Origin of the sequence: Lentzea sp. (genome assembly GCF_036380075.1) — a bacterium.
Taxonomy (GTDB): domain Bacteria; phylum Actinomycetota; class Actinomycetes; order Mycobacteriales; family Pseudonocardiaceae; genus Lentzea.
The window spans coordinates 1-49,455 of the sequence record NZ_DASVFL010000406.1 but is presented as its reverse complement, the minus strand read 5'-3'; the positions used below and the strand labels follow the sequence as shown (position 1 = coordinate 49,455).

Sequence of the window (49,455 nt, the reverse complement as noted above, 5' to 3'; positions counted from 1 at the left end):
CAGAGCCTGCTCGACTACGTGCCCGAAGGCGCCACGCACCACGGGTTCGCGGGCACGTACGCCACGCAGGAGAACTTCCGGATCATGCGGGCGGCGCTCGACGACGTGTCGAAGGAGGTCGGCCGGTACGTGCGGCTGACCAACTACGCGTCCGGGCTGTGCATGCCGGAGATCGCCGTGCTGGCCGGGCTGCAACGGCTCGACATGATGCTGAACGACTCGATGTACGGCATCCTGTTCCGCGACATCAACCCGATCCGCACGTTCGTCGACCAGCGCTTCAGCCGCCAGGTCCACGCGCGGGCCGGCATCATCATCAACACCGGCGAGGACAACTACCTCACCACCGCGGACGCCGTTGACGCCGCGCACACCGTCACGGTCTCCCAGCTGCTCAACGAGCACTTCGCCCACGAAGCGGGACTGCCCGACCACCTGCTGGGCCTCGGGCACGCGTTCGAGATCAACCCGGAGGTGCCCGACTCGTTCCGGCTGGAGCTCGCGCACGCGCTCCTCGCGCGGGAGCTGTTCCCGGACGCGCCGCTCAAGTGGATGCCGCCGACCAAGCACATGACCGGCGACGTCTTCCACGGCTACCTGCTCGACGGGTTCTTCAACCTCGCGGGTGTCCTCACCGGACAGTCCATCCTGCTCGTCGGCATGATGACCGAGGCCGTCGTGACGCCGTTCCTGTCCGACCGCGATCTCGCGCTGCGCAACGTCCGCTACGTGCTCAACGCCGCGGGCAGCCTCGCGGAGGACTTCCGGCCGGCGCCGGACGGGCTCATCGTCAAGCGGGCGCACCAGGTGCTCGGCGAGGCCGTGGACCTGCTGGGCAGGATCGTCGACGACGGGCTGCTGAACGCGATCGCCGACGGCACGTTCGGCCTGATGAAGCGCCCCGCCGACAAGGGCAAGGGCGCGGACGGCGTCGTCGAGAAGGCCGAGCAGTACTTCAACCCCGCGAGCGAGATGCTGGAGGCTCACGATGGCTGACGCGAAGAGGTACGTGCGGCCGTACGGCGACACCACCGGCGACGGCATGGTGCAGACGTCGTTCACGCTGCCGATCCCGTTCGGCCCCAAGGCGGACGGCGCGGCGCAGCAGCTCGCGAACAAGATGGGCATGGACCCCGCGATGGTGGTCCACTCGAACCCCATCGGCGACGACTTCACGTTCTTCGTCGTCTACGGCTCGGTGAAGCACCTGGTGGACCTCGACGAGGTCAAGGTCGTCGAGCGCGAGTACCCGCTGCTGTCGCCGGCCGAGGTCAACACGACGCTCAAGAAGGTGTTGCGCCGCAAGCTGGTCGTCGTCGGCGGCTGCATCGGCACGGACGCACACACCGTCGGCATCGACGCGATCCTGAACATCAAGGGGTTCGCCGGCGAGAAGGGCCTGGAGTACTACCGCGAGCTGAAGGTCGTGAACCTCGGCGCGCAGGTCAGCGTTCCGGAGCTGGTGCGCAGCGCCCGTGCGGAGAAGGCCGACGCCGTGCTGGTCTCCCAGGTCGTGACGCAGCGGGACGCGCACATCCTGAACACGCAGGAGATGTCCGCGGCGTTCCGCGAGGCGATGGGGGACAGGCGGCCGCTGCTCGTCGCCGGTGGTCCCCGCTTCGACCCGTTGATGGCGGGCGAGCTCGGGGTTGACCGGGTGTTCTCCCGGGGTACCACGCCGGGCGAGGTCGCGAGCTACTTGGTGCACGCGATGCAGGAGAAGAAGGGAGTCGCCGCGTGAGCGGGGCTTTGGTAGAGGGCTTTCAGGTGACGCACCGCCGTTACGTGCCGCACTCCCACGCGCACTACGGGGGCAACCTCGTCGACGGGGCCTACGGGCTCGGGATGTTCGGCGACGTCGCCACCGAGCTGCTGATCCACACGGACTCGGACGAGGGCCTCTTCGCGGGGTACAGCTCCGTCGAGTTCGCCGCGCCGATCCAGGCCGGCGACGTCGTGGAGGCCACGGCGACGCTCGTGCGCATCGGCAGGCGGTCGCGGGAGATCGAGTTCGAGGCGCGGGTCGTGGCGCGGTCGGCGCCCGAACGCGGGCCTTCGGCGGCCGACGTGCTGGCCGAACCGATCGTGGTGACGCGGGCGCGCGGAACCGTCGTGGCGCCGAAAGCCGCCGAATAGCAGCGAAGTCCTCGCCGCCGGGCGCGGACAGACCATTCTCCTCCCGATTCGACCGCAACCTCTCGGGCAGTCCTCCGTTGGTCAATACAGAGGTAGTGACATGTCGGGGAGGATGGACTGCAGTGAAGATCGACCACCAGGGGGACCTACCCCCGTACGAGCAGGTGCGGGTGCATTACGCGCACGCCATCTCGAACCGAGAACTGCCGGTGGGGGCCAAGCTGCCCACAGTGCGAGCCCTGGCGAAGGACCTGGGCCTGGCGGTCAACACGGTGGCGCGCGCCTACCGCGAGCTGGAGGAGGCCGGCCTCGTCGAGACGCGGGGCAGGGCGGGCACGGTGGTGAGCGCGAACGGCGACAACAACCGGGAGCGCGTCCGCGCGGCGGCGGCCCAGTACGCGGCGATGTCCGCGGAGCTGGGCCTCACCTCGCACGAGGCCCTCGACATCGTGCGCGCGGCGTTGCGTTCCTGAGGTTCTGACCGCCGGCGGGCGCCGGCCCACCGCGCCGGCGCCTGCCGGTCAGAGCGGCAGCAGGTCCCGGGCGAGGCGGTGCCTGACCTCCCACTCGCCGTCGGTACCGGTGTGGAGCGGGAAACCGCCGTCGGCGAACACGCGGTTGAGGTAGGAGACGAACGGCATCCGCCCGCCGTCCCAGCTGATCTGCCCGTCGGCGCACCCGTCCGGCAGCACGATCCCGTACGGGGCGCCTCCGCTGGTGTTCTCCTTGTGCAGCCGGTCGGGTGCCACGGCCAGCTCGTACAGGCCGTCCGGCTCCTCCTGCCACGCCGCGTGCTCCTCTTCGAGGTACCGGCGGTGGTTCCCGCCGTAGCGCGCCCCTTCGACCTCCACGACCAGTGGGTCGGCCGAGGCGGACTCGGCCCAGTGCGGGTGCGTGCCCACGAGCCACACGTCGCCGACGATCCTGACCCAGGACCGCACCGTCATGGGCACGGCGCCGAAGGTGTCCCGCATCCACGCGAGGTGCTCCTCGGCGCGGTCGGTGGGCGGCACGTGGGGCACGACCGGGGTCTGGTCGTCGTTGTTGGCGTGGAAGCGGTAGCCGTCCCCGGTGAGCCGCTCCACGACCAGCTCGACGTTGTGCCGGGCGCGCCTGGCCATCTCGTCGCACACCGCCTGAGCTTCCTCGGCCCGGTCGCCGACCGCGGCGCCGAGCTGCCGCAGCTCGTGCCACACCACGTCTCTTTGGCCACTTTCGTAGCGGGTCAGCCAGTCGGTCATGGCGACATCCTGGCCGAGTCCGCGTCAGGTGGATCTTCGGGGATGGTCCGAGCGGGTGGACATGTCCCCGGCGGCGATCACGGTGCGCATCGACGCGTGCCGCCGGCCGTCGAAGATCCCCGTCAGCGCGCTCCCGCACCGGGCCCGACGGGCAAACGCGGGTGTCAACCCACCGTTGGGTGACCTGCGGTCAACTCCGCGTATGTCTCCTTGACGACGCACTTACAGCAGCCCGCCCATCACCCGTTCGCGACCTTCCAACCTGCTGAAACGCAGCTAGGCTGCCCCGTGGACCGCGAATAACTGACTCGTCAGTCAAATTAGGAGTGAGAGAGATGGGGCGGACCGTCCGCGACGGCCTGCGACTCACAGCCGAACAGCAGCAGTTCGTCGAGCTGGCCCGGGAGTTCGCCGCCGACGAGATCCGCCCGCGTGCGCGCGCCGTCGACGAGGCCGACACCGAGTCGCCGCTCGACCTCTGGGAGAAGGCCGCGAAGCTCGGCCTGACGAGCTTCATGATCCCCGAGCGGTTCGGCGGCGGGGGAGTCACCGACCTGCTCACCCAGGTCCTCGTCCAGCAGGAGCTGTGCCACGGCGACATCGGCATCGGCAACCTGCTCACCTCCAACGGCTTCTTCAGCGCGCCGGTCGAGCACCTCGGCACGCCGGAGCAGCAGGAGCGCTTCCTCCGTCCGCTCGGGAGCCCGGTGCCGCCGATCACGGCCGTCGCCGTCACCGAGCCGGACAGCGGGTCCGACGCGGCGAGCATCCGGACCTCCGCCAGGCGCGACGGGGACGGATACGTCCTCAACGGACACAAGACCTGGATCTCGAACGCCCCCTACGCCGAGTACTTCGTCATCTTCGCGACCGTCGACCCGGCCAAGCGCGCCAAGGGCGTGACGGCGTTCGTCGTGCCGCGGGAGAAGCTCCAGGTCGGGCCGCCGTTCCGCAAGATGGGGCAGCGCGCGATCGTCAACGCCGAGGTGTTCCTCGACGACGTGCGCGTGCCCGCGGAGGACCGGCTGGGCGAGGAGGGCCAGGGGTTCGCCGGGCTGATGCGGACTTTCGACGCCTCGCGCATCCTCATCGGCGCCGCCACGACCGGGCTCGCCCGCGCCGCGCTCGACTTCGCGAACGACTACGCGCGCACCAGGACGCAGTTCGGCGTGCCGATCATCCGGCACCAGGCCGTGGCGTTCCGGCTCGCCGACATGGCCACCCGCGTCGACACGGCGCACCTGCTCGCCGTGCGCGCGGCGACGTTGTACGACGAGGGGCACCCGGTGGCGCAGGAAGCGGCGATGGCGAAGCTCGTGGGGTCGGAGAACGCCATGTGGTGCACGCACGCGGCCGTGCAGACGCTGGGCGGCTACGGCTACTCGCGCGACTACCCGGTGGAGCGCTGGATGCGCGACGCCAAGCTCGAGGAGATCGAAGAGGGCACCTCGGACATCCAGCGGCTCGTCATCTCCCGCGGCCTCGGTGCCAGATGATCTTCTCGGATCCCGCGTCCGTCGCGGTCGTCGGCGCCAGCGACGATCCCGCCAAGTGGGGCCACTGGCTCGCGCGCGGTGCTCTCGTCGGACGTGACCGCCGCACGGTGCACCTCGTGAACCACGGCGGCGGCCTGGTGCTGTCGGAGCCGACGGTGCGGTCGCTGTCGGAGATCGCCGAAGCCCCCGAACTGGTGGTGCTCGCCGTGCCCGCCGCCCACGTGCCCGCGGTCGTGGACGAGGCGCTCGCGGTGGGCGTGCGCGGGTTCGTCGGCATCACCTCCGGGATCGACGAGGCCGTCGTCCGCCGGATCCGCGAGGCCGGTGCCCGCATCCTCGGGCCGAACTGCCTGGGCGTGTTCGACGCGGCGACGTCGCTGCACCTGGCCTGGGGGCGGTTCCAGTCCGGCTCGCTCGGGGTCGTGTCGCAGAGCGGGCAGGTCGGGCTGGAGATCGGCGGGCTCGCGGCGGCGTCGGGGCTCGGCGTCTCGCGGTTCGTGTCGGTGGGCAACCAGGCGGACGTGACGGCGACGGAAGCGTTGCTGGACCTGGTGTCGCACGACATGACCACCGTCGTCGGCGTCTACCTGGAGAGCTTCGGACCCGGCATCGTGGCGGCGATGTCCGAACTGCGCGCCGCCGGGAAACCCGTGGTGCTGCTGACGGTGGGGTCTTCCACGGCCGCCCGGGAAGCCGCTCTCACGCACACCGGCGCCCTGACGTCCTCTTTGGACGTCGTGGACGCGGCCTGCCGTCGTGCCGGCGCGGTGCGGGTGGCGACTCCGGCCGCCCTGGTCGACCTGGCCGCCGTGCTGTCGTGCGGAACGCCTCGGGGCCGCCGGGTCGGCGTGATCTCCGACTCCGGTGGGCAGGGGGCGATCGCGGCGGATCTCGCTGTGGCGGCAGGCTTGTCCGTGCCCCCGCTGGCGTCCGTCGACGGGCTGCCCGCCGGGGCGTCGCGGCGGAACCCGGTCGACCTCGCCGGGGCGGGGGAACGGGACCTGGCGAACTACGCGCGCGCCGTCGAGGTGCTGGCCCGCGGGGGAGAGGTCGACACCGTCGTGCTGTCCGGCTACTTCGGCAGCTACGGCGAGGACACGCCGTCGCTGGAGTCGGCCGAGGTCTCGGTGGCGGAACGGATCTGTGCCGCGGCAAGGGAAACCGGCGTCGCCGTCGTCGTGCACAGCATGCGTCCGGACTCGGCGGCGGTCCGTGCGCTGCGGGCGGGCGGCGTGCCGGTGCAGCACACCATCGAACGGACGATGGCCGCGCTGGGCGACGCGGCCCGTCTCGGGACACCGCGAAGACCGCCCGCGCCCCGGCACCCGGCCACCGCGGTACCCCACCGGCCCGGCTACCTCGCCGCCCGCGACCTCCTGGACTTCGTCCGCTTCCCCCGGGCCCACGCCGTCACCAGCGCCGCCGAGGCCGGGTCGACGCCCCTGACCGGCCCGTACGCGCTCAAAGCCGACTGGCCGGCCCACAAGAGCGAGCAGGACGCCGTGAAGATCGACGTCACCGACCCCGCGGCCGCCTTCGAGGAGATGCACGCCAGACTTGGTCCCGGCACGTACGTCCTCGAGGAGATGGACACCCGCCAGAACGCCGTCGAGCTGATCATCGGGGCCAGGCGGGACCACTCGTTCGGCCCGGTGGTCCTGGTGGGCGCGGGCGGCATCCACGCGGAGCTGTTCAACGACACCGCGATCGAGCTCGCCCCCGTCACCCCGGCCACGGCCCACGACATGATCGAACGCCTCGTCTGCGCCCCGCTGCTGTCCGGCTGGCGCGGCGCCCCGGCCGCGGACGTGGACGCGCTGGCGGAGGTGATCGCGCGGACCTCCGAGACGATCGCGGCCAGGCCCGACCTCGCGGAGATCGAGCTCAACCCCGTGCGGGTGGGGCCGGACGGGGTGGTGGCGGTCGACGCGCTGGTGATCACGATGGACGACGCGCACCCCTTGCGCGACTCGGTAGGTTCTCCCGCAGCGACGTGAGGAGGCCCGCATGCTGGCTGTGGTGGCACTGCTGGTCTCGCTCGTCCCGCCGCCCGGACCGGTCACCGTCGACGTGACGGCGGTCAGCGGGGACGGCTGCCCGGCGGGGACGGCCAGTGTCGCCATGTCGCTCGACAACCAGGCGTTCACGGTCACCTACAGCGACTTCCTGGTGGAGAGCGGCAAGAAGAGCTGCACCATCGAGCTCCGCGTCACCCACGCGGCGGGGTACGCGTACGGCATCGCGGCCACGGACTACCGCGGGTTCGCGCACCTGACGGACAAGACGAAGGGTGTCGTGCGCAACGACTACCACTTCCCGGGCTTCCCGACGCGCCACAGCACGCACACGTTCCAGGGGCCGATGAGCGACAACTGGTCCGTCACGGACACGCCGGACTCGGTGCAGCACGGGCCGTGCAAGGAACGCAAACCGTTGGTCGTCGAGACCGAGATCAAGGTCCTCGGCAAGGGCAGCCTCATGACGATGGACTCGACCGACTCCAGCGTGAGCAGCACCTACGCGCTGTCGTGGACGAGGTGCGCGGAATAACAGTCGCGCGCTGAGCGTTGTCTGCTACAGTCGGTTCATCTCGGCGGTGCGCCAGGCGCACGTAAGTTCCGATCCGCTGCCGGACCTCTCCGAAGCTCCGCGGCGACAGCCCCCGGTTTCCGAAAGCCGGCGGTTCCGATCACCAGGTGCCCGAACCGCGGGCATCGACCAGCGCTCTCCTTCGCCACAACGCGCGGAGTCGATGAGGCGCACCTCGAACAACCCTCCTGAAAGGACAGACCCGATGAACATCGGTGTACTCGACGTACGCAACAACAAGGCATTCCTCGTCAACGGGCCGCAGGTGCCCCAGCACCTCGTGCGGCAGCACGACCTGCGGCGCGGCGACCAGATCAGCGGTGAGGCGCACGACGACAAGCTCGTCGGCGTCGACACCGTCAACGGGCGCAAGCCCCACCGGCGGCCCCGGTTCGAGGACCTGACGCCGTTGTACCCCAACGAAAGGCTGCGGCTGGAGCACGACCCGGACGACCTCACCAGCCGGGTGATCGACCTCGTCATGCCGGTCGGCAAGGGACAGCGGGCGCTCGTCGTCGCGCCGCCCAAGGCCGGCAAGACCATGGTGCTGCAACAGATCGCGCAGGCGATCGCCAAGAACGACCCCGACGTCCACCTCGTCGTCGCGCTCGTGGGGGAGCGGCCGGAGGAGGTGACGGACATGCGGGCCACGATTCCGGGCGAGATGTTCGCCTCCACGTTCGACGAGCACCCCCGCCACCACATCGCCGCGGCCGAGCTGGCGGTGGAACGGGCCAAGCGGCTCGTCGAGGACGGCCAGGACGTCGTCGTCCTGCTCGACTCGCTCACGCGCCTGGGACGGGCCTACAACCTGGCCGCTCCCAACGGCGGGCGCATCCTCAGCGGCGGCATCGACGCCGGCGCGCTCACGCCGCCGAAGAAGTTCCTCGGCGCGGCGCGCAACATCGAGGAGGGCGGCAGCCTCACGATCTTCGCCACTGCGTTGGTGGAGACCGGGTCCACGGCGGACACCGTGATCTTCGAGGAGCTCAAGAGCACCGGCAACGCCGAGCTGAAGCTCGACCGCAAGGCCGCGCAGAAGCGCGTCTTCCCCGCCGTCGACCTGCACCAGTCCAGCACGCGCAAGGCGGAGCTGCTCGTCTCGCCGCAGGAGCTCGCCATCACGGACGCCATGCGCAGGGCGATGGCCGACCGCGACGTCGACGTGCTGCTCGAAGGGCTGCGCAAGACGCGGAGCAACGCCGAGTTCCTCGTGCAGATGGCACGATAGCTTGGACCGGTGAGCTACCTCGAAGTCACGTGGACCGACCCGGCGACGCACGCCAAGGGGTACCTCGTCATCGACCGGCTCGTCCGCGGCGTGAGCAGCGGCGGTCTGCGGATGCGCGCGGGCTGCACGCTCGACGAGGTGCGCGGGCTGGCGCGGGGGATGACGGCCAAGGAGGCCCTCAACTACGACCCCGGCGCGCGGTACGTGCCGCTCGGCGGCGCCAAGGGCGGGATCGACTTCGACCCCTACGACCCGAGGGCCCAAGACGTCCTCACGGACTACCTCCACGCGATGTCGCCCTACGTCGAACGGTTCTGGACCCTGGGCGAGGACCTCGGGCTGCGGCAGTCCGCGATCGACGAGGCCATCGCGAAGATCGGGCTCCGGTCGTCGATCCAGGCGGTCTACCCGCTGCTCGACGACGAACACGAGGCCCGCCGACGACTTGCGGACGCCTTCCAGGTCACTGTGGACGGTGTCGGCCTCGACGAGCTGGTAGGCGGCTACGGCGTCGCGCAGGCCGCGCTGACCGGCATCGAACACCTCGGACTGAGCAACCCCACCGCTTTCGTGCAGGGCTTCGGCTCCATGGGTGGCGCCACGGCACGCTACCTCGCCCGGAACGGCGTGAGGGTCGTCGGCCTCGCGGACGTCCACGGCGTCGTCGCGAATCCTGACGGGCTCGACGTGGAAACCCTTCTGCTGTCCCGCGATCCGCACGGCGGCATCGACCGGACGAAGCTCCGCGACCACGACCTCCAGCTCCCCGGCGACCAGTGGCTCGACGTCGAGGCGGACGTGCTCGTCCCCGCCGCCACCAGCTACGCGATCAACGCGGACAACGCGCACCGCGTCCGGGCGAAGCTGGTCGTCGAAGCCGCCAACATGCCCGTGACCGAGGACGCGCGGCTCGACGCCGTGGTCATCCCGGACGTCGTCGCGAACTCCGCCACGAACTCCTGGTGGTGGTGGACGCTGTTCGGCGACATCGAGGCCACGGCGGAGTCGGCGTTCGCCAAGATCGCCACCACCACGCGCCGCCTCACCCGGCTGGTCCTCGCCGAGCCGTCCCCCCGCGCCGCCGCGCGCCGCATAGCGGCCGAGGCCACCGAAGAGATCGCCAGACGGTTCTAGACTTCCGGCCATGCCCGGCTTTCAGCACGAGGTCCTCATCGCGGCGCCACCAGAACGCGTCTGGGCGGTGGTCTCCGACGTCGAACGGTGGCCGGAGCACATCCCGACGGTCGACGAGGCCGAACGCCTGGACCAGGGCCCGCTCCGGGTCGGGTCCCGCACGCGCCTGAAGCAGCCCCGGTTGGCCGAGTCGGTCCTGACGGTCACCGAGCTGACCGACGGCACCTCGTTCACGTGGGTGTCGACGTCATCAGGGGTCACTGTGACGGCCGGGCACGTGGTCGAGCCGCACGCCGAGGGCAGCCGGCTGACCCTCACCCTGACCATGACCGGGGTGCTGTCCTGGCTCGGGTGGGTGATGGCCAGGTCGCTGATCAGGCGTTACGTCGAGACCGAAGGCGCGTCGATCAAGAAGGTCGCCGAGGCTCAGTCCAACGGGCCGAGCAGCCACCCTCCAGGACCGTCCAGGTCCTCCGAGTAGTAGTAGGCGCGGAGTGCGGCCAGCAGGTCGTCGGCGCCGATCAACCCGTCGCCGTCGTGGTCCAGTCGTGCGTGCGCGGCGCGCGCATCGGCGTCGACGACGTTCATCAACGCCTGGGACCACCGCACGTGCTCCTCGACGCCGATCTGGCCGTCGCCGTCGTGGTCGGCGACGGCCATCAGCGCGTCGAGGTAGGGCACGTAGACGTCGTCGAACGCCTCCGGGCGGCCCATCAGCCCTTCCGCGAACGCCGCCTTGTACTCGGACAGGCTGATCTTGCCGTCGTCGTTCGTGTCCGTCATGGCGGCGAGGTAGCCCCACACGCTCAGCAGCTGCTCGTGGAACCGCTTCGCCGGCAGGTCGTCCTCGCGCAGGCCGAACGCCGCGATCAGGCGGTCGCTCGCCAGGTCGAAGTCGGCGCGCTCGACGAACCCGTCCTGGTCGCTGTCGTAGGTGGCGAACCTGCGGCTGAGCTTGCGGTCCAGGAACGGCGTGATCTCCATGCCCCCTTGGTACCCGCTCAGCGCTTCCCGCGTCGAGCCGGGGCCCCCACGTAGTCCGCCAGGTGCTCGCCGGTGAGCGTCGAGCGGGCGGCGACCAGGTCGGCCGGGGTGCCTTCGAAGACCACCTTGCCGCCGTCGTGACCTGCGCCGGGGCCCAGGTCGATGATCCAGTCGGCGTGTGCCATCACGGCCTGGTGGTGCTCGATCACGATCACCGACTTGCCCGAGGAGACCAGGCGGTCGAGGAGGCCCAGCAGCTGTTCGACGTCGGCGAGGTGCAGGCCCGTCGTCGGCTCGTCGAGGACGTAGATGCCGCCCTTGTCCGCCATGTGCGTCGCCAGCTTCAGGCGCTGGCGCTCGCCGCCGGACAGGGTCGTCAGCGGCTGGCCGAGCGAGAGGTAGCCGAGGCCGACGTCGTTGAGGCGCTCCAGGATCGCGTGCGCGGCGGGCGTGCGGGCCTCGCCGGCGCCGAAGAACTCCACCGCCTCGGACACCGGCATCGCCAGCACCTCGGAGATGTCGCGGCCGCCGAACTTGAACTCCAGCACGGCCTGGTCGAAGCGCTTGCCCTCGCAGACGTCGCACGGCGTCTCGATCGTCGCCATGATGCCGAGGTCGGTGAACACCACGCCGGCGCCGTTGCAGTTCGGGCACGCTCCCTCGGAGTTCGCGCTGAACAGCGCCGGCTTCACGCCGTTGGCCTTGGCGAACGCCTTGCGGATCGGCTCCAGCAGACCGGTGTAGGTCGCGGGGTTGGAGCGACGTGAGCCCTTGATCGGCGTCTGGTCCACCACGATCGCACCGGCATCGCGAGGCAACGACTGGTGGATCAGCGACGACTTGCCCGAGCCCGCCACGCCCGTCACGACGGTCAGCACGCCGAGCGGGATGTCGACGTCCACGTCGCGCAGGTTGTTCGCGGACGCCCCGCGGATCTCCAGCACCCCCGACGGCGACCGCACCGCGTCCTTCAACGACGCCCGGTCGTCCAGGTGGCGCCCGGTCACGGTGTCGCTGGACCGCAACCCCTCCAGCGTGCCCTCGAAGCAGATCGTGCCGCCGTGGCGACCGGCACCGGGACCGAGGTCGACGATGTGGTCGGCGATGGCGATCGTCTCCGGCTTGTGCTCGACGACGAGGACCGTGTTCCCCTTGTCCCGCAACCGCAGCAGCAGGTTGTTCATGCGCTCGATGTCGTGCGGGTGCAGGCCGATCGTCGGCTCGTCGAACACGTACGTCACGTCGGTCAGGGCCGAACCGAGGTGCCGGATCATCTTCACGCGCTGCGCCTCACCGCCGGACAGCGTGCCGGCGGGCCGGTTCAGCGACAGGTAGCCGAGGCCGATCTCGACGAACGAGTCCAGCGTGTGCGCGAGCTTGTCCACCAGCGGCGCCACGCCCTTGTCCTTCACACCGCGGATCCACTCCGCGAGGTCGGTGATCTGCATGTCGCACAGGTCCGCGATCGACACGCCCTTGATCTTCGACGACCGGGCGGCCTCGGTCAGGCGGGTGCCGTCGCACTCGGGGCAGGTGCCGAACGTCGCCGCGCGGTCGACGAACGCGCGGATGTGCGGCTGCAGCGCCTCGCGGTCCTTCGACAGCATCGACTTCTGCAGCTTGGGGATCAGGCCCTCGTAAGTCAGGTTGATGCCGTTGACCTTGATCTTGACCGGGTCCCTGTACAGGAAGTCGTGCAGCTCCTTCTTGGAGTACTTGCCGATCGGCTTGGCCGGGTCGATGAACCCGGACTGCGCGAACGTCTGCACGGTCCACTGGTTGTCGACGTTGTAGCCGGGCACCTTGATCGCGCCCTCGAGGATCGACTTCGAGGCGTCGTAGACCTCGGTGAGGTCGATGTCGGAGACCTGGCCGCGGCCCTCGCAGCGCGGGCACATGCCGCCGGTGATGGAGAACTCGCGGCGCTCCTTGACCTTCTGGCCCGCCTTCTCGATCGTCACGGCGCCCGCGCCGGAGATCGAGGCGACGTTGAACGAGAACGCCTGCGGGCCGCCGACGTGCGGGGTGCCGAGGCGGCTGAACAGGATGCGCAGCATGGCGTGCACGTCGGTCGCGGTACCGACGGTCGACCGCGGGTCGGCGCCCATCCGCTGCTGGTCGACCAGGATCGCCGTCGTGATGCCCTCCAGCAGGTACACCTCGGGGCGCGGCAGCGTCGGCATGAAGCCCTGGATGAACGCCGAGTACGTCTCGTTGATCAGCCGTTGCGACTCCGCGGCGATGGTGCCGAACACCAGCGAGCTCTTGCCGGAGCCCGAGACACCCGTGAAGACCGTCAGCCGGCGCTTCGGGATCTCGACGTCGACGTCGCGCAGGTTGTTCACGCGCGCGCCCTGCACGCGGATCAGGTCGTGGGTGTCCGCGTCGTGCGGCGCCGGTGCTGTCCTGGTCATGGCGCAGAACCTAGCTCGGACGTCCGGGTCCTGCCTTCTTGATTCCTGATTGGTCATGCACGAATCCGGTAGTGGTAGGTGCACACCTCGCGGAACCCCGACCGCTCGTAGAGGCGGAACGCCGACACGTTCGACTTCACCATCTGCAGGTACATGTGGTTCGCCTCGCGCGAGGCAGCCCAGGTGGCCAACGCCGCGAGCACGGACCGTGCGGCTCCTCGCCCGCGTGCGTGCGGCAACGTCGCCATGCCGAACACACCGGCCCAGCCCTGTTCGTCGACGGCACGTCCCACGGCGACGACCTGGCCGTCCACCTCGGCGTGCGCGTAGGCGCTGGGGTGTTCGACGCGGCTGAGCAGGTCGCGTTCGGCACCGACGTCGCGTCCGGTCACGGCCTGCCAGGCCGCCAGCCACCCGTCGGCAGGCCGGGCGCTCACCTCACCGACGTCGGCGTGGGCCTGGCGCAGCACGTCGGCGGTCGACGCGATCTGCAACGACATGTCGTGGCTGCGCTCGTACCCGCGCCGGCAGAGGCGGTCGTCGAGGTCGTCCGCGCACACGCCCGGCGTGATCTGGAACCGCACGTCCGACCCGCGTGCCGTGCAGAACGACTCCGCCTGCGCCACCCGGTCCTCGCGGTCGTGCGGCAGCACCGACCCCACCCACCACGCGTCGCCGGGGGAATGCCGCAACCACCAGCCGCCCGCCTCCTCGACGAGCGCCGCCGGCTGGGCCCGCGCCGCGCACTCCTGCAGTGTCTTCAGCAGCACGTCGGTTCAACGGCCCCCGGACGTGGTGATCTCCATGGGTCCCTTCTACCGCATCCCGGCCGCGAGGAACACGTCTCAGCGCCTGCCCAACCCACCCAGAGCACTCGCCACGACCGCCATCCCGACCATGCTGATGATGGCCGCGACACCTCCGGTCACGGGTTTCGACAGCTGGTCGACGTGCGCGACGGGCTTCGCCACCACCGGTTGCTCCGGAGCCGGGGCGTCCGGCGTCGGGGCCGGCGGTTCCACCGGCGCGGTCACGGACGCGATCCGCACGACGGTGCTCTCGCTGACCGCCTGCCCCGCCCCCGCGCCGGACACCGTCAGCCGCGAGCTCACCGGGGCGACGACCTGGCAGGTGTAGGTGAGCCGCTCGCGCGGCTTGAGCACCGGGAACGTCCGGCGGCACGCGGTGGGCTCACCTTCGACCCGGACGTCGCGGATCTCGTACTCGGACGGGTTCCCGACGGTGATCGTCACCGTCACGACCTCGCCGTCCGGTGCCCGGTCCTTCGACCACACCGCGGAGATGGTCAGCCGCGGGTAGATCACCTTGACCTGCACGGACGCCGACGCCTCGACCTTGCCGCCGAGCTTGTCGGCCGCCGTGACGGTGGCGGTCAGCGTGCCGCTCTCGTCGCCTGCGGGAGCCGTGCAGTCGACCTTGGACGTCGCGCCGGGGTCAAGTTGGCCCTGCATCGCCGCGCATCCCGCGGCGGCGCGCGCGTTGAGGCTGAACAGTGGTGTGTCGCCGGTGTTCGTGACGGTGGTGGAGAACGTGACCGCCTGGCCGGGCAGCGCGGTCAGCGGGTCCGCGGCCGCGGTGGCTTTCAGCGCCGGGTGCAGCACGTCGACCGTCGAGGTCCTGCTGGTCGCGAGCACGTCACCGGCCAGGCTGGCGCCGCTGACCGCGACGGTGGCCGGGTAGTCGGCCTCCAGAGCCGTCGACGAGCACGTGCGCGTCGCCTTGGCCCGTGCGGCGATCGTGCCGACGGACTGGCCGCACACCAGGACGTCCGCCGCGGGCGCGTCGCCGACGTTGGTGACCGTCGCGGTCTGCTGTACCGCGCCCTTCGGGTGGGCGGCGGGTTTCTCCGGGTCGACGGCGAGGGTGAGCTCGGGAAGCGGGAACGACCACGCGACGCTCTGCACCAGGAACGCGTCGTCGTCCCGCTTGAACGCCAGCTCGGCGCTCTTGGTGCCGGGCTTCAGCACGTCGTCGTCCAACGTCAGCGTGCGCGCGTCGACGCTCATGTTGTTGGGGTGCGCGGCGCCCTGGGCGGACGACGTGAAGGCGTTGCGGCCACCGACGGACGTGCCGTTGACGAGCAGTTGGTCGCCCTCGCTCGCCCAGTCGCCCTCGTAGGCCGTGAACCCGAGCCGGACGCTGCCGCCCGCGGGGTGGGTGGGGGCGATCGGCGTGCGCAGCGACGGGAGCCTGGTGGGCAGGCGGACGTGGCCGCCGTGCACCGCGACGTGGCGCTTGGCAGGGGCGGCCGGGGTGGCGTTCGCGAACTTCCACACGACGGTCAGCGACCAGCCGCCGAAGCAGTCGAACCCCTGCGGCGTCCAGACGTTGCCGACGGTCACCGTGCCGGCCCGCACCAGCCGCGTGACGTCGGCCTCCGCGCTGTAGAAGGCGTTGTCGGTGCTCGTCAGCTCGTCAGGGGAGTCGGCGTGGAACTCGCCGGGGCTCACGGTCGTGCCGTTGAACGTCACCGGGTCCCGCGGGCTCCCGGGCGGTGCGGCCGCGTCGCGGCACGAGGAGTTGCCCGCCCAGCCGAGCTTGGCGTACGCCACCGTCGCGCCCGCCGGGTAGGAGAGCTGCGCGCTGGAGGAGTTGAACGTCGCGGGGACGCCGTCCACGTCGGCCCACGACATGCGGTGCGCGTTGTTCTGCGCCGACGGCCCGCGACCCCTGCGGTCCAGCGCGTCCACACAGGACTGCGGCGGGTACTTCGGGTGCGGACCGGCCTGCTCCGGCGTCGGGCAGGTCAGGACGGAGTTGCCGACGACCGCGACGTCCCCGTACACCGCCTCGTCGAACTGGGTGCGCCACACCTCGGCCGCGGCCACCGGGGGACCCGGCGTGAGGAGCGGAACGAGCAGCACCACGGCGATGAGGATCGGTACACGCATGCCACGCCTTCCGGTCGGGTCGGCACAGGTTGGCACGCGTCGCCGTGCTTGTCACCGACGGTGGACCGCACCGTCCTCACTCTCCGTCGAGCACCGAGGTGCCCCGGTTCTCCTGTTCGTGTGCACGGCTTCCCGCCGACAGGTCCGATGTGGACCGACCGTGCCCATGATCAACCACTGGTTGGTCTTGTCGGGCGGGTGAGACCGCCGAGAAGCGTGGTGTTGGTGGTCAACGGCGTCCGGCTGTGGGGAGATGGAGCCCATGTGGACTGCGCTCGTCATCGTTCTCGCGTCGGTGGTCGTGACCGCCGTCGCCTGCGTCCTGCTCGGGCGGTCCCGCGCCCACGAGCAGGCCGATGACCGGGACGCGGACTCGCGCGGGTTCCTCGGCGCGGTGATCAGCGGTCTGTTCATCGTGGCGCTGGCCTTCTACGTGGTGATCGTCTGGGAGGAGAACGGCGCGGCGGAGGACAACGCGTCGCGCGAGGCGGCCGCGGTCGCCGACGTCTACTGGCAGACGTCGGTCATGCCGCAGCCGCAACGGGACCTCATCCGCGGGCTGCTCGCGGAGTACCCGAAGCTGGTGGCGGACAAGGAGTGGCCGCTGCTCGCCGTGGGGGAGTCGGACCCGGACACCACCGCCGCGCTGAACTCGCTGCACGCGGAGGTCATGGGCCTGCCCGCCACGCCGGACGTGGTGAAGAGCGCGCGGGAGCGGTCGGTGGAGCGGCTGCGGGAGATCACCGACCTGCGACGCGACCGGCTCGACTCCGCGAGCGGGCTCGACGACACCGGCAACCTGATGCTGATCGGCACCATCGCCGGCGCGGTGGCGATGGTCGTCTACCCGTTGCTGATCGGGTTCACCGCCCGCCGCCGGCACGTGCTGCAGATGTGCCTCACCGCCGCCGTGCTGGCGGCGGTCTGCGTGCTCTGCCTGGGGATGACGCAGCCGTTCGACGGGATGCTGCGGGTGGACCCCGAGTCGTTCACGAGCCTGACCGACGAGCTCGCCGGCATCCCCGCCGAGCAGAACCGCTAGAACGCCCTGGGAAAAGTCCCGGAAAAACGCCACCGCCCACGTGCCGGGGCACGTGGGCGGTGTCTGCGCGCTACATCAGTAACCGCGGTCGGGCATGATCACCCAGAGCACGAGGTAGACGACGAACTGCGGTCCGGGCAGAAGGCAGGACAGCAGGAACAGAAGGCGCACGGTGCTCGCCTTCATGCCCCAGCGCTGGGCGAGCCCCGCGCACACACCCGCGATCATCCGGTTGGTCCTGGGCCGGCTCAAAGCAACTGTCGTGGTCATGCTTCGAGGATGCCCGTTTTCGGCGATCTGCCACATCGGGACCAACCCTGGTTCATCCCCGATGGGGCCCGCCCCACCCTCGGGGTGGGGTGAGCTACCCCACCGGCGCCGTGGACAGCTGGTCGACGAACCGCAGGCACGTCGTCCGCATCACGTCGACCGTCATGGCCTGCGAGCCCGCCAGCACCTGCAACGCCAGCCCGTCGAGCATGCTGACCATCATGTTGGCCAGCACGACCGGGTCGCCGGGCGCGAGGATGTCCCCGGACGCCTGGCCGTCGCGGAAGATGCTCGCCACGATGTCGCGCCACTCGCCGTAGAAGCGCTCGTTGAGCTCCTGCAGCTCGGGGCTGCGGATGGCCTCGACCCACAGCTCGGCCCAGACCTTCCACGCCTCGACGGTCTCCGCGCCCTCCGGGAGGTACGACTCCACCACCATGCGCAGCCGCGAGAGAGGTGGCTCCTCCGACTCCAGGATCCAGCGGCGGCGGGCGACCGACTGTTCGAAGCAGTGCTGGAACGCGGCGTCGGTCAGCTCGCGCTTGGTCTCGAAGTAGTAGTGGACCGTGCCACCCGAGACGCCCGCGTCCTTCGCCACGTCGGAGACGCGGAGGTGGCGGAAGCCCTCGGCCGCGATCACCTTGCAGGTGGACGCGAGGATCTGCGCCTTGCGTTCGGCTTCCACGCTGGGTCGAGGCATGCGCCGTCACCTCCCTGATTCGGGTGGAACCTTACCGAAACCGCGAACGCAGTTGTCGCTTGTCGACCTTTCCCACCTTCGTCAGCGGCAGTCGAGGCACGATCGTGATGCCGCTGGGCTGGTAAAGCTCGCCCAGTTCGGCGACGACCGAATCGCGAATGCCGTCGAAATCGACAGCGTTGTCGTCGTCCGCGACCAGGAACAGGTGCACGACCTCGCCCAACGCCTCGTCCGGACGGCCCACGGCCGCTGCCTGCCGAATGCCGGGCAACGTCACGAGAAAGTCGTCCAGCAACCGCGAGTAGACGTTGTCGGAAGTCCGGCCGGTGACGATGACGTCTTTGCTGCGGTCGTTGAGGTAGAGGTAGCCGTTGTCATCGAAATAGCCCATGTCGCCGGTGTTGAACCAGCCGTCCGCCGTTTCGCGCAATGGCGGTTCACCCCAATAGCCCTCCATGACCATCGGGCCGCGCACCCACACGTCGCCGTCGCGGACCTCGACCTCCATGCCGGGGACGGGCCTGCCGACCGTGCGCAGGGTCTCCGGCCGGGACAGGTCGACCTCGGTGGCCGGCATGACCGAGATGCCGAGCGCCTCGGTCATGCCGTAGGCCTGGAAGACCACCGGCCCCCACTGCTCGACGGCCTGCCGCAGGCGGTGCGGGGCGAGCATGGCGCCGCCGACGCTGACGCCGAGGAACTGCGGGCCGGGGCAGTCCGGGTGGTCGAGGACCTCGTACATCATCGGCGGGACGAACATCGTCGTGGTGATCTTCTCGTCGCGGGCGAGGCGCACGAACGCGTCGGCGTCGAACTTCGAGGGACCCAGCACCAGCTTCGACCCGACGACCAGCGCCATCCGCGACACCCCGGCGCCGCTGCCGTGGGTGATGAGGGTGTTGCAGAGCATGTTCGAGGGCGGCATCCGCCGCAGCGCCTCCCACCTGGCGCTCGTCCGCTCGTGGTGGACGGCGAGCTTCGGCAGGCCGGTGGTGCCGCCGGTGTAGCTGACGGTGGTGAAGTCCGGCGCCGGGGTGCGCTCGACGGCGTCGCCGGGCAGGTCCTGCAGGTGCCAGCCGTCGAGCCGGTCGCTGAACTCCGGGTCGACGACCACCGCCGCCACGCCGGCCCGCTCGACCAACGCGGCGAGCTCGCGCGGACCCGGCTCCGGCGGGACGTAGACGAGCCGGCAGCCGAGCAGGTGCACGGCGACCGTGAGCAGGACCGCCTCCGGCGTGTTGCCGATGAACACCGCCACGCCGTCACCGGGGCGCACGCCGCGGCGCACGAGACCGTCGGCCAGGCGGAACAGCAGGTCACGGGCCTGGGAACGGGTGAGTCTGGTGTCGCCGCCGATCAACGCCTCGTGGTCGCCGTCCGTCGAGAGCTTCTGCAACACAAGATCCACGTAAGTCATGACGTCCTGTGTACTCCTGGCCTCGTAGGCTGATCGGGTGGTCGCACCCCCCATCGCGCCGGAATCGCCGGAATTGCCCACGCGTAGGCGGAAATTCAGTCCGCCGTTGTTGCTGCGCGTGGCGCTCGCCCTCGCCGGCGGTGTCTTCGTGTACCTGTCGTTCCCGCCGCGGCCGCTGTGGTTCCTGGCGCCCGTCGGGTTCGCGCTGCTCGCCTGGACGATCCACCGGCGCCGCGCACGGGCCGGGTTCGGCTACGGCGTGCTGTTCGGGCTCGGGTTCATGGTGCCGCTGCTGCGGTGGACCGGTGAGTTCGTCGGCCTGATCGCCTGGCTGCCGCTCGCGCTGGCGTGCGCGCTGATGATCTCCATCGGCACGACCGCGATGGCGTTCGTCTCCCGCGTGCCGGGCTGGCCGGTGTGGGCGGCGCTGCTGTGGGTCGGCGACGAGGCGCTGCGCGGCGTGTTCCCGTTCGGCGGCTTCACCTGGGGCAAGATCGCGTTCGGGCAGCCGGAGGGCTGGTACCTGCCGCTCGCGTCGCTCGGGGGAGCGCCGCTGGTGTCGTTCGCGGTGGTGCTGACCGGGTTCGGGCTGTTCTGGCTGCTGCGGAACTGGAAGCTCGGCCTGCCGCTGGTCGTCGTGCCGCTGCTGGTCGGGTTCGTGGTGCCGGTGGGCGTCGACCCCTCCGGCGGCACCGTGACCGTCGCGGCGATCCAGGGCAACGTGCCGCGCGCCGGGCTCGACTTCAACGCCCAGCGCCGCGCCGTGCTCGACAACCACGCCAAGCGGACGCTGGAGCTCGCCGCCGACGTCGCCGCGGGCAAGGTCAAGCAGCCCGACATCGTCATCTGGCCGGAGAACTCCTCCGACATCGACCCGTTCCGCAACGCCGACGCCGCCGCCGTGATCGACGCGGCCGCCGACGCGATCAAGGCGCCGATCGCCGTGGGTGCCGTGGTCGTCGACCGCAACGACAACCTGCCGCGCAACACCGTCGTGCTGTGGGAGCCGGGCAAGGGGCCGACGGACACCTACACCAAGCGCAAGCTCCAGCCGTTCGGCGAGACGATGCCGATGCGCTCGTTCTTCCGGCTGTTCGCCTCGGAGGTCGACCGGGCGGGCGTCTTCCAGCCCGGCACCGACCCCGAGGGTTTCGTCATGGGGCCCGCGAAGGTCGCACTTGACACATGTTACGAAGTGGCGTTCGACTCAGTGGTCCGCGACTCCGTGACGGCCGGCGCGACGATCATCGCGATCCCGACGAACAACGCCACGTTCGGGTACACGGAGATGACCTACCAGCAGCTTTCCATGTCCCGCCTGCGCGCGGTCGAGCACGGCAGGGCGGTCGTCGTGGCGGCCACGTCGGGGGTCAGCGGCATCGTCCAGCCCGACGGTTCCGTCACCCAGAAGACCGGTCTCTTCGAGCCGGGAGCCCTGGTGGCGACGCTGCCGCTGCGGACGCAGACTACGCTGGCGACTCGGCTAGGAGCCTGGCCCGAGTGGGTGATGTCCGCTGCGGGCCTTGTGGCGTTGGCGCTGGGCTTCACACGACGACGGAAGGACTCGAATGGCGCAGCAGCCTGACCAGGAACTCGGGCAGGTGCTGGTGGTGATCCCGACCTACAACGAGCGGGACAACATCGGAAAGATCGTCAAGAGGCTGCACACGGCACTGCCCGACGTGCACGTGCTGGTGGTCGACGACGGCAGCCCCGATGGCACCGGCCAGCTCGCCGACGAGATGGCGGCCGCCGACGACCGGGTCCACGTGATGCACCGCACCGAGAAGGCCGGTCTGGGCGCCGCGTACGTCGCCGGCTTCCAGTGGGCGCTCGACCGCAACTACGGCGTCATCTGCGAGATGGACGCCGACGGCTCGCACGCCCCCGAGCAGCTGCACCGGCTGCTGGACGCGCTGCCGCAGGCCGACCTCGTGCTCGGCTCGCGCTGGGTCCCCGGCGGCGAGGTCGTGAACTGGCCGGCGCAGCGCAAGTTCCTCTCGCTCGGCGGCTCGCTGTACTCGCGGCTCGCGCTCGGCGCGAACGTCCGCGACATGACGGGCGGCTACCGGGCGTTCCGCGCGGACACCCTGCGCAAGCTGAACCTGGCGTCGGTCGCCTCCGCCGGCTACTGCTTCCAGATCGACTTGCTGTGGCGCACGATCGAGCTGGGCTTCCGGGTCCGCGAGGTGCCGATCACGTTCCTCGAGCGCGAGTTCGGCGAGTCGAAGATGAGCGGCAACATCGTCCGCGAGGCCTTGCTCCGCGTGACGAAGTGGGGCCTGCGCCGCCGCGGCAACCAGCTCAAGGGTCTGGTCACGGGCAAGAGGAAGTAGCACCCCGCGACGCCGGAACGGCCCGTCCTGGGCTGTTCCGGTCTTCGCGCATTACGATTCGGAATCGATGCGCGGAGGTGAGCGGTGGAGTGGAGTGCGGGAGCGGTGGCGCGGATGCTGGGCGTCGCGCCGACGACCCTGCGGACGTGGGACCGGCGGTACGGCCTCGGTCCCAGCACGCGCCAGGAGGGCAAGCACCGCCGGTACAACGACGACGACCTGGCGCGGCTCAAGCGCATGGTCGAGCTGACCGGGTCCGGAGTCGCCCCCGCGTCGGCCGCCGCGACCCTCGTCGCACCCGATGACCTGGACTTCGTCGCCGCGGCCGACCGCCTCGACGCGGCCGGGATGCGCCGAGTGGCCGCCGACCTGATCGCCCGCCACGGCGTCGTGCACACCTGGGACGCGGTGCTCGTCCCGTTCCTGGTGGAGATCGGTGAGCGGATCGCGTCTACCGAGGTCGGCGTCGAGGTCGAGCACGTCGCGAGCGGCAGCATCACCGACGCCATGAGGGCGTCCGGCGTCGCCGTCGGAACGCCGTCCGTGCTGCTGGCGTGCGCTCCGGACGAGCAGCACAGCCTGCCGCTGGACGTGCTCGCGGCCGCCCTGGCCGAACAGGACTGCGTCGCCCGCAACCTGGGTGCCCGCGTGCCCGCCACCGCGCTGGTGAGCGCCGCGCGGCAGGTCCGGCCGCAGGTCGTGGTGGTGTGGGCGCACGACCGGGTGTACGCCGACCAGGTGCCGTTCGCCGACCTCGGAGGTGTTCCGGTGCTGGTCGGGGGCTCCGGCTGGGCCGACGTGCCGCTGCCGCCGGGGGTGTCCGCGGTCGACACGCTGCGGGGTGCGGTTGAAACGATTCTGAGTCGAATCTAGACTCAGGGGCATGGGCCTCGCCGACCGCATGATCCGCCTCCTCTGGGCGTCCGGTGGCGAGGACGTGGCCGAGCGCGTCCTGCGTGCGCACTGGCGGCTGCTGCCGTCCGACGACGCGGCCGGGCGGGCGTTGCGCGACCGGCTCGTCGAGGTGCTCGTGCGGGAGCTGCCGGGCCGGTTCGAGAAGATCCGCCAGGCCGTGCTCGACGACGAGCTCTCCCTGCTCGACGAGACCGAACGGGCGGCGCCCAGCCGTTCGACGGTGCTCGCCATCATCCGCGCTCTGCCCGTCGGGGGTACCTCATGACGACCATGCCACTGCGCCACCACCCGGTGCGGGTCCTGCTGATCTTCGTCGCGGCGGTCGTCGTGACCGCGGTGGTGGGGTCGCTGTTCTCGGTGTCGGCCGGCGACGACTACCTCGCGCTGCAACGCCCGTCGTGGGCTCCGCCCGCCTGGCTGTTCGGTCCCGTGTGGACCGTCCTCTACGGACTCATCGCGCTGTCCGGCTGGCTCGCGTGGCGCGCCGGGGCCACGCGCGGCGAGCTGACGCTGTTCGGCGCGAACCTGGTGCTCAACGCGCTGTGGACGCCGTTGTTCTTCGGTCTCGGCTGGTTCGGGGTCGCGTTCGCCGAGATCGTGCTGCTCTGGCTGTCGATCGTCGCGCTCATCGTGGTGTTCTCGTGGCGCAGCAAGGCCGCCTCGCTGCTGCTCGTGCCCTACCTGGCGTGGGTGAGCTTCGCCGGCGCGCTGAACATCTCGATCGCCCTGCTCAACTGACGGTCCTCAGTTGACGGGCGAGTCGCTGCGCCGCCGCTCGACCGCGGTGGTCGCGACGCCCAGCACGATCATCACGGCGCCCAGGCCCAGGTGCAGCCAGTTGTCGGCGGTGTTGACCGGCAGGAAGTTCGCGTCGGAGTGCTCGCCGATCGCCGAGCCGTACACCCACAGGAACACGTAGACCCCGCCGCCGGCCACCAGGAACGCACGGGAGAACTGCGTCCTCCGCGCGGCGAGCAGGCCCGCCACGCCGAACAGCAGGTGCACGAGGTTGTGCAGCACCGACACGGAGAAGAGGCCGAGGAGCAGGGCTCCGGAGTGGCCGGCGAAGGTCAGCTCGTCGTAGTGCGTGGTGATGCCCGGGACGAACCCGAGCACGCCGACGAGCAGGAACGCCGCACCGACCACCTTGGAAGCCGTCTGAACTGGTCGCATGCGGGTGGCTACCCGGCGGCGTCCGGAATGAACTCCCGCGGCACCTCCGTCCCTCGACCGAGGAGCCGCTACCCGCGACTTCTCGAAGCGGACATGGGGAGGACTCGGCGGGTGAGCTGTGCCACGGGCTCAAGTGAAGCTGTGCCGAGGACCTGGTGCCTTGTTGGTTTCATACAAAGCACGCTGCTCAACTCGCTTCGCTCCAGCGGTTTTGTTACCGGGTAGTAGTCGGGAGTGTGTACATCGATTGGGCGGCGACTGCCGCTGAGGTCGTATGTCCGCGAGGAGTCAAGTCGTTGTTCAGTCGTGTAGCGATCGTCAACCGCGGGGAAGCCGCAATGCGGCTGATCCACGCCGTCCGTGAGCTCGCCGCCGAGACAGGGGAACGGATCGAGACCGTTGCCCTGTACACCGATGTCGACAAGTCGGCGCCCTTCGTGAGGGAAGCCGACCTCGCCCACAACCTCGGCTTGGCGGCCGATCGTCCGTACCTCGACCTCGAGGTGCTGGAGGCCGCTCTCGTCGAGACCGGGGCCGACGCCGCGTGGGTCGGCTGGGGCTTCGTCGCCGAGATCCCCGAGTTCGCGGAGCTCTGCGAGAAGGTCGGCGTCACGTTCGTCGGCCCGTCCGCCGAGGCCATGCGCAAGCTCGGCGACAAGATCGGCTCGAAGCTGATCGCCGAGGAGGTCGGGGTCCCGGTCGCGCCGTGGTCGCGCGGCGCCGTCGACGACCTCGAGCACGCCCTGAAGGTGGCCGAGGAGGTCACCTACCCGTTGATGCTGAAGGCGACCGCCGGTGGTGGCGGGCGCGGCATCCGGAAGATCACGTCTCCCGCGGAGATGGAGGAGAACTTCGAGCGCACCAGCCTGGAGGCGGCGCGCGCGTTCGGCTCCGGCGTGATGTTCCTGGAGCGCCTCGTCACCGGCGCCCGGCACGTCGAGGTGCAGGTCATCGCCGACGGCCAGGGCACGGCGTGGGCGCTCGGCGTCCGCGACTGCTCGGTGCAGCGGCGCAACCAGAAGATCATCGAGGAGTCGGCGTCGTGCGTGCTGGAGCCGCACCAGGTCGACGAGCTCAAGGCCTCGGCCGAGCGGCTCGCGAACGCCGTGGGCTACCGCGGGGCGTGCACCGTCGAGTTCCTCTACCACCCCGGTGAGAAGCTCTTCGCATTCCTCGAGGTCAACACCCGCCTGCAGGTCGAGCACCCGATCACCGAGATCACCACGGGCTTCGACCTGGTCAAGGCCCAGCTGCACGTCGCGGGCGGCGGCAAGCTCGAGGGCGCCAAGCCCGTCGAGCAGGGCCACGCCGTCGAGGCGCGCCTGAACGCCGAGGACCCGGACCGCGACTTCGCGCCGTGCCCCGGCACGATCGTCCGCCTGGAGCTGCCCGCCGGCCCCGGCATCCGCGTCGACACCGGTGTGGCCGAGGGCTCGCAGATCCCCGCCGACTTCGACTCGATGATCGCCAAGATCATCGCGTACGGCCGCGACCGCGACGAGGCGCTGGGCAAGCTGCGCCGCGCCATGGCCGAGACGACCGTCATCATCGAGGGCGGCACGACCAACAAGAGCTTCGTGCTCGACCTGCTCGACGAGCCCGCCGTGATCGACGGCTCCGCCGACACCTCCTGGATCGACCGCGTCCGCGCCGAGGGCGGCCTGGTCTCGCACCGCCACTCCGCGATCGCCCTCGCCGCCGCCGGCATCGAGGTGTACGAGGACGAGGAGCAGATCAACCTCACGCAGCTCCTGGCCTCCGCGCGGGGCGGTCAGCCGCGCACGAACCACGAGGGCGCGAGCAAGCTGGAGTTCGTGCTCCGCGGCCAGCCGTACGTCGTCCGGGTCGCGCGCATCGGCGCCACCAAGTACCGCGTGGGTGTGTCCGCCGCCGACTCCGACACCGTGCTGAGCGGCGACGTCGACGTCGAGCGGTTCGACCACCACGTCGGCCAGATCACCGTCAACGGCACGCGCTTCCGCGTCGTCACCGGCACGCACGGCGTCGTCCACCAGGTCGAGGTCGACGGCGTCACCCACCGCGTCACCCGCGACGAGGGCGGCGTGCTGCGCTCGCCGATGCCCGCGCTGGTCGTCGCGACCCCGCTGGAGGTCGGCGCCGAGGTCGAGGCCGGTGCCCCGGTCCTCGTGCTCGAGGCGATGAAGATGGAGACGGTGCTGCGCGCGCCGTTCCGCGCCCGGCTCAAGGAGCTCAACGTCGTCGTCGGCACCCAGGTGCCCGCCGGGGGCGCGCTGCTGAAGCTGGAGGAGGTCGAGGACGCCGACGGTGCCGCCGAGGTGGCCAAGTCCGAGTCGTCGGTCGAGCTGGAGCTGCCGGCACCGCGCACGGACGTGCGTCCCGAGGAGCTCGCCGCACGCGGCCAGGACGACCTGCGGGCGTTGCTGCTGGGCTTCGACACCACCGCCGCGGACACCGACCGCGTGCTGACCGACTACCTGCGCGCGCGGCAGGACCTGAAGGAACGGCCGCTCGTCGCCGAGGCGCAGCTGCTCGGCATCTTCGCCGACCTGTGCGACCTGTCGCGCAACCGGCCCGCCGGCGAGGAGACCAAGCCGGAGAACCACATCCACTCGCCGCGCGAGCACTTCCACACCTACCTCAAGACGCTCGACGCGGACCGCGCGGCGCTGCCGGAGGGCTTCCGCGCCCGGCTGACGAACGTGATCGGCCACTACGGCATCACCGAGCTCGACCGCACGCCGGCGTTGGAGCAGGCCGTCTTCCGCATCTTCGTGGCGCAGCGCCGCGGTGTGTTCGACGCGGCCGTCGCGACGGCCCTGCTGCGCCAGTGGGTCGAGGAGGCGCCGCCCGTCGAGTCCGAGCGGGTGCGCGTCGGCCTGGTGCTGGAGCACATCATCGCCGCGACGCAGGTCCGCTACCCGGCGGTGGCCGACCTCGCCCGCAGCGTCGTGTTCACGTGGTTCGCCCAGCCGCTGGTGCGCCGCAACCGCGCCCGCGTGCACACCGAGGTCCGCAGGCACCTGATCCACCTCGACGCGCAGCCGCAGGCCGCCGACCGCGAGGAGCGGATCGTGGCGATGGTCGCGTCCGCGGAGCCGCTGGTGCGCCTGCTCGGCCAGCGCATCGGCAAGCCCGGTGCGGACAACACCCCGTTGCTGGAGGTGCTGGCCCGCCGCTACTACACCAAGAAGGCGCTGGCGAACCCGCGCGTGAACGGCGCGTTCTTCCTCGCGGAGAACGAGCCGGAGCAGACGCGTCTCGTCTCGACCGCCGTCGAGTTCCCGCAGCTGTCCGACGCCGTCGGCGACGTCGTCAAGCACGGCGAGGGCAGCGCGGTCGTCGCGGACCTCTACGTCAACTGGGCCGACGGACCGTCCGACCAGGACGAGATGGCCGCCGGGCTGGGTGCCGCGCTGGCCGCGCACCAGCTGCCGCCGACGATCACCCGCATCACCACCACGGTGGCGGGCCGTCGCGGCGAGTCGATGCACCACCACTTCACGTTCCGCCCGTCGTCCAACGGGTTCGCCGAGGAGAGGCTGGTGCGCGGGCTCCACCCGCGCATCGCCGAACGCATGCAGCTGGAACGCCTGCGCGAGTTCGACCTCACGCGACTGTCCTCCGTGGACGAGGACGTGTACCTGTTCCGCGCGGTGGCGAAGTCGAACAAGTCCGACGAGCGCCTCGTGGCGCTGGGCCAGGTCCGCGACCTGACCCCGCTGCGCGACGACGACGGCCGGATCGTCGCCCTGCCCGCCGCCGAGGACGTCCTCGCGACGTGCCTCGACGGCATCCGCCGGGCCCGCGCGCAGTCGGGTGGCCGGACGCGCCTGGCCACGAACCGCGTGGTCCTGTACGCGTGGCCGCCCACCGAGCTCGGGTCGAAGGACCTCGACACGATCGGTCAGCGCGTGCTGCCGACGACCACGGGCCTCGACCTCGAAGAGGTGCTGTTCCTGGCGCGCCGCAAGGACCCCGTGTCGGGCGAGCTGTCCGACATCGGCGTGCGGATCGCCCAGGACGCGGGCGCCGGCGTGTCGTTCTCGTTCGTGCAGCCGCCGACCACGCCGATCCAGCCGCTCGACGACTACCGCCAGAACGTCCTGCGCGCCCAGTCGCGCGGCACGATCTACCCGTACGAGCTGGTCGACATGCTCGTCGGCGACGGCGGTTCGTTCACCGAGCACGACCTCGTCGACGGCGCCCTGGTGCCGGTGGACCGCCCACGCGGCGGCAACAAGGCGGGCATCGTCGTCGGCGTGGTGACCACGCCGACCCCGGCCTACCCCGAGGGCATGAAGCGCGTCGTGCTGCTGGGCGACCCGACCAAGTCGCTGGGTGCCCTGGCCGAGCCCGAGTGCTCGCGCGTCATCCACGCCCTCGACCTGGCTTCGGAGCTCTCCGTTCCGCTGGAGTGGTTCTCGCTCTCGTCCGGCGCGAAGATCTCGATGAGCTCCGGCGTCGAGAACATGGACTGGGTGGCCGCGGCGCTCAAGAAGATCGTCGAGTTCACCCAGGCCGGCGGCGAGATCAACGTCGTCGTCAACGGCATCAACGTCGGCGCCCAGCCGTACTGGAACGCCGAGGCCACGATGCTCATGCACACCAAGGGCATCCTGGTCATGACCCCGGACTCGGCCATGGTGCTGACCGGCAAGCAGGCCCTGGACTTCTCCGGCGGCGTCTCGGCGGAGGACAACTACGGCATCGGCGGCTACGACCGCGTCATGGGCCCCAACGGCCAGGCGCAGTACTGGGCCCCGAACCTGCGGTCGGCGTTCGACGTCCTGCTGGCGCACTACGAGCACAGCTACATCGCCCCCGGCGAGGCCGGCCCGCGCCGGGTGTCCACTTCGGACCCGTCTTCCCGCGACGTGTCGTCGTTCCCGCACGTGGTGGGCGACAGCCCGTTCACGACGGTCGGCGAGATCTTCTCGGTCGAGTCGAACCCGGACCGCAAGAAGCCGTTCGACATCCGCACGGTGATGCGCGCCCTGTCCGACCAGGACCACGAGGTGCTGGAGCGCTGGGCGGGCATGGCCGACGCGGACACCGCGGTCGTGCAGGACGTGCACCTCGGCGGCATCCCGGTGACGCTGCTGGGCATCGAGTCGCGCGGCGTGGCCCGCACCGGCTTCCCGCCCACCGACGGCCCGGACACCTACACCGCCGGCACGCTGTTCCCGAAGTCGTCGAAGAAGGCGGCCCGCGCGATCAACGCGGCCTCGGGCAACCGCCCGCTGGTCGTGCTGGCGAACCTGTCGGGCTTCGACGGCTCGCCGGAGTCGATGCGCGAGCTCCAGCTGGAGTACGGCGCGGAGATCGGCCGCGCGATCGTGAACTTCCGCGGCCCCATCGTGTTCACCGTGATCTCGCGGTACCACGGCGGCGCGTTCGTGGTGTTCTCGAAGGCCCTGAACCCGTCGATGACCGTGCTGGCCGTCGAGGGCTCGTTCGCCTCGGTCATCGGCGGCGCTCCCGCCGCCGCGGTGGTGTTCGCCCGTGAGGTCGACGGCCGCACGGCCAACGACCCGCGGGTGAAGAAGCTGGAGTCCGCCGTGGCGGAGGCCTCCGGTGCCGAGCGTGCGGCGTTGACCGCGGAGCTGGCTTCGACGCGCCAGTCGGTGCGGACGGAGAAGCTCAACGAGATGGCCGCGGAGTTCGACCGGGTGCACAGCGTGCAGCGCGCGGTGGAGGTCGGGTCGGTGGACGCGATCATCTCGGCCGCCGAGCTGAGGCCGGCGATCATCAAGGCGGTCGAGGACGGCCTGGCGAAGTAGGTTCTTCACTCCGCGAGGGGCCCGGTCACGTGGTGGCCGGGCCCCTCGCGCGTTCTCAGGCCGCGTCCAGCTTGAACGGGTCGTGCTCCGCCAGCAGCTTGTCCAGCCGCGCCCGGTCCACCCGGCTGGACAGGTAGGTGTCCTCCTGCCGGTCGCGGATCACCTTGGCCAGCGTGAACGCCGACGTCACGGTGTACAGCATCGCGATGCCCAGGAACGCGCGCACCCAGCCGTCGACCGGCAGGAACACGACTCCGGCACCGACGGCGGTCAGCGACAGGCCGAACGACAGGACGGCCTGCACGTAGAAGGCGCCGGACGTGTTCGTGGGCTTCGTGGTCATGGACTCAAGAGTCCTGGGACGCACCGGCGCTGTCATGAGTACGGCTACTCATTCGCGACACCGAACGGAATGTGCACGCACGGCACGGTTTCGACGAGGTGGCCGCGCTGGTCGTCGAAGAAGATGTGCGGCCGCAGCACGTCGAGGATCGGCCCCTTCCGCAGGCCTCCCAGGAAGAACGCGTCGTTCACCGTCAGGCCCCACGCCTTCAGGCTGTTGATCGCCCGCTCGTGCGCCGGCGCGGACCGGGCCGTCACCACCGACACGCGGACGCGGTCCTCGGCGACGCGCTGGATGCGGTTCACGCCGGCCAGGAAACCCTTGAGCGGACCGGGATCCAGTGGCGTCACGACGTTTCTGGCCTCGTGCTCCTGGAACCGGTCGAGCCCGCCGGTCCGGTAGATCCGCTCCGACGCGTCCGACGCCAGCACGCCGTCGAAGTCGAACGCGATGCGCAGCGCCGGATCGTCGTCGTCCAGGAACGACGACTTGAGCACCTGGCCGGCGGGCATCCCGGCCAGTGAGGCCCGCCGGACGTCGTCGGCGTGAGCTGACAGGAACAAAGACATGTTCAGCGCGGGCATGAACTCGTGCGGTGCCCGGCCCTCGGTGAAGATCGCGCGCGTCATCGGCAGGCCGTGGAAGGCCGCCGACCGCAGAATCCGCAGGCCGGTGTCGGGGGAGTTGCGCGACAGCACGACCACCTCGACCAGCGGGCCCAGCGCGTTGAGGCCGAGCAGCCGGCGGAGGAACGGGAACGCGACGCCCGGCGCGAACGGCTCGTCGAGGTGGGCCTCCTGGTAGGCGCGGTAGGCCTGCTCGCCCTCGGTGGTGAAGACCGCGTCGGAGGCGGAGAGGTCGAACAGGGCGCTCGACGCGACCCCCACGACCAGCAGGTCTTCCAGGCTCGGCGGCACAGGCGAGAGCGTAGCGAGCCTTTCTGGTACGGTCGTACCAATGTACTGGGTGGTGTTGGTGGCCTCCGGCGTGCTGGAGGCGGTGTGGGCCACGGCTCTCGCGGCGTCGAAGGGTTTCCGGCGGCCGTGGCCGGTGGTGGTGTTCGCCGTGTCGATGACGTTGAGCGTCGTCGGGCTCGCGTGGGCGATGCGGGAGATCCCCGTCGGCACGGCGTACGCGGTGTGGGTGGGCATCGGAGCCGTGCTCACGGTGCTCGTGGCGGTCGTCCGCCGGGAGGAGCGGCTCACGGTGGCCAAGGCGGTGCTGCTCGCCGCGCTGATCGGCTGCGTCGCGGGCCTGAAGGCGGTGAGCTGATGCACTGGGGTGTGCTGCTGGCCAGCGCGGTGCTCGAAGCGGTCTGGGCGACGGCTCTGTCGAAAGAGGCCTACGTGCTCTTCCTCGTGGCCGCCACGCTGAGCATGGCCGGCCTCTCCTTCGGGATGAGGAAGATCCCGGTCGGGACCGCCTACGCCGTGTGGGTCGGCATCGGCGCGGCCCTGACGGTGACGTGGGCGATGATCACCGGCGAGGAAGCGGTCTCCGTCTGGAAGATCGTGTTCCTCACCGGGATCATCGCCTGCGTCATCGGGCTGAAGTTCCTACGCGAACGTCCAGCGCTGGTTGGCGGTGGCGGCGCAGTCCCAGAGCTGGAGCCTCGTGCCGTCGGCGGAGGAGTTGCCGGTGGCGTCGAGACACCTCCCTGAGGCCGCGTTGCGCAGCTGGCCGTTGGACTCGAGCGTCCAGCTCTGGTTGCCCGCACCGGTGCAGTCCCAGATCTGGGCCACCGCGCCGTTGGCGGTGCCGTTCGCGTCCAGGCACTTGCCCAGGGCGCGGACGGTGCTGCCGGTGCGGGACCACTGCTGGGCGTTGGTGCCGTTGCAGGTGTAGAGCTGGACGGCCGCGCCGTTGGCCGAGCTGGCCGCCGCGACGTCGACGCACTTGCCGCCGAAACCGGTGATGGTGCCGCCGGTGGGCGGGGGAGTGGTGCCGCCGTTGGCCGTCTCCCAGATGGCGTTGAGCAGGCTGGTGCTGCCGGTCGTGTCCTGGGACAGCTCCCAGTTCATGATGCCGCCCGCGTTCGCCAGCGCCCACGACGTCTTGCGCTTGATCGTGGGGATGCCGTTGTACTGGTTGCCGTTGTAGCTGTCCCGGTTGGCGTTCGCCGGGTCCTGCGCGACCAGGTCCCTGTAGGAGATGTAGGTCGGCCGGCTGTAGAACGGCACGCCGAGGACGGCCTTGCTCGCGGGCAGGCCGCGTCCCTTCCAGAAGTTCACGGAAGCGATCGACCAGTCGTAGTTCGCGTGCGGGCTGCCGCCGTCGTAGGCCATGATGTTCAGCCAGTCGACGACGCCGAAGACCGCCGGCTGCACGCCGTTGGCCGTGCCGCCCTCGCTCACGACCGCGGCCGTGAGCAGCTTGCCGCGGCTGTGCAGCTCGTTGCCCAGCTGCGTCATCAGCGCCGTGTAGTTGTTCCCCGACGTGCCGGGGTCCGGGTACTCCCAGTCGATGTCGACGCCGTCGAGGTTGTACTGGTTGACCAGGTTCACGAGGCTGGTGACGAACGTGGTGCGCGAACCGGAGTTGCCCGCCAGCTGTTCGAAGCCCGAGTCGTTGCCGTCGTTCCAGCCGCCGACCGCGATCGAGACCTTGACGCCGTTCTGGTGGCCGAGGCTCACCAGCTGCTGCAGCTTGCCGGGGTCGGGGACACCCTGGAGCGTCCCGTTGCCGTTCGGCAGGACGAAGGAGTAGTTGATGTGCGTCAGCTTGCTGTACTGGATCGAGCTGACGTTGCCGGCCCACGACGGCATGTAGCCGACGCTCTTGAACCCGGCGGGGTAGGCGGCCTGCGCGGCAGGCGCCATGACGGTGATCGTCGCCGCGGCGGCGGCCAGCGCGAGGCCGGCGGCACCGAGGCGTGAGCGGGATGAACGCATTGCAGGGGTTGCCTTCCACTTTCGTCGAGCGCCCATCGCGACGGTAGTGGTCTAGACCGGTTGTCGAAAGATCAACTGGCGACCGGAACTGGTTCCGGTCGACCGGTCCGGGATCAGCGCAGGTGGGAGGCCCCGTTCACATCCATGATCGTGCCGCTCGCCCAGGTCGCCGCCGGGCTGGCGAGAAACGCGACCGCGGCGGCCACCTCCTCGGGCTCGGCCACGCGCCCGAACGGGCTCTGCGCGCGGATCGCGTCACCGGCCTCGCCGGCGAGCAGTCCGGTGACCATCTCGGTGCGGACGAACCCCGGCGCGACCGCGGCCACGGCGATGCCCTGAGGGGCCAGCGACTGCGCGAGCGACTGGGTCAGCGCGTGCAGACCGGCCTTCGCCGCGCCGTACGCGGGTGCGTCGGGCTCACCGCGGTAGGCGCCGCGCGAGCCGACGTTGACGATCCGCGCGCCGCTCGTCATGTGCCGGACGGCGTGCCAGACGAGGTCGGCGGGGCCGTACAGGTTGAGCTCGACCGTCCGCCGCCACGCCTGCTGCCACTCGTCGAAGCTCGTCGTGGCGACCGGGTGGTGGAAGTAGATGCCCGCGTTGTTGACCAGCACGTCGAGACCGCCGAGTTGCTCGACGGTCTGCGCGACGACCTGGCCCGCCTGGTCCGCGCCGAGGTCGCCTTGGACGGTGACGTGGCCGATGCCGGGGAGCGCGTCGGCCACGGCCCGCGCCTCGGCGGCGCCGGAGCGGTAGTGGACCGCGATCCGGTGGCCGTCGGCGGCGAGGGCGTGGGCGATGGCGGCGCCGATGCCGCGGGAGGCTCCGGTGACGAGTGCGAGTCGGGTCATGCCCTCATCATCCCTGGCTGTTGATCAGCCACTTGCCGTTCTGCTGCACGAACGTGAACGTGGCCGTCTCCGTCTGGACCACGCTCTGCCCCTGCATGTACTGCAGCGTGGCGGTGACGGTGTTCTGGCCCTGCGGCGCGAAGTTCGACAGCTGCACCGAGGAGTACTGGCGCCAGAACGACTGGTAGCTCTCGAAGCTCAGCCCCCGTCCCGCCTTGAACGAGTCGGTGAGCAGCGACCAGCCGGTCTGGAGGTCGCCGGGGATCAGCGCGTAGTAGGAGGCGAGCGCCTCCTGGGCGTTCTGTGGCCCCGCGGGCGGCGGCGGGTTCTGGCCCTGGCCGGGCGTGCTGGCCTGCGGGTTGGGCTGGGTCTCCGGCGGCGCCTGCGACTGGCTCTGCGTCGTGGTCGTCGGCTGGGACTGCGTCTCGGACTGGCTCGTCGCGGGCGGGTTCGTGCTGGAGGTGCTGCCCGACGGGGTGTTGTTCGCCTGGTTGTTCCGCTCGCCCTTGGGCCACAGCAGGAACGAGCCGACGCCCACCGCGATCACGAGCAGCACGATCGCGATCGGGACCAGCGGGAACTTGCGCCGGTTCTCGCCGTCCTCGGCGGGCGGGGCCGCCGGCGGCACGACCGGGGCGGGCCCCGCGGCGTCGGGAGCCGGGAGCACCGGCGTCGCGGGGGCGGGCGCGGGCGGTTCCACCGGTGCCGCTGCCGCGACGGCCGTCTTCTCCTGCGCGGGCTCCGGCTCCGGTTCCGCCGCGGCGGGTTCGGGTTCCTCCACGACCGGTTCGGGCTCGGCCTTCGCCGGCTCGGGCTTCGCGGGCGGGGCGGTCAGCCCGGCGGCCTCGGCGGCGGCGGCACCCGCGACCAGTCCGGCCGCGGCCGTCCCTGCGCCCTTCCTGGCCTTCTCCTCCGGCTGCGCCTCGGCGGGGAGCTCGACCGTCGACGGGATGACGACGGTGGCCTCCGACCCCTTCGGCGAGTCGTTCACCACCGCGGCCAGCAGGTGGACGGCCTCCTCCATGGAGGGACGGCGCTCGGGGTCGTTGGCCAGCAGGCGGAACAGCACGGGCGCGAGCAGCGGACCGGCGTTGGCCGGCGGCATGATCGAGCCGCTCGCGACGCGGTGCAGCATCGCGATGTTGTTGTCGGCCGTGCCGAACGGCGGGCCGCCCTCGACGGCGTTGTAGAGCGTGGCGCCGAGCGAGAAGACGTCCGAGGCCAGTCCGGTGTCCTCGCCGCGGGCGACCTCGGGCGAGAAGAACGCGGGCGTGCCGACGGTCCCCGTCGCGGTGGCGGTCGCGTCCTCGCCGGTGGCGCGCGAGATGCCGAAGTCGGTGATCTTGACTTCCTGGTCGCCGATCAGCACGTTGCCGGGCTTCACGTCGCGGTGCTGGATGCCGTGGCGGTGCGCGGCAGCGAGGGCGGCGGCGGTGTAGCAGCCGATGCGCGCGACCTCGCGCGGCGGCAGCGTGCCCTGCTCGGCGATGACGGCGGCGAGGCTGCGGGAGGGGAGGTACTCCATGATCAGCCAGGGCTGCCCGTCCTCCTCCACGACGTCGTAGACGCGGATGGCGTTCGGGTGCTCCAGCCGGGCGGACAGACGGGCCTCGCGCATGGCCCTGGCCTTGGCGCGCGCGATCCTCGCGTCGTCCATGCCGTCCAGCGCGAGCAGTGCCTTGGCGGCCACCACGCGGTGAAGCTGCTCGTCATAGGCCTGCCAGACGACTCCCATCGCCCCTTGGCCGACCTTCTCCCTCAACCGGTAGCGGCTCCCGATGAGCCTGCTGCTCTCCTCCACGCCTGTGCCCGTCCCCTCTGATCACCCACAAGTGTGACGGTTGCCGCGTTCGCCGTTGACCATAACCCCTCATGGGGGTATCTATGGGGTTATGCCGAAAGTCAACGTGTACCTGCCCGATGACCTGGCCGAGACGGTCAAGGACCTCAACCTCCCGGTTTCCGCGATCTGCCAGCGCGCGCTGGAGGTTTCCGTGAAGCGGCTCGCCGCCGTGCGGGGCCTCACCGTCGCCGACCTCGACGGGGACAAGGGTTCCCAGCTGACCGAGCGCTTACGCACCGTGCTGAGACTCGCCGCCGAGTCACCTGTCGTCACCACGGCGGAGCTCGCCGGGGCGCTCGTCGACGAGGGCGGCAACCTGGCGCTGGACGTCCTGCGGGCCATCGACGTCGACCCGCGGGCGGTGCGCTTCGAGCCCGCGACCCTCGAAGGCTCCGGGTTCGCGCCCGACGCGGTGAACGCGCTCGAGCTGGCGGTCGTCGAGGCGATCGCGCTCGGGCACAACTACGTCGGCTGCGAGCACCTGCTGCTGGGGCTCGTGGCCGAACCGGACGGCGAGGGCGGCGAGCTGCTGCGGTCGCTCGGGGCCGACCTCAAGGGCACGCGACGGGCTGTGCAGACCGCGCTGGCCGGCATCATCCACCTGCAGAAGCAGCAGACGGCGGCGCCGGATCCGGCGAAGGTGCTGCAGATGATCCTGTCGCGGCTGGACCGGCTGGAGAAGCAGGCCGGTATCGGCTGACGAGCTCCTCGCCGATGCGGGCGAGGTGCTCCCGGACCTCCCGCGGGGACTCGACGGTGATCATGCCGCCCCAGCCGGCGACGTTGCGGGCGATGTCCAGGGGGCGCGGCGCGGTCAGCTCGACCCTGGTCCGGTCGCCGACCTCCCCGACCACGGTGCAGTGGCGGCCGTACTGGTTCCGGAAGACGTCGACGAACCGCGTGGGGACCAGGATGGTCGCCGACGTCGCCGAACGTCGTTCCTCGACGGTGGTGACGACCTCGTCCCACGCGCCCGCCAGCTCGAAGTCCGGCGGCCGTGCGGAGGGGGTGCCGGTGAGCGTGGCACCCAGGATCCGGTCGAGCCGGAACGTCCGCTGCCCGTCCTCGGTGCCCGCGATGAAGTACCAGGTGCCGTCCTTGTCGACGAGCCCCCACGGGTCGACCACGCGGCCGGCCGGCGCCTGGCCCCGCTTCTGGTAGGTCAGCCGGACCTGCAGGCGTCTCACCACGGCCGCCTGCAGGGTCGCGGCCAGGCCCGGCCGTTCCTTGACGTCCTCGCCCCACGCGGCGGTGTCGACGATCGTCGCCTCGGCGGCGGCTTCGGCGTCGGCGCGGAAGGTCTGCGGCAACGCGCGCACGAGCTTCCGCAGTGCCGACTTGACCTGCGGCGCCACCGACGCGGCCGGTCCCGCCATGAGGAACAACGCCTGGGCCTCGGCCGAGGTCAGGCCGCTGAGGTCCGTGCGCGCGCCGCCGACCAACGACCAGCCGCCGCCCCGGCCCGGTTGCGGGTAGACCGGCACGCCCGCCGCGGAGAGCGCCTCCAGGTCGCGGCGGGCGGTGGCGTTCGAGACCTCCAGCTCCGCCGCCAGCTCGGCGGCGGTGATCCGGCCGCGGGCCTGCAACAGCAACAAGGTGGCGACGAGCCGGTCTGCGCGCATGTCTCCAGGTTTCCGGTGAAAGTGCTCACTGGATGAGCACTTTACGGCCGAAGCTGAAACCACACCGACCAACTTTTTTCTGGAGGCAGCCGTGTTGCGAGGAATGTCGACCGTGTCCTACTTCGCCGACGACGTCGTGCAGGCCCGCGACTGGTACGCGTCCCTGCTCGGCGTCGACGCCTACTTCGAGCGCAGCACCCCGGACGGCGTGCTCGCGTACGCCGAGTTCCGGATCGGCGACCACCAGGCCGAGCTCGGGATCGTGCACCGCGCGTTCGAGGTGACGCCGTCGGACGGGCCTTGCGGGGCGGTCCTCTACTGGGCCGTCGACGACCTGGACGCGACACTCGCGCGGCTGGAGGAGCTCGGCGCCCGCGTGCACGACGAACCGCGCGTGCGCGGCGAGGGGTTCGTGACGGCGTCGGTCGTCGACCCGTTCGGCAACGTCCTCGGCGTCATGACGAACCCCCACTACCTGTCGGTCGTGGACCGGATTCCCGGCTGATCTCCGGCTCCGCCGCCTATCCTGCACAGATGCAGCTCGCCATCACCGGACACCGCGGCCTCTCCTCCGACCTGGAAGCGCGGGTCGACCGGATGATCCGCGACGCCGTCGCGGGCAACGGCGACGTCGTGGGCGTGTCGTGCCTGGCGGACGGGGCGGACGCCGTGTTCGCGCAGGCGGTGCTGGACGCGGGCGGGTCGCTGGTGGCCGTGCTGCCGGCGGCGGAGTACCGCGAGACGTTGCCGGAGGACTACCGGCCCGTCTACGACCGGCTGCTGTCGCGCGCGGGCCGGGTCGTGCAGCTGCCGTACGTCACGCCCGATCCGCACGCCTACATGGAAGCGGGCAAGCGGATGGTCGACGAGTCCGACTCGTTGCTCGCCGTGTGGGACGGGCAGCCCGGCCGCGGACCCGGCGGAACCGCGGACGTGGTCGCGTACGCGCGGTCGCGGGGCGTGCCGGTCACCGTGCTGTGGCCCGAGGGCGCGATCCGCTGAGCACGCGCCAGATGACCGCCGGTGCGAACAGCTTCGCCGGGTGGTCGGCCATCTGCGTGACGCGGACGTACGCGCGGTAGACCCGCGTGCTGCCGGGAGCCGCGTCGGTCAGGCGTCTCGCGTACCACCGGCGCAGGCGGACCCGCGGCGGGATCCTCCGGCCGCTCCAGCCGAGGTCGGCGGTGGTGACCGACGTCCACGGGACCTTCGCCGTCCTGGCGACCGCGCGCTGGAACAGCAGGGGGTGCCGGGCGAGGTCGTTGCCGCGCAACAGGTGCCGCAGGTCGGCGCAGCTCAGTGCGGCGAGCGTCAGGCCGTGGCCGTGGACGGGGTTGAGCGAGACCACGGAGTCGCCGAGCGCGAGCAGTCCGCGCGGCCAGTCGGGAACCTGGTGGAAGCGGTTCCAGCGGCTGCGCAGGTTCGCGGTCCGGTGGACCGGCGACGCCGGGGCCGCCGTCTTGACGATCTCCGCGATGTCCTGGCACCGCAGGGAAGCGGCGTACTCGGCGAACCCGTCGTCGTCCGCGGGAGCCGCGTCGCCGGCCGCGCCGACCAGGGCCACGAACCACCGCTGACCGTCCACTTCGGACGCCGTACCGCCGCGGGTGAGGTCCGGTGCCCGCGTGGGCTCGCGGGCGGTCTTCCAGTCGAACCGGAGGTCGCCGTCGAGGTGGTAGAGGCGGGAGGCGCAGGAGGCGCGGCCGTTGACGATCATCGGCGCGGGGCAGTGCACGCCGTGTTCCGCGAGCCACGGCACGAGCTTGCTGCCGTGACCGGACGCGTCGACCACGAGGTCGGCGTAGTCGGTGAACAGGTCGTCGTCGCGCACGCCCCGCACACCGATGACCGTGCCGCGGTCGAGGAGCAGGCCTCGCACCGCGACTCCGTCCACGAGGGACACGTTCGGCAGCTTCAGCACGCGCTTGCGGATGGTCCGTTCCAGGGTCGTCCGCGTCACCGACAGCACGCTCGTTCCGAGGTGGTCGCGCGGCGCCCAGCCGGCGGGGAGGCGGACCAGGTGGTCGCTGCCGGCGTCCGAGCGGACCGCGCCCGCCTCCTCGAGCTCGGCGCAGAGCCGGGGGAAGAGCCCGTCCAGCACCTCGGCGCCGCGTGCGAGCAGGACGTGCGGGTGGTGGGCCTGGGGGACGCCGGGGCGGTGCGGGGTGTCCGCGGTGAGCCGGTCCCGTTCCACCACGACGACGTCGCCGTACGACTCGGACAGCACCCTGGCCGCCAGCAGTCCCGCGAAGCCGGCGCCGATGACCAGGGCGCGGTCGGAGTACATGGCGGCCATGCTGGCACGGCGGGACGTCCCGGACGATCCGCCGAAAGTCCCGTGTCCCGCCAGGTTGGTCCCTAGGATCGGCGACGAACCGACAGCAACGGGGGAGACGTTCGTGAAGACGGTGGAGCTGCCCGACGGCGCGGTGGTCACGGGACGCGGGCTGCGGGACGGCAAGCTGGTGGAGCCCCACCCGGACTACGGGGTGTACCTCCAGCCCAAGCCCGTCGACGTGCCGTGGCCGCACGACTGGATCGACTGGCCGGACTTCCGCCTCCCACGCGACCACGACGCCGCCATCCGGCTGATCCGGACGCTGCACGCCCGCGCGTTGTCCGGCGAACGCGTCGAGGTGGCGTGCAGCGGTGGCATCGGGCGCACCGGGACCGTGATCTCGTGCCTGGCCGTGCTCGCCGGTGTCCCGGCCGCGGAGGCCGTGGCGTGGACCCGCGCCAACTACCACCCGCGCGCCGTCGAGACGCCGTGGCAGAAGCGCTGGGTCCGCAACTTCCCCGTGGTCTGACCCGCTGCTGTTCAGCTCACCGCCGTGCGTTTGTGCACGAGATCGATGACCTCCGGTGGCACGGCGTCCCCGGCGTCGAGGAGCCGCGGCAGCAGGTCGGCGTCGGTCAGCACGGCGCGGAAGAACAGCTCCACCGTGACGTCGTGCTCCGGCCGGTGCACGACGGTGATCTCGTCACCCGCCGCGATCTGTCCGGGCTCCAGCACGCGGAGGTAGGCGCCGGGCCGCGCGACCTGCGTGAACCGCTTCACCCAGCCCGTCAGGCCGAGGAAGCCGGCGAACGTCCTGCACGGGATGCGCGGGGCCGTGATCTCCAGCAACGCCGTGCCGACCCGCCACCGTTCGCCGACGAGGGCGTGCGTCTGGTCGATGCCGGCGGTGGTGAGGTTCTCGCCGAACCGGCCGTTGCGCAGGTCCGTGCCCAGCTCGGCCTGCCACCAGTCGAGGTCCTCCCGCGCGTAGGCGTAGACGGCCTGGTGGTCGCCGCCGTGGCTCGCGACGTCGGCGATCGCGTCGCCCGCCACACCGCTGCCCGCCGTGCCCTTCGCGCCGGGGGCGCGGACCTCGAGCGGCCCGTCGACCGGGCGCTTGTCGATGCCGGTGGCGCCCTCGCGGGCGTAGCCGACCGGGACGGTCGTCCGGGCGATGTTCAGCGCGAGCACGGCAGGCATGGGACCGAGGTTATTGCCCGACGGCCTCGGCGGCGATCGAATTGACGTAGTCCTGGTACATCCCGACCTTGTGCGTGATGAGGTCCAGGCACTCCTGGAGCTGCGCCATCTGCCCCTCGACGCGGTCCTGGTGCTCCTTGAGGATCTCGAGGCGCTGGAGCTCGTTGCCGTCGCCCTGGCGCACCAGGTCGGTGTAGCGGCGGATCTCCGGCACCGGCATCCCGGACGTGCGCAGCATGATGCACATGCGCAGCCAGTCGATGTCCTGCTGCGTGTACACCCTCCGCCCGCCCGGTCCTCTGTGGACCTGGTGGGCCAGGATGCCCTCCTTCTCGTAGAAGCGCAGCGCGTGCACGCTCAGCCCGGTGCGTTCGGCGACCTGTCCGATGCTCAACTGCATGGCGTCGAGCATAGGCTCGGCGCTGCTTGACCTAGAGTGCTCTCTAGTTCCTAGGTTGGCCGCCATGAACATGCGTTATCGCGTACTCGGGGGAACCGGCATCGAGGTCAGCCACCACTGCCTCGGCGCCATGATGTTCGGATCGGTGGCCAACGACGACCACGAAGAGGGCGTGCGGATCATCAACCGCGCCCTCGACGCGGGCATCAACTTCGTCGACACCGCCGACATGTACTCGGCGGGCGAGTCCGAGCAGATCGTCGGCAAGGCGTTGAAGGGCCGCCGCGACGACGTCGTGCTGGCCACGAAGGTGCACTTCCCGGTGGGGGAGGAGCGGCGCAACCGCAGCGGCAGCTCGCGCCGGTACGTCGTGCGGGCGGTCGAGGACAGCCTGCGGCGCCTCGACACGGACTGGATCGACGTCTACCAGGTGCACCGGCCCGACTACACGACCGACGTCGAGGAGACGCTGTCGGTGCTCACGGACCTGGTGCGGCAGGGCAAGATCCGGGCGTTCGGCTGCTCGACGTTCCCGGCGTCGGAGATCGTCGAGGCGCACCACGTGGCGCTGGACCGGGGCCTGATGCGGTTCCGGACCGAGCAGCCGCCGTACTCGATGCTGGCGCGCGGGATCGAGCGGACCGTGCTGCCGACGTGCCAGCGGCTCGGGATGGGCGTGCTGGTGTGGAGCCCGCTGGCCAGCGGGTTCCTCTCGGGCCGGCACCGCAGGGGCGGGGCGGCCGAGGCGTTCCGGGCGACGCTGACGCCGGACCGGTTCGACGAGTCGCTGCCGGGCAACGCCGCCAAGTTCGAGGCGGTGGAGCAGTTCGCGAAGCTGGCCGACGAGATGGGCGTGTCGCTGCCGGCGCTCGCGATCGCGTTCGCGACGACGCACCCGGCCGTCACGTCGGCCATCACCGGGCCGCGGACGATGGAGCAGCTGGAGTCGTTGCTGGAAGGCGCCTCGCTGGTGCTGACCGACGACGTGCTGGACCGGATCGACGAGATCGTGCCGCCGGGCACCGACACCTACGACGTGCAGGCCGGCTGGCGGCCCGCGTCGCTGGTCGACGTGCACCAGCGACGCAGGCCTCTCGACCGGCGCTAGCGATTTTCGGGCGCCGTCACCAGACCTGGGTGCTCAAGCCGGTGCCGAGGTAGATCTGGTCGTACCCGTTGCCGTCGTTGTCGTCGGTGTAGACGACGGTGACGCGGCCCCACGGGTCGACGCCCACGGCGGGTTCGTCCTGCCTGCCGGTCGCGGTCGAGACCGTGAGCTGCCGTTCGGGACGGCCCGTGGTGGTGCCGTCGGGGTTGTAGACCTGCGTGTACACGTCCTGCGCCTCGGCCGTGGTCACCGCGACGCCGAGCTGGTCGTCGATGCCGACCTGCGGGTCGGTGCCGGTGGTCGCGGCGACGGCGCCGCGCGGCGCTCCCGCCGGGGTGAACGACTGCGAGCGGACGCCGGACTGCTCCCAGGCGACGGCGAAGTCGCCGTTGAAGTTGGCCGCCACGGTGGGGCGTTTGCCCTGCCCCGTCGTGGTCTGCGCCAGCTTCACGCCGCCGGCGGCGGTGACGATCTTGCGGGCGATGTTCGCGTCCGCCTCCCACACGACGACGGCGTTGCCGGCCGCGCTCATCGCCACCTCCGGCTTGGCGTGGCTGCCGCCCGCGTTGTTGACCTGGGCCTCGTAGGACTTCGACGAGATCGACGCGAACACGCTCACCCGCACGGTCGGCGCGGCCGTGCCCTGCTGGTCCTCCCACGTCACCGCGAAGCCGCCGGAGTCCGGGTCCGCCGCCACGCTGGGGAAGTACTGCTGGCCGTCGGCGCTCGCGTTGGCCGTGCCGGAACCGGAGACCGTACCGGACGTGCTGACCGAACGGACCGCGATGTTGTAGTAGCCGTTGCCGTCGGGGTCCTCGGACCACACGACGACGGCGGTGCCGTTCTCGTGCAGCGCGACGTCCGGCTGCCAGTGGCGCCAGCTGCCGGTGCCGCCGGTCGACAGCTTCTTCTCGTAGAGCGCCGTCCCCTCCTTGAAGAGGCGGATCCAGACGTCGGAGTGGACCGGGTCGGCCGGGTCGGTGGTGTCGCGGTCGTCCTCCCACACGACGGCCGTGTAGCCGTTGCGGGTGGCGGAGACGGCCGCGTTGTCCTGGTCGCCGGTCGAGTCGGTGTTGACCGTGGACCACGTCATGGGGGCGGGCGCCAGCAGGAGGCTCGCGATCAGCAGTGTCTTCACGGCGCCTGCAATCCGGGGTTGGTGGACTCGATGACGTAGCTGCCGACGGTCTTCACCGGGTAGTCGCGGACGGTGACCTTGTCGACGGCGCGGAAGTCGACGCGCATCTCCGTCTGCGTGGTCTGCGTCTTCACGTAGCCCCGCAGGTTCTTGAAGTACTTCACGTGCGGGTTCAGCGTCGGGTTGAGGCTGTTGTCGGCGGCGTTGCCGTCACCTCCGGACGTGACCGACGTGGTGACGAGCTCGGTGCCGATGACCCGGTTCTGGGTGCCGTAGTTCTGCATGAGGTTCGCGGCCCAGCTGCGGTGCACGTCGCCGGTGAGCACGACGGTTCCCTTGTTGCCGTTGGTGTCCCACGCGTTCTGGATGCGCGCGCGGTTGGCGGTGTAGCCGTCCCACGCGTCCATGCTCTTCGACCCGTCCGCGGCGGCGAGCCGTTGCGCGAAGAACACCTGCTGGCCCAGGAGGTCCCAGGTGCCGAGCTTCTGGCGCAGTCCGTCGACGAGCCACGACTCCTGCGAGGTGCCGGTGAGCGTGCGCGCCGAGGCGTCGGCGTCGGGGCAGACCTTGGTGCCGTCACCGCACGCCTGGTCGTCGCGGTACTGGCGGGTGTCGAGCAGGTGGAACGTCGCGAGGCTGCCCCAGCGGACCCTGCGGTGCAGCAGCATGTTCTCGTTGGTCGGGGCCTGGGCGCTGCGCAACGGCATGTGCTCGTAGTAGGCCTGGTAGGCAGCCGCGCGCCGGGCCTTGAAGTCGCCGGCCGGGCTGCTGTCGTTGCGGACGAGGTTGGCGTAGTTGTTCTCGACCTCGTGGTCGTCCCACACCACGAGCCACGGCGCGGTGGCGTGCGCGGCCTGCAGGTCCGGGTCGGTCTTGTACTGCGCGTGGCGGACCCGGTAGTTGGCGAGCGTGCTGATCTCGGTGGCGGGCGCGAACGCGCGGACCTTCGTGGTGGTCGCGGCACCCTCGTAGATGTAGTCGCCGAGGTGCAGGATCAGGTCGGGGTGCTCCTCGGCCATCCTGCGGTACGCGGTGAAGTAGCCCTCCTCGTAGTGCGAGCACGACGCGAAGAGCATGGACAGCGCGGGTTGCGTGCCGACCGCCGGTGCCGTCAGAGCGCGGCCGACGGGGGAGATGTGGCCACCGGCGCGGAAGCGGTACCAGTACTCGCGTCCCGGCTCCAGGCCGGTGAGGGTGACGTGCACGGAGTGGGCGCTCGCCTGTTGCGTCGTGGCGGTGCCGGTGCGGGCGATGCTCGTGAAGCGCTCGTCGGTGGCGACCTGCCACTCGACGGCCGTGTCGGTGTTCGGCATGCCGCCGAGGCCGTCGGCGTTGAGGGGGCTGGGGGCGAGGCGGGTCCAGAGCACGAACCCGTCCGCCGCAGGTTCGCCGGACGCGACCCCCAGGGTGAACGGGTAGCCGATCGCGTTCGCCGGTGCGGTGGCCGCGAGTCCGATGCCGGCGCCGGCACTCGCTCCCGCGAGGCCGCCCACGATGAAGGTGCGTCTCCGTAACGTGGTCATGACCAGCAGGCTTACCGAACCCGGGTAAAGGCCCGCCTAACGGCGCGGGGCTTCGAAGTGGTTTCCCGGGGAGGTCCGGTCGAGCTGCCGGCACGGGGAGGCCTGCCGCACGTGGGGCTTCAACGTCGTTTCCCACCAGGCGAGGGCCGCGTGGTCGTCGGTGTGGATGTCGAACGCGTCGGCGAGGAGCTCGGCGGCGCACAGCGGGATGCCCGTGTCCTGCACCGCGCGGTACAGCAGTGCCACGTGGTCGCGGGACCACGACAGCAGGCGCAGGCCGGGTAATCGCTCCGCCGCGCAGCAGGGCTGGGCGCACACGACGACGTCGAACCACTCGTCCTCGTGGTCGTGGAACGAGACCGTGACGCCGAACCGGTCGGGGCGCAGCGCGGTGACGGTGCTGCGGCGGGTCTCGTAGTGCAGCGGGCAGGGCAGCGCGGCGAGCCGTTTCGCGGCGTGGCGGTCCGGGCCGGTGATCGGGGCGGTCTCGTGGTGCGGGCCGTGGTCGAGCACCACCACGTCCCACGCGCTGCGGGTCAGCCGGAGTGCGGTCGCGAGCCCGGAGACGCCGGCGCCGACGACGAGTGCTGTGGCCATGACCAGCCCCTTCCCCTAGGATCGAGGCTAGCGAACGTTCAGAAATTTCTGAAGACAGGGATGCTGTGACGCGCGAGACAGATCGCAGGCAGGCCGCCGAGCAGCTGGCGCTCAGCCTCGTCGGGGCCGGGATGCAGCGGATGGGCGCGCGCGTGCTGTCGGCGTTCATGTTCACCGAGCAGGAGTCGCTGACGGCCGGCGAGCTCGCCGACGAGCTGGGGGTGAGCGCGGGATCGGTGTCCGGCGCGGTGAAGATGGTCGCGCAGATGGGGCTGATCGAGCGGATCCACGTCGCGGGCAGCCGGCGCGAACACTTCCGCGTGCGGGACAACGCCTGGACGACGCTGTACTCAAGGCAGCACTCGGTCGTCGACGACGTGCTGCGCGCGGTGGAGAAGGGCGTCGAGGCGGTCGGGCCCGGTCACGCGCGGGACCGCCTCGAGTACATGCGCGACTTCTACACGTTCCTGCTCAACGAGGCCCCGGTGCTGGTGGAGCGGTTCGAGCGGCAGCGCCGTGGAGGATCCCGTCCATGATCAGGTCGAGCATCCGCCTCGCCTGGTCCGGGTCGCCGTTCTGTGCGACGCCGACCAGCAGCGCCATCAGGTCCAGCGGCTCCGTCCGCGCCCCGAGCGGGGTCAGCAGGCCGCTCACGGCCTCGGTGAGCTTCGCGCGGCTGTGCTCGAACGGGTTCACGCCCATGGCGATCACGGCCTGGAGCGCTTCCTTGAGGTCCTGCTTCGTCGCCGCGTAGTCGATGAAGCGGTCCATCCACTCCCGCAGCGCCGCCTCCGGCCCGTGGGTCTCCAGCAGCTCGGGCGCCGCGTCGCAGAGCTTCTCCAGCTCCGTGCGGTAGACCGCCTCGATCAGCGCCTCGCGGGTGGGGAAGTGCCGGTAGAGCGTGCCGATGCCGACGCCGGCCTGCTTGGCGATGGCGCCGAGGGTCACGTCCTTGTGGTGGGTGAACGCGTCGAGCGCCACCTCGATCAGCAGCCCTCGGTTCCGGACCGCGTCAGCACGCACTTCATCACTCCTATGGGGTACATCACTTGCTAACCGGAGGCTCCTCCGCTTACGGTGGAACCCGAACCGGAGGCACCTCCGTTTCAGTGTACGACAAGGTTGGGGAAATCAGATGAGCGAGCGCATCACCACGCCGTTCGGCTTCGGGACCACCGCGCTCGAGGTCGTCGAGGGCGTCGACCTCTCCGGCCGTCGCGCCGTGGTCACCGGTGGGGCGTCCGGCATCGGCGTCGAGACCGTGCGGGCGCTGGCCGCCGCGGGCGCCGAGGTCACCATCGCCGCGCGCGACGTCGAGGCGGGCCGCCGCGTCGCCGCCGAGCTGTCCGCCGCCACGGGCTCGCAGAGGATCCTCGTGGCGCCGCTGGAGCTGACGTCGCAGAAGTCCGTGCAGGCCTTCGCGCGGGCCTGGGACGGGCCGCTGCACCTGCTGGTCAACAACGCGGGTGTCATGGCCACCCCGCTGACCCGCACGCCGGAGGGCTGGGAGCTCCAGTTCGCCACGAACCACTTCGGCCACTTCACGCTGACGCTGGGCCTGTTCGACGCGCTGCGCGCCGAGGGCGCCCGCGTCGTGAACGTGAGCTCGGCCGGCCACCTGTCGAGCCCCGTGGTGTTCGAGGACATCCACTTCGAGCGCCGCGAGTACGACCGTTGGCAGGCGTACGGCCAGTCGAAGACGGCGAACGTGCTGTTCGGCGTCGAGGCGGGCAAGCGCTGGGCCTCCGAGGGCATCACGATGAACGCGCTCATGCCGGGCGGCATCCTCACGGCGCTGCAGCGCCACATCACGCCGGAGGAGCTCGCCGAGCGGCGCCGGCTGCGCGGCGGCGACAGGCCGATGACGTTCAAGACGCCGGAGCAGGGCGCGGCCACCACCCTCGTGCTCGCGGTGTCACCCCTGGTGGAAGGCCGTTCGGGCCTCTACTTCGAAGACTGCAACGAGGCTGTCCCGCACGCCGAGGGCATGACCAACGGCCTGGCCGCCTATGCGGCCGACCCCGAGGCCGCCGCCCAGCTGTGGAAGGTCTCCGAGGAAACGCTGAAGGTGCAGGCATGATCAAGACTGGGTACGGCTTCGAGACCACCGCGCTGGAAGTGGCGCGGGTGGCAGACCTCGCGGGCCGCCGCGCCGTCGTGACGGGCGGCGCCTCGGGCATCGGCGTGGAGACCGTCCGCGCCCTGGCCGTGGCCGGCGCCGAGGTCACCATCGCGGCCCGCGACGTCGACGCGGGCCAGCGGGTCGCCACGTCGCTCGCGAGGTCCACCGGCAACAAGCACATCTCGGTGGCGCGCCTCGACCTGAGCTCGCAGGACTCGGTGCGGGCCTTCGCCCGCAACTGGGACGGCCCGCTGCACCTGCTGGTCAACAACGCGGGCGTGATGGCCACCCCGCTGACCCGCACGCCGGAGGGCTGGGAGCTCCAGTTCGCCACGAACCACCTGGGCCACTTCGCCCTGACCCTGGGCCTGTTCAACTCGATGCGAGCCGAAGGCGCCCGCGTGGTGAACGTGAGCTCGTCGGCCCACCTGATGAGCGACGTCGTCTTCGACGACCTCCACTACGCCCACCGCGAGTACGACCGCTGGCAGGCCTACGGCCAGTCCAAGACCGCCAACATCCTCTTCGGCGTGGAAGCCGGCGCCCGCTGGGCCTCCGAGGGCATCACGATGAACGCCCTGATGCCCGGCAGCATCGCCACCAACCTCCAACGCCACCTCACGCAGGAAGAACTGCAGGCCCGCATCCGCCAGAGCGGCGCCGCGGCCACCCGCCGCGTCAAAACCCCGGAGCAGGGCGCCGCGACCACCCTCGTCGTGGCCACCACACCCCTGCTGGCCGGCATCTCGGGCCGCTACTTCGAGGACTGCGACGAAGCGTCCCCGGTCGAGGGCGACTCCCATCTGCGAGGCGTGGCCCCCTACGCCCAGGACAGCGAGTCGGCCGCCCAACTGTGGAAGGTCTCGGAGGAAACCCTCTGGTCCCTGAAAGCAGCCTGACCGCCTCGCCCGCAGGGTAGGGGAGGGTCGGCAAGTAGCGGAGCTGGCCGTCGAGGGAGTTGGCCGATGGGCGAGGCGGCTGGCGAGGAGACGGCCAGTGGGCGCACGGACGGTGGCCGCACACCCAGTGAGCGCGGCGACCGCTGAGGGAGGTGGTCAGTGGGGCCAGGCGGGGCGTTCAGTGGGCGAGCTGCCAGTGAGGGTGGCCCCCTTTGAGGGAGGCGGGTGTGGGTAGCTGCCGGTGGGGACGGCGGCCGGTGAGTGAGGCGGCGCAGCGAATGCCGTAGATCAGCGCAGCAGTTCAGGCGAATGGTCGAGGGCGGAGCCGTTGCCAGGCAGGAACGTCTGCCCGGCAACGGCTCGCCGCTGCCAACCCGTGCCGGCCCCTGCACCGATCGCGAGAGCGCCGCCGCCACCTACCACGTCCAGCAGCCGCCTCCCTTTCGCGGCCAGCCGCTGCCGCAGCCAGCCGTCGCCTCCGTTTGTTGTTGTTACTAAGGGGTTTCACGCCCGTCGTTCACCTCTCCGCCGTTCCCCGACTGCCGCTGCCACCTTGCGGCTGCTGACTCGGCCCACCCCACCGCTTCCGCCCGCCACTTACCTCTCCACCGTCCCGACCCGCCGCCTCATCGCTGCCACCCTCCGCGCTTTTCGCCCTGCTCCTTCCATCCTTACCCCACCCCCCGCTCGCGCCCAGCCGCCGCCACCTGCCGCTCCCTGCCCGCCACCCGCCAACTGCCGCCGCCGGTGTTGCTGCCACCGAAGGCTTTGCGCCCTCCGCTCACGCCTCCGCGGTTCCCCACCTGCCGCTGCCACCGTGCTGCCGCCCTACTACTTCCGTCTTCTGCCCGCCGCTTTCCACCCCGGTCGCTCCCTTCCTCAACCGCA

General features: G+C 71.0%; 48 protein-coding genes and 1 pseudogene. 27 read left to right on the top strand and 22 right to left on the bottom strand.

Features of this window, described 5'->3' with window-relative positions; genetic code table 11:
• The 4 genes from VF330_RS41965 to VF330_RS41950 form a co-directional block, all read left to right on the top strand.
• Positions 1–996, top strand: a 996-nt coding sequence (locus VF330_RS41965; protein WP_330857337.1) for a lysine 5,6-aminomutase subunit alpha TIM-barrel domain-containing protein, incomplete at its 5' end; no start/stop codon positions are given.
• Positions 989–1,741 (top strand): OAM dimerization domain-containing protein, encoded by a 753-nt coding sequence (locus VF330_RS41960; RefSeq protein ID WP_330857336.1) that lies wholly within the window; start codon positions 989–991, stop codon positions 1,739–1,741. The genes VF330_RS41965 and VF330_RS41960, both read left to right, overlap by 8 nt.
• Positions 1,742–1,767: 26 nt before the next feature.
• On the top strand, positions 1,768–2,136 hold the full coding sequence (locus tag VF330_RS41955) for a hotdog domain-containing protein (protein WP_330857335.1): 369 nt from the start codon (positions 1,768–1,770) through the stop codon (positions 2,134–2,136).
• A gap of 122 nt (positions 2,137–2,258) precedes the next feature.
• Positions 2,259–2,609 carry a GntR family transcriptional regulator gene (locus VF330_RS41950; protein WP_330857334.1) on the top strand — a complete coding sequence of 117 codons (351 nt, stop codon included), beginning with the start codon at positions 2,259–2,261 and terminating at the stop codon, positions 2,607–2,609.
• A gap of 48 nt (positions 2,610–2,657) precedes the next feature.
• Here VF330_RS41950 and VF330_RS41945 read toward each other — a convergent pair whose 3' ends face one another.
• Positions 2,658–3,377 carry a hypothetical protein gene (locus VF330_RS41945; protein WP_330857333.1) on the bottom strand — a complete coding sequence of 240 codons (720 nt, stop codon included), beginning with the start codon at positions 3,375–3,377 and terminating at the stop codon, positions 2,658–2,660.
• 335 nt (positions 3,378–3,712) lie between these two features.
• On the opposite strand from VF330_RS41945, the gene VF330_RS41940 reads away from it, so the two are divergent.
• The 6 genes and pseudogenes from VF330_RS41940 to VF330_RS41915 all read left to right on the top strand — a co-directional run bounded on the left by VF330_RS41940 (position 3,713) and on the right by VF330_RS41915 (position 10,308).
• The gene (locus tag VF330_RS41940; RefSeq protein WP_330857332.1) at positions 3,713–4,873 is read left to right on the top strand and encodes an acyl-CoA dehydrogenase family protein; all 1,161 of its coding nucleotides are present in this window, start codon (positions 3,713–3,715) and stop codon (positions 4,871–4,873) included.
• Positions 4,870–6,870 carry an acetate--CoA ligase family protein gene (locus VF330_RS41935; protein ID WP_330857331.1) on the top strand — a complete coding sequence of 667 codons (2,001 nt, stop codon included), beginning with the start codon at positions 4,870–4,872 and terminating at the stop codon, positions 6,868–6,870. Before VF330_RS41940 ends, VF330_RS41935 begins: the two co-directional genes overlap by 4 nt.
• Positions 6,871–6,880: 10 nt before the next feature.
• The gene (locus tag VF330_RS41930) at positions 6,881–7,423 is read left to right on the top strand and encodes a DUF4360 domain-containing protein (RefSeq protein ID WP_330857330.1); all 543 of its coding nucleotides are present in this window, start codon (positions 6,881–6,883) and stop codon (positions 7,421–7,423) included.
• A gap of 253 nt (positions 7,424–7,676) precedes the next feature.
• Positions 7,677–8,693 (top strand): annotated as a pseudogene (gene rho / locus VF330_RS41925) (transcription termination factor Rho); the annotation flags it as partial.
• 9 nt (positions 8,694–8,702) lie between these two features.
• Entirely contained in the window at positions 8,703–9,827 is a 1,125-nt protein-coding gene (locus tag VF330_RS41920) for a Glu/Leu/Phe/Val dehydrogenase dimerization domain-containing protein (protein WP_330857329.1), read from the top strand.
• Between the two features lie 10 nt (positions 9,828–9,837).
• Positions 9,838–10,308 carry an SRPBCC family protein gene (locus VF330_RS41915; RefSeq protein ID WP_330857328.1) on the top strand — a complete coding sequence of 157 codons (471 nt, stop codon included), beginning with the start codon at positions 9,838–9,840 and terminating at the stop codon, positions 10,306–10,308.
• Here VF330_RS41915 and VF330_RS41910 read toward each other — a convergent pair.
• The 4 genes from VF330_RS41910 to VF330_RS41895 form a co-directional block, all read right to left on the bottom strand.
• A complete protein-coding gene (locus VF330_RS41910; protein ID WP_330857327.1) occupies positions 10,254–10,811 on the bottom strand; it encodes an EF-hand domain-containing protein in 558 nt (185 codons plus the stop codon). The genes VF330_RS41915 and VF330_RS41910 overlap by 55 nt on opposite strands.
• A gap of 17 nt (positions 10,812–10,828) precedes the next feature.
• Positions 10,829–13,225, bottom strand: coding sequence for an excinuclease ABC subunit UvrA (locus VF330_RS41905; RefSeq protein WP_330857326.1), 2,397 nt, complete (start codon positions 13,223–13,225; stop codon positions 10,829–10,831).
• Positions 13,226–13,278: 53 nt separating this feature from the next.
• Positions 13,279–13,995: a GNAT family N-acetyltransferase gene (locus VF330_RS41900; RefSeq protein WP_330857325.1), complete on the bottom strand. Its 717-nt coding sequence runs from the start codon at positions 13,993–13,995 to the stop codon at positions 13,279–13,281.
• 75 nt (positions 13,996–14,070) lie between these two features.
• The gene (locus VF330_RS41895; RefSeq protein WP_330857324.1) at positions 14,071–16,137 is read right to left on the bottom strand and encodes a hypothetical protein; all 2,067 of its coding nucleotides are present in this window, start codon (positions 16,135–16,137) and stop codon (positions 14,071–14,073) included.
• Between the two features lie 262 nt (positions 16,138–16,399).
• Here VF330_RS41895 and VF330_RS41890 point away from each other — a divergent pair, with 262 nt between their 5' ends.
• A complete protein-coding gene (locus VF330_RS41890; protein ID WP_330857323.1) occupies positions 16,400–17,179 on the top strand; it encodes a hypothetical protein in 780 nt (259 codons plus the stop codon).
• 75 nt (positions 17,180–17,254) lie between these two features.
• On the opposite strand, the gene VF330_RS41885 is transcribed toward VF330_RS41890, so the two are convergent.
• From VF330_RS41885 to VF330_RS41875, 3 genes are all read right to left on the bottom strand, one after another.
• A complete protein-coding gene (locus VF330_RS41885; RefSeq protein WP_086668228.1) occupies positions 17,255–17,449 on the bottom strand; it encodes a PspC domain-containing protein in 195 nt (64 codons plus the stop codon).
• Between the two features lie 94 nt (positions 17,450–17,543).
• Positions 17,544–18,149 (bottom strand): TetR/AcrR family transcriptional regulator, encoded by a 606-nt coding sequence (locus tag VF330_RS41880; RefSeq protein ID WP_330857322.1) that lies wholly within the window; start codon positions 18,147–18,149, stop codon positions 17,544–17,546.
• A 31-nt stretch (positions 18,150–18,180) separates the two neighbouring features.
• Complete coding sequence (locus VF330_RS41875; RefSeq protein WP_330857321.1) at positions 18,181–19,566, bottom strand: class I adenylate-forming enzyme family protein; 1,386 nt, start codon at positions 19,564–19,566, stop codon at positions 18,181–18,183.
• Positions 19,567–19,672: 106 nt separating this feature from the next.
• Between VF330_RS41875 and lnt the strand changes: the two genes are divergently transcribed.
• The 5 genes from lnt (at position 19,673) to VF330_RS41850 (ending at position 23,555) form a co-directional block, all read left to right on the top strand.
• Complete coding sequence (lnt, locus tag VF330_RS41870; RefSeq protein ID WP_330857320.1) at positions 19,673–21,151, top strand: apolipoprotein N-acyltransferase; 1,479 nt, start codon at positions 19,673–19,675, stop codon at positions 21,149–21,151.
• Entirely contained in the window at positions 21,135–21,902 is a 768-nt protein-coding gene (locus VF330_RS41865) for a polyprenol monophosphomannose synthase (RefSeq protein ID WP_330857319.1), read from the top strand. Before lnt ends, VF330_RS41865 begins: the two co-directional genes overlap by 17 nt.
• 84 nt (positions 21,903–21,986) lie before the next feature.
• Positions 21,987–22,775, top strand: coding sequence for a MerR family transcriptional regulator (locus VF330_RS41860; RefSeq protein WP_330857318.1), 789 nt, complete (start codon positions 21,987–21,989; stop codon positions 22,773–22,775).
• Between the two features lie 10 nt (positions 22,776–22,785).
• The gene (locus VF330_RS41855) at positions 22,786–23,082 is read left to right on the top strand and encodes a hypothetical protein (protein ID WP_330857317.1); all 297 of its coding nucleotides are present in this window, start codon (positions 22,786–22,788) and stop codon (positions 23,080–23,082) included.
• A complete protein-coding gene (locus VF330_RS41850) occupies positions 23,079–23,555 on the top strand; it encodes a TspO/MBR family protein (protein ID WP_330857316.1) in 477 nt (158 codons plus the stop codon). Before VF330_RS41855 ends, VF330_RS41850 begins: the two co-directional genes overlap by 4 nt.
• A 6-nt stretch (positions 23,556–23,561) precedes the next feature.
• On the opposite strand, the gene VF330_RS41845 is transcribed toward VF330_RS41850, so the two are convergent.
• Complete coding sequence (locus VF330_RS41845; RefSeq protein WP_330857315.1) at positions 23,562–23,990, bottom strand: DUF4383 domain-containing protein; 429 nt, start codon at positions 23,988–23,990, stop codon at positions 23,562–23,564.
• Positions 23,991–24,286: 296 nt separating this feature from the next.
• Between VF330_RS41845 and VF330_RS41840 the strand changes: the two genes are divergently transcribed.
• Entirely contained in the window at positions 24,287–29,752 is a 5,466-nt protein-coding gene (locus VF330_RS41840) for a carboxyl transferase domain-containing protein (protein ID WP_330857314.1), read from the top strand.
• Between the two features lie 55 nt (positions 29,753–29,807).
• On the opposite strand, the gene VF330_RS41835 is transcribed toward VF330_RS41840, so the two are convergent.
• A complete protein-coding gene (locus VF330_RS41835; RefSeq protein WP_330857313.1) occupies positions 29,808–30,095 on the bottom strand; it encodes a YiaA/YiaB family inner membrane protein in 288 nt (95 codons plus the stop codon).
• A gap of 44 nt (positions 30,096–30,139) precedes the next feature.
• Positions 30,140–31,012: a 5'-nucleotidase gene (locus VF330_RS41830; RefSeq protein WP_330857312.1), complete on the bottom strand. Its 873-nt coding sequence runs from the start codon at positions 31,010–31,012 to the stop codon at positions 30,140–30,142.
• A gap of 40 nt (positions 31,013–31,052) precedes the next feature.
• Here VF330_RS41830 and VF330_RS41825 point away from each other — a divergent pair, with 40 nt between their 5' ends.
• Together VF330_RS41825 and VF330_RS41820 are read left to right on the top strand one after the other, a co-directional pair.
• The gene (locus tag VF330_RS41825) at positions 31,053–31,367 is read left to right on the top strand and encodes a DMT family transporter (protein WP_330857311.1); all 315 of its coding nucleotides are present in this window, start codon (positions 31,053–31,055) and stop codon (positions 31,365–31,367) included.
• Positions 31,368–31,378: 11 nt separating this feature from the next.
• Positions 31,379–31,756, top strand: coding sequence for a DMT family transporter (locus VF330_RS41820; protein WP_330857310.1), 378 nt, complete (start codon positions 31,379–31,381; stop codon positions 31,754–31,756).
• Here the strand turns inward: VF330_RS41820 and VF330_RS41815 are convergent.
• The 3 genes from VF330_RS41815 to VF330_RS41805 form a co-directional block, all read right to left on the bottom strand.
• Positions 31,652–32,986 (bottom strand): glycosyl hydrolase family 18 protein, encoded by a 1,335-nt coding sequence (locus VF330_RS41815; RefSeq protein ID WP_330857309.1) that lies wholly within the window; start codon positions 32,984–32,986, stop codon positions 31,652–31,654. The two genes, VF330_RS41820 and VF330_RS41815, sit on opposite strands and share 105 nt — an antisense overlap.
• 113 nt (positions 32,987–33,099) lie before the next feature.
• Positions 33,100–33,837: an SDR family NAD(P)-dependent oxidoreductase gene (locus VF330_RS41810; protein WP_330857308.1), complete on the bottom strand. Its 738-nt coding sequence runs from the start codon at positions 33,835–33,837 to the stop codon at positions 33,100–33,102.
• A 7-nt stretch (positions 33,838–33,844) separates the two neighbouring features.
• Positions 33,845–35,638, bottom strand: a complete 1,794-nt coding sequence (locus VF330_RS41805; RefSeq protein WP_330857307.1) for a serine/threonine-protein kinase — start codon at positions 35,636–35,638, stop codon at positions 33,845–33,847.
• Between the two features lie 91 nt (positions 35,639–35,729).
• Here VF330_RS41805 and VF330_RS41800 point away from each other — a divergent pair, with 91 nt between their 5' ends.
• The gene (locus tag VF330_RS41800; protein WP_330857306.1) at positions 35,730–36,380 is read left to right on the top strand and encodes a Clp protease N-terminal domain-containing protein; all 651 of its coding nucleotides are present in this window, start codon (positions 35,730–35,732) and stop codon (positions 36,378–36,380) included.
• On the opposite strand, the gene VF330_RS41795 is transcribed toward VF330_RS41800, so the two are convergent.
• Positions 36,274–37,302, bottom strand: coding sequence for a helix-turn-helix transcriptional regulator (locus VF330_RS41795; RefSeq protein WP_330857305.1), 1,029 nt, complete (start codon positions 37,300–37,302; stop codon positions 36,274–36,276). The two genes, VF330_RS41800 and VF330_RS41795, sit on opposite strands and share 107 nt — an antisense overlap.
• A gap of 103 nt (positions 37,303–37,405) precedes the next feature.
• On the opposite strand from VF330_RS41795, the gene VF330_RS41790 reads away from it, so the two are divergent.
• Both VF330_RS41790 and VF330_RS41785 read left to right on the top strand, forming a co-directional pair.
• Entirely contained in the window at positions 37,406–37,807 is a 402-nt protein-coding gene (locus VF330_RS41790; RefSeq protein WP_330857339.1) for a VOC family protein, read from the top strand.
• A gap of 29 nt (positions 37,808–37,836) precedes the next feature.
• Positions 37,837–38,304 (top strand): hypothetical protein, encoded by a 468-nt coding sequence (locus VF330_RS41785; RefSeq protein ID WP_330857304.1) that lies wholly within the window; start codon positions 37,837–37,839, stop codon positions 38,302–38,304.
• Here the strand turns inward: VF330_RS41785 and VF330_RS41780 are convergent.
• Entirely contained in the window at positions 38,270–39,589 is a 1,320-nt protein-coding gene (locus VF330_RS41780) for an FAD-dependent oxidoreductase (RefSeq protein ID WP_330857303.1), read from the bottom strand. The genes VF330_RS41785 and VF330_RS41780 overlap by 35 nt on opposite strands.
• A gap of 112 nt (positions 39,590–39,701) precedes the next feature.
• Between VF330_RS41780 and VF330_RS41775 the strand changes: the two genes are divergently transcribed.
• Entirely contained in the window at positions 39,702–40,109 is a 408-nt protein-coding gene (locus VF330_RS41775; RefSeq protein WP_330857302.1) for a protein-tyrosine phosphatase family protein, read from the top strand.
• 11 nt (positions 40,110–40,120) lie between these two features.
• Here VF330_RS41775 and VF330_RS41770 read toward each other — a convergent pair whose 3' ends face one another.
• Complete coding sequence (locus VF330_RS41770; protein WP_330857301.1) at positions 40,121–40,780, bottom strand: MOSC domain-containing protein; 660 nt, start codon at positions 40,778–40,780, stop codon at positions 40,121–40,123.
• Positions 40,781–40,790: 10 nt separating this feature from the next.
• Entirely contained in the window at positions 40,791–41,180 is a 390-nt protein-coding gene (locus VF330_RS41765; RefSeq protein ID WP_330857300.1) for a MerR family transcriptional regulator, read from the bottom strand.
• 70 nt (positions 41,181–41,250) lie between these two features.
• Here VF330_RS41765 and VF330_RS41760 point away from each other — a divergent pair, with 70 nt between their 5' ends.
• Positions 41,251–42,288, top strand: coding sequence for an aldo/keto reductase (locus tag VF330_RS41760; protein WP_330857338.1), 1,038 nt, complete (start codon positions 41,251–41,253; stop codon positions 42,286–42,288).
• A 16-nt stretch (positions 42,289–42,304) separates the two neighbouring features.
• Here the strand turns inward: VF330_RS41760 and VF330_RS41755 are convergent, their stop codons facing one another.
• From VF330_RS41755 to VF330_RS41745, 3 genes are read right to left on the bottom strand one after another with little or no spacing between them, the layout of a single operon-like run.
• On the bottom strand, positions 42,305–43,426 hold the full coding sequence (locus tag VF330_RS41755; RefSeq protein WP_330857299.1) for a hypothetical protein: 1,122 nt from the start codon (positions 43,424–43,426) through the stop codon (positions 42,305–42,307).
• A complete protein-coding gene (locus VF330_RS41750; RefSeq protein ID WP_330857298.1) occupies positions 43,423–44,949 on the bottom strand; it encodes an alkaline phosphatase D family protein in 1,527 nt (508 codons plus the stop codon). The genes VF330_RS41755 and VF330_RS41750 overlap by 4 nt, the downstream gene beginning before the upstream one ends.
• Before the next feature lie 36 nt (positions 44,950–44,985).
• Positions 44,986–45,546, bottom strand: coding sequence for an FAD-dependent oxidoreductase (locus tag VF330_RS41745; RefSeq protein ID WP_330857297.1), 561 nt, complete (start codon positions 45,544–45,546; stop codon positions 44,986–44,988).
• A gap of 65 nt (positions 45,547–45,611) precedes the next feature.
• Between VF330_RS41745 and VF330_RS41740 the strand changes: the two genes are divergently transcribed.
• Positions 45,612–46,082, top strand: coding sequence for a GbsR/MarR family transcriptional regulator (locus tag VF330_RS41740; RefSeq protein WP_330857296.1), 471 nt, complete (start codon positions 45,612–45,614; stop codon positions 46,080–46,082).
• On the opposite strand, the gene VF330_RS41735 is transcribed toward VF330_RS41740, so the two are convergent.
• Positions 46,018–46,569: a TetR/AcrR family transcriptional regulator gene (locus VF330_RS41735; RefSeq protein ID WP_330857295.1), complete on the bottom strand. Its 552-nt coding sequence runs from the start codon at positions 46,567–46,569 to the stop codon at positions 46,018–46,020. The two genes, VF330_RS41740 and VF330_RS41735, sit on opposite strands and share 65 nt — an antisense overlap.
• A gap of 112 nt (positions 46,570–46,681) precedes the next feature.
• On the opposite strand from VF330_RS41735, the gene VF330_RS41730 reads away from it, so the two are divergent.
• Both VF330_RS41730 and VF330_RS41725 read left to right on the top strand, forming a co-directional pair.
• On the top strand, positions 46,682–47,626 hold the full coding sequence (locus tag VF330_RS41730) for an SDR family NAD(P)-dependent oxidoreductase (RefSeq protein ID WP_330857294.1): 945 nt from the start codon (positions 46,682–46,684) through the stop codon (positions 47,624–47,626).
• On the top strand, positions 47,623–48,567 hold the full coding sequence (locus VF330_RS41725; protein ID WP_330857293.1) for an SDR family NAD(P)-dependent oxidoreductase: 945 nt from the start codon (positions 47,623–47,625) through the stop codon (positions 48,565–48,567). The genes VF330_RS41730 and VF330_RS41725 overlap by 4 nt, the downstream gene beginning before the upstream one ends.
• Positions 48,568–49,455: the final 888 nt, after the last annotated feature.

What these genes read in the sequence shown, in the direction of transcription:
- VF330_RS41960 (WP_330857336.1), top strand. Translation starts at nt 989, where the DNA reads ATGGCTGACGCGAAGAGGTACGTGCGGCCGTACGGCGACACCACCGGC.
- VF330_RS41945 (WP_330857333.1), bottom strand. Translation starts at nt 3,377, where the DNA reads ATGACCGACTGGCTGACCCGCTACGAAAGTGGCCAAAGAGACGTGGTG.
- VF330_RS41940 (WP_330857332.1), top strand. Translation starts at nt 3,713, where the DNA reads ATGGGGCGGACCGTCCGCGACGGCCTGCGACTCACAGCCGAACAGCAG.
- VF330_RS41935 (WP_330857331.1), top strand. Translation starts at nt 4,870, where the DNA reads ATGATCTTCTCGGATCCCGCGTCCGTCGCGGTCGTCGGCGCCAGCGAC.
- VF330_RS41930 (WP_330857330.1), top strand. Translation starts at nt 6,881, where the DNA reads ATGCTGGCTGTGGTGGCACTGCTGGTCTCGCTCGTCCCGCCGCCCGGA.
- VF330_RS41915 (WP_330857328.1), top strand. Translation starts at nt 9,838, where the DNA reads ATGCCCGGCTTTCAGCACGAGGTCCTCATCGCGGCGCCACCAGAACGC.
- VF330_RS41910 (WP_330857327.1), bottom strand. Translation starts at nt 10,811, where the DNA reads ATGGAGATCACGCCGTTCCTGGACCGCAAGCTCAGCCGCAGGTTCGCC.
- VF330_RS41905 (WP_330857326.1), bottom strand. Translation starts at nt 13,225, where the DNA reads ATGACCAGGACAGCACCGGCGCCGCACGACGCGGACACCCACGACCTG.
- VF330_RS41895 (WP_330857324.1), bottom strand. Translation starts at nt 16,137, where the DNA reads ATGCGTGTACCGATCCTCATCGCCGTGGTGCTGCTCGTTCCGCTCCTC.
- VF330_RS41890 (WP_330857323.1), top strand. Translation starts at nt 16,400, where the DNA reads ATGTGGACTGCGCTCGTCATCGTTCTCGCGTCGGTGGTCGTGACCGCC.
- VF330_RS41885 (WP_086668228.1), bottom strand. Translation starts at nt 17,449, where the DNA reads ATGACCACGACAGTTGCTTTGAGCCGGCCCAGGACCAACCGGATGATC.
- VF330_RS41880 (WP_330857322.1), bottom strand. Translation starts at nt 18,149, where the DNA reads ATGCCTCGACCCAGCGTGGAAGCCGAACGCAAGGCGCAGATCCTCGCG.
- VF330_RS41875 (WP_330857321.1), bottom strand. Translation starts at nt 19,566, where the DNA reads ATGACTTACGTGGATCTTGTGTTGCAGAAGCTCTCGACGGACGGCGAC.
- VF330_RS41865 (WP_330857319.1), top strand. Translation starts at nt 21,135, where the DNA reads ATGGCGCAGCAGCCTGACCAGGAACTCGGGCAGGTGCTGGTGGTGATC.
- VF330_RS41855 (WP_330857317.1), top strand. Translation starts at nt 22,786, where the DNA reads ATGGGCCTCGCCGACCGCATGATCCGCCTCCTCTGGGCGTCCGGTGGC.
- VF330_RS41850 (WP_330857316.1), top strand. Translation starts at nt 23,079, where the DNA reads ATGACGACCATGCCACTGCGCCACCACCCGGTGCGGGTCCTGCTGATC.
- VF330_RS41845 (WP_330857315.1), bottom strand. Translation starts at nt 23,990, where the DNA reads ATGCGACCAGTTCAGACGGCTTCCAAGGTGGTCGGTGCGGCGTTCCTG.
- VF330_RS41835 (WP_330857313.1), bottom strand. Translation starts at nt 30,095, where the DNA reads ATGACCACGAAGCCCACGAACACGTCCGGCGCCTTCTACGTGCAGGCC.
- VF330_RS41825 (WP_330857311.1), top strand. Translation starts at nt 31,053, where the DNA reads ATGTACTGGGTGGTGTTGGTGGCCTCCGGCGTGCTGGAGGCGGTGTGG.
- VF330_RS41815 (WP_330857309.1), bottom strand. Translation starts at nt 32,986, where the DNA reads ATGCGTTCATCCCGCTCACGCCTCGGTGCCGCCGGCCTCGCGCTGGCC.
- VF330_RS41810 (WP_330857308.1), bottom strand. Translation starts at nt 33,837, where the DNA reads ATGACCCGACTCGCACTCGTCACCGGAGCCTCCCGCGGCATCGGCGCC.
- VF330_RS41800 (WP_330857306.1), top strand. Translation starts at nt 35,730, where the DNA reads ATGCCGAAAGTCAACGTGTACCTGCCCGATGACCTGGCCGAGACGGTC.
- VF330_RS41795 (WP_330857305.1), bottom strand. Translation starts at nt 37,302, where the DNA reads ATGCGCGCAGACCGGCTCGTCGCCACCTTGTTGCTGTTGCAGGCCCGC.
- VF330_RS41790 (WP_330857339.1), top strand. Translation starts at nt 37,406, where the DNA reads ATGTCGACCGTGTCCTACTTCGCCGACGACGTCGTGCAGGCCCGCGAC.
- VF330_RS41785 (WP_330857304.1), top strand. Translation starts at nt 37,837, where the DNA reads ATGCAGCTCGCCATCACCGGACACCGCGGCCTCTCCTCCGACCTGGAA.
- VF330_RS41780 (WP_330857303.1), bottom strand. Translation starts at nt 39,589, where the DNA reads ATGTACTCCGACCGCGCCCTGGTCATCGGCGCCGGCTTCGCGGGACTG.
- VF330_RS41770 (WP_330857301.1), bottom strand. Translation starts at nt 40,780, where the DNA reads ATGCCTGCCGTGCTCGCGCTGAACATCGCCCGGACGACCGTCCCGGTC.
- VF330_RS41765 (WP_330857300.1), bottom strand. Translation starts at nt 41,180, where the DNA reads ATGCAGTTGAGCATCGGACAGGTCGCCGAACGCACCGGGCTGAGCGTG.
- VF330_RS41760 (WP_330857338.1), top strand. Translation starts at nt 41,251, where the DNA reads ATGCGTTATCGCGTACTCGGGGGAACCGGCATCGAGGTCAGCCACCAC.
- VF330_RS41750 (WP_330857298.1), bottom strand. Translation starts at nt 44,949, where the DNA reads ATGACCACGTTACGGAGACGCACCTTCATCGTGGGCGGCCTCGCGGGA.
- VF330_RS41745 (WP_330857297.1), bottom strand. Translation starts at nt 45,546, where the DNA reads ATGGCCACAGCACTCGTCGTCGGCGCCGGCGTCTCCGGGCTCGCGACC.
- VF330_RS41730 (WP_330857294.1), top strand. Translation starts at nt 46,682, where the DNA reads ATGAGCGAGCGCATCACCACGCCGTTCGGCTTCGGGACCACCGCGCTC.
- VF330_RS41725 (WP_330857293.1), top strand. Translation starts at nt 47,623, where the DNA reads ATGATCAAGACTGGGTACGGCTTCGAGACCACCGCGCTGGAAGTGGCG.